Raw genomic sequence first — 43,078 nt, 5'->3', positions numbered from 1 at the left:
AGATGGCAAAAGAAATGAGACAGCTAAGTGGGAGGTCAACTGTCCCTAAAAGCCCGATTGGTTCAACTAATGATTGGGGGGGATGAAAGAAAACCCCCACCAATCAAAGTTTCACTTTATGTGAATGAAGGGAATTTGGGAAGGGCAATGTAAGGATAAGGGAGGAATAAGCTTGACGAAGATGAATCTAGGAATTATAACGGCATTTTCTGCAATTGGAATTGCACAAGGATTAAAAATTTTTACTTATAAGAAAAACACGGGAAAATGGGATTTCAAGCAAGCATTTACTACAGGTGGAATGCCAAGCTCCCATTCAGCCGGAGTTTCAGCATTAGCTTCCTATATCGCAGCCAATAAAGGAACAAGGCATACAGAAACAGCTATTGCGGTTATTTTTGGTATTATCGTCATGTATGATGCACAAGGAATCAGGAGGCACACTGGTGAGATTGCTCAACTGGTGAACGATTTAGAGGACCATGTTGCTGAGTTATCAGGAAATTTTCCGAGCTTTGAGTATGTAGAGGGAGAGGGCGAACTAAAGGAGCTTCTTGGACATCAACCGATTGAAGTGGCAGCTGGAGCTTTGTTAGGTGTAGCCTTAGGGGTTATCACAGCAAAATTAGAAGGATAAAATCTGGGTATGCAAATCTTTTTGGTACAAATAAAATTCCGGGGTATTGTAGTAAATAAAATACCGACTGCTATACTCCCGGAATGTATCCTTTTTATTCTTCATTTTGGCTATATGTTTTCGTTTCTCCCTCGTGAAACTGGACATCTAACTGGATAGTACGTTCTTTTTGGATATCAAATGATTCCTTCACCTTAGTTAATACCTCTTCCTCTTCCATGTCAGGAGTTAGATTTAGCTCATTGAATACTGGTGCGAGTAAATCTAAGGCTTCGTCACCCTCTGTGTTTACTCCCTCTTGCATATTTTTATAGACAACTAGGCTGGAGTCACCTTTATATTCAACTGTAATCGCTTTTTCATTTTCCTCTGTCGCAACGGTTAGATTAAACTCTTCAAATGTAAATTTATCTTCTTCAGCAGAATCAGCCGATTTTTGGTCCTGTGTGTTTGGCTTGATCACGTCGGTTTTTAATACGTTTTCTTCCGCTTCATTGTTATTATCATCATTATTACATGCACCTAATAACAAAATCCCAGAGAGGATTATACTTACTACCATCGTCTTATGAATATTTTTCATCCTATTTCTCCTTTCTATAAGTACTCACTCTTTTAATAACCAGTTCGCCCATGCTCTAAACAAATAATGAGCTTCTGCCCTTGTTTATGAAATTTGGGAAATAGGGTATAGATAAAGAAATACTTTACGAGAAAGGATGTATGCAGAATGCTTACGTATACCGAAATAACATCGATGGAGCAATGGAAGAAACTGATGCAAGAGTCTGAGGATAAAAAAATACTTATTTTTAAGCATAGTACGACTTGTCCAATTAGCGCTAATGCATATGGGGCATTTGCTTCTTATCAGTCACCAGTAGATAAATATTTAGTAAATGTTATACAAAGTCGGGAGGTATCTAATGCGGTAGCGAAGGATTTATCTATCCAGCACGAATCACCTCAAGCGATTGTAGTAGAGAATGGAAAGGGAATATGGAATGCCTCCCATTGGGATATAACAGGAGAGGCATTGGACGAAGCAATCAAACAATAGAGAAGACCTAAAAAAAGCGGATCAAAATAGCACTTGCGACTTTAGTGATAGTCGCAAGCGCTTTCTTCTTTTTGTGAACAGGCAATTAGGCAAAATAAGTTACCACTCGTAAAACGATAGTATATACATCTTTTTGTCCTCGTTTCCCCTGTAGACTCTACTTTCATTCATAATAGTCTTCCAGCCACAAAGACTCAAAACTATTCTCTTAGTTTAGATAGATACGGGCTAGGGTAACAGATGAATGGGAGAACATTCTTGATTGAAAAAGACCTTGTAGGGTCGAAATAAAAGGAGGATACGAAATGTTCGATGATTTTTATTGGAGAAGTACACTTTCCTTTTTACCAGAATTTATTTTAGCTTTAGTGGTTTTATTGATTGGTTTTGTTGTTGCAAAAGTGTTGGAAAATGCAACATATAAACTACTGAGAAAATACCGAGTGAACGAACGCCTCGGTAATACACGAGAAGGTTGGTCAGTAGAAAAGATTGTGAGCAAAGTAGTTTTTGCTATTGTTCTTTTATTTGCCTTTATTCTTTTCTTTAGTATTTTAAATATGAATACGATCGCTTCTCCTTTTATGAATATGTACACTGGCTTAACTGATGCGGTACTAAATATCTTAAAGGCGGGACTTATTCTATTGCTGGCATGGGTGTTAGCAACCGTAGTAAAAAAAGTTATTAAGATGGCAGGAAATAAATTAGATTTAAACAAATATGTACAAAAAGCTGGCACAGATGCTGGCAAAGTGGATCAAGCGAAATGGACTGATACGGCTGCTAATGTCGTATACTACCTTATTTTCCTGCTTTTCATTCCAGCAGTTCTGAGTGCATTAGGTATAGATGGTTTAAGTGGTCCGTTCGAAGGGATGGTTGCAAGCTTCATCACTTTCATCCCGAAGCTAGTTTCAGCAGCAATCGTCTTTGCTATTGGCTGGTTTGTTGCGAAGCTTGTAAGAAACTTAGTAGAGAAATTTCTTCAAGCTGCTGGTACGGATCGATTAGCTGACAAATTAAAGATTTCTAGCTTCCTAGAGGGTACAACTCTTTCGAAGGTAGCGGGTATCATTGTATTTGTCTTAATATTAATTCCTATTTCGATTACCTCATTAGAGATTTTAGATCTAGAGGGTATTTCAGCACCTGCAATTAATATGCTGAATCTCATACTTGCTATGCTACCTAAGATTTTTGTCGCAATTCTATTAATACTCATTGGACTTGTTGTGGCTAAGTGGATAAAAGATATGGTTGTCTCCTTGCTTGAAAAACTCGGAGTGAACTCTCTTTTCGGTAAGATGGGCTTCAAGGGAGTTGGAGGGAAATCACCTTCTTTTGCTGCTATTATTGGCACAATCGCTCAGGTAGTGGTGATTCTTTTATTTGTTGGAGAGGCACTACAGCTTTTAGAGCTAGACTTTATGGTGACATTGGTAGCTGCGATCTTTGCTTATTTACCTCATGTGCTTACGGCTGTCGTAATACTTGCAGTAGGATTCTGGTTAGCTAATTTAGTGGAAAGAATTGTTGGAAGCTTGATGACTCATGCTTCAGGCTCTCCTCACTTTTTACGCTATGTAGCTAAATATGCTATTTTAGCATTTGCCTTTTTTATGGCCTTAAGTCAATTAGGAATTGCAGCTTCTATTATTAACTCTGCATTTATCTTAATACTGGGTGGTCTGGCACTAGCATTCGGTCTGGCATTTGGCTTAGGAGGACGAGAGCATGCCGCTAGATACCTAACGAAGATGGAAAAAAGCATTCAAGATGCAGAGGTTTCCAAGGAAAGCATGATTCGAGAAAAAGAAGGAATGAAGGAATCCTTTAAGGAAAACTTTCAAAGCCCAGAAGAAAAAGAAAAAAGCTTAAGAGGTAATAATCCACATATAGATGAAATCAAGCCGGTGGGAGATTTTGATGCAACTGCTGCAAATGAACCACCAAATCCAATGGACGAGGCCTTTGAAGAGGACTCTCCTGATACTGGGTACAATCAGCGTTCAACCGATGATTTCCATCCATATGACGATTTACCACCGAACAATAAAGAATAACATTTTCGCTCCAGTCTATGAAGGCTGGAGTTTTTTAGAATAAATGATAATAGATTGCAGGGATGGTAAAATAGATAAAAATGGTATTGGGAGGCTGGGGAAATGATGGAGCAAGTGTTTATAGTAGATGGTGCAAGGACCGCTTTTACAAGCTTTGGTGGAGCCTTTGCACAAACAAAGGCAGATGAACTCGGAGCAGAGACAGCAAAAGAGGCGTTAAGGCGTTCTGGAATTAGTCCAGAAGAGGTAGACCATGTTCTATATGGGAACGTGATTCATTCGAGCACAAATGCTTCTTTTCTAGCAAGGCATATTGCACTAAAGGCAGGAATTCCAGTAACTGTACCTGCCATGAATCTGAATCGATTATGTGGATCTGGCTGTCAGTCCATTATTTCTGCCGCTCAGCTGATTAAGCTTGGGGAAGCTGGCATCGTGCTATGCGGTGGTGCTGAAAATATGTCCATGGCTCCGTATGCGAATTTTGATGCGAGGTTTGGAGCTGCAAAGATGGGGTCTATGACATTTGAAGACATGGTTCAGCGGACGTTAACGGATGAATATATCGGAAAAGGTATGGGAATGACAGCTGAAAAGCTAGCACAAGACTATGGAATTACGAGAGAAATGCAAGATGAATTTGCTCTGCTAAGCCAAACGCGTGCCACTAACGCACAGCAGGAGGGCAAATTTGAAGAGGAAATAGTAGGCGTAGAGGTGCGGAGTAAGAAGGGAGCAGTGTTGGTAGATAGGGATGAATACATTAAGCCACAGGTCACGATGGATAAGCTTCAAAAATTATCTCCCGCATTTTTAAAGGATGGTACCGTCACTCCAGGCAACGCAAGTGGTATTAATGATGGAGCAGCTTCTTTAGTAGTCGCAAGTGAAAAGAAAGTGAAAGAAATGGGCTTACATCCAATTGCTCGCATTGTATCCTGGGGAGTTGCCGGTGTTGATCCAAACGTGATGGGAATAGGGCCTGTACCAGCAATGGAAATGGCTTTGGAGAAGGCGGGGCTTTCACTCGAGGAAATAGATTTAATAGAAATCAATGAAGCATTTGCTGCTCAATATTTAGCGGTAGAAAAGGAGCTGGGCCTTGATCGGGAGAAAACGAATGTCAATGGCGGAGCAATCGCACTAGGTCATCCAGTTGGTGCGAGCGGTACGAGAATTGTTCTTTCGCTAGCTTATGAATTAAGAAGAAGAAATTTGACCTATGGAGCAGCCAGCCTTTGTATCGGTGGAGGGCAAGGGATCGCAATGATTATTGAGTGTGTGTAACCTATGGTAACTTTGAGGACTATTGAAAGAATGATAGTTAAGATGATCGTGGAGGGGGCTAAGAAATGAAAATTGGTGTTTTGGGTGCCGGGACAATGGGGAGCGGCATTGCGCAAATAATGGCAACAGCTGGATACGCAGTGACAATGTGTGATATTAACAATGAGAGCTTGGAAAGAGCGGCAAAAGTGATTGAAGAAAATGTTAAAAGGGTGAACAAAAAACAAGAAAGAAATCTGGAAGAAGCAAGTAAAGTCCAGGAGAGAATAAGGTTCACTTCTAACAAAAATGATCTTGCTGATATGGATATTATTATCGAAGCAATTATGGAAAATGTTGAAATCAAGAAACGGGTGTTTTCCGAGCTAGATGCCATTTGCGAGGGTAAAACTATCCTGGCATCTAACACATCGGGCTTTAGTATTACAGAACTGGGTGCGTCTACAAACAGACCAGAAAAGGTAATAGGGCTTCATTTCTTCAACCCTGTTCCTGTAATGAAGCTAGTAGAGGTCATTCGGGGTTCAGAGACGTCGGAAGAGACTTATCAGAAGTCATTAGAAGTAATAAAGAATACCGGAAAAGAGAGTATATCTATAATAGATTCCCCGCTTTTTGTGGTGAATCGAATTCTTGTACCAATGATCAATGAAGCAATATTTGTACTAGGTGAGGGTATTGCGACAGCTGAAGATATAGACAAAGGGATGGTGCTAGGGACAAATCAGCCAATCGGACCCTTAGCACTGGCTGATTTAATTGGCTTAGATACCTTGCTTTGTGTAATGGAAACGCTGTTGCAGGAAACAGGGGACTCCAAGTATCGAGTTGCTCCGCTGTTGAAAAAGTATGTGAGGTCTGGTCGTTTGGGACGTAAAACGGGCAGAGGCTTTTACGAGTACAATTGACTTATACGACTGTGAGAAGAAATGATAGCACTTATGACAACTAGTCATAGGTGCTTTTTTTATGCCAATCAAGTCCTGACGAGCGAAAGTTCAGTGGATGCCCGGTTACTCAGATCTTACCGAGTGAGAGTAAATTGCTTCTGAACGAGAGTAAAGTCCGGCTGAACGAGAGTATTCCCCTTAAATGAGAATAAATTGCTCCTATCCGAGAATAAATCTTGCCTATCCGAGAGTAAATATACCTTGAACGAGAATAAATCCCCTGTGAACGAGAGAAAGGAGTATTGCTCTTTTGTCCCTGCAACTTCCAGGTTAGTCGAATTTTGAGTAAATTGCTTCTGAACGAGAGTATAGTCTGACTGAATGAGAATATTCCCTTTTTCTCGGGCCAACTTAGGTTATTTGAGCGTCAATTTACGAGTGAAAGTAGCTTCCCCTCCTAATCCAGCGGATGCTCGGTTACTCAGACCTTACCGAGTGAGAGTAAATTGCTTCTGAACGAGAGTAAAGTCCGGCTGAACGAGAGTATTCCCCCTAAATGAGAATAAATTGCTCCTATCCGAGAATAAATCTTGCCTATCCGAGAGTAAATATACCTTGAACGAGAATAAATCCCCTGTGAACGAGAGAAAGAAGTATTCACCTTGTGACGATAGGATGAATCGGTTGAATAAAAATATATTGAAAAATTATGTATTCAAGTATCTTTGTACTGAGATATTAGTTTGAATTTTTAGAATAAAAATGAATCAAATTTATCAGTTTTAATTTATGATAATAAAATTTTGATATAAATAAAGTTAAATATATATTTATTAATAAAAATATGACTACCAATTTTAGAGAATGAAATTTCGTGACAAAAGTCTTTGTGTGGAAAGTTCTATTAAAAGTTAGACTATTCTGATGAAACTTTGACTAGAAAGAATTGGGATGTTATTTATTATATGAGTGATATAAATGGTTGTTCATGTAATAAATGGAATTTAGCTATTATTTGAACGTTGCTTTGAAGTAGAGGTTAATTCAAGGGGAAGTTGGCAATGCAAACATACAAGCACGTGGGGTATGTGTAATTTTGTTTTCTGAGGGAAGGCTCCAAGCCGAATAGTTATTACCCGTCTTACCTTCTGATAAACCTAACAAATTATACAAATTTGGGAAATTTCTATTTTCCTAGGTTTAAGAGGTTAGAATACGGGGGAATAGACTAATAGAATTGGATGTATTTAGTAAAAAAAGAAGAAGATAGACGCTCTTTGTCGCTGTCTTGTTTGAAAAAAGAAATGTTTGTTACTTATTTGTTAAATAGTCGATGGCGTGTTTAGGAGATTAGGTGGGGAAGTACCTGTCTAGGTTAACCTTACATAGTTAATCTTTACAGTTATTTTATAAATTTAAATTCAATGAAAAGGGAGATGTATGGAATGTCAGGAATTATTCGCGTAACACCAGCTGAGCTTGATGCAATGGCATCACGTTACAGCAACGAATCTAGCGAGGTAGCTTCACAGATTGGACGTCTTGATGGAATGATTTCAGAGCTTCAATCTATGTGGGAAGGGGCTTCTAGTGCAGCCTTCGCTGAACAATATGAAAGATTAAAACCTCATTTTAATGATATGCGAGAGCTTTTAAGTGAAATTAGTGTTCAATTAAGTCGTACTGGTCAAGCTCTTCAGGATGCGGATCAGCAAATTGCAAGCCAAATCAGAGGATAATCTGGCTATATGCAAAAATTGCAAAGCGTCATTCCATATTGGGAAGACGCTTTTTCCTTCATTTTCAGGCGTTACCTTTATCCTATTAGCTTTAGAGGTGAAAAAGATGTATATAGAAATAACGGTAGATCTTTCTAAATACAAGGAAGAAGTGTTGGATATTCGATTATCTAACTACTATACCTTGAAGAAAATGATAGATATTGCTTGGCAGGCAGCTACTATCAAAGACACACCAAGAGAGGGCTATTGGGTTCGTGTCGTGAATAAAGACAAATTATTCCCTGGATACCTTACTATATCGGAATGTGGCATTACTACTGGCGACCGGCTTGAAATTATTTAAAGGAGCTATGGACGATGGCTGTTAACTCTTATACATACTTAAAAAATAGAATTGGCGCTGAGATAACGGAAGAGCCAAAGAAGACCACATTTGTCTTTCAAAAAGAAAGAGTTGGGTTTAAGCGGACGGAGGAAGTCATTTTCCTTCAAGAGGTCAATCCCAAAATTCGCAAGGAAATTATTATTACGGAGAGTGAGTTGATACTGGAGGCAGAGATTCCAGAAGGGTATCAACGATTTTCGAATATACATCAAGAAGAGGTAAAAGCGCGCTGGATGTTTGGATACCAGTTGGTTGAAGCCGTCGAAGCACATTCATATCCTCGACTAAACCAAATTATAAGTCCTGAAAATATTATCTATAACAAAGGGATGGCACCTTCCTTTTTGTATTATGGGGTAAGCGGCAGCCTACCTCCATTCGAAGCAGATAAAGAAAGAGAATGGCTTGAAACCAAGGCGGTAGTGGCAGCAGCCATTGATAATTCCTTTACCTTTGATGATTATCTAAAATACTCTGAGATTTTAGAGTTGAAGGATACTGGGAAGACAATCATGTCCATGGAGGATAGTCAAGCTCTTCTAAATTACATAGCAGTTCAGATGGAGCAGTTAGAGGAAAAGGAAAAGAAAAATGTACAAATTCCTCAAAAAAAGTGGCGAATCACGAAGTATCTAGCCATTGCACTAAGTGTCTTAATGATCCCGGCAATTGTCTTTACTATTTTGTTTTTTGTCCATGAACGACCTAAAAATATCGCCTTTCATAACAGTCATTACTACTACTTAAATCAGAATTATAGCCAGGTAGTTAGTACACTTGGAAAGTATAGCGTGGATTCTATGCCATATGTCGTGCTTTATGAATATGCTTATTCATCTGTAACAAATGAGCGACTGGATGAGGAACAGAAAAAGAATGTTTTAGCGAATATCACCTTGCGTACAGAAGAATCTTATCTGAAATATTGGATTTATATAGGAAGAGGAGAAGCAGAGGAAGCGGTAGATATAGCGCGAGCGATGGAGGATGGGGAACTAATCACATATGGTCTGTTGAAACGTAGAGAAGAAATCAAAGCGGATGACAGTCTTTCTGGTGAAGAAATGCAAGAGCAAATCACGGAGATTGATCGAGAAGTAGAAGAATATGAAAAGCTAATGGAGCAAGAAGGAATGGAAGAGGAAGAATAGCTCCCCAACTAGGTATTGGAAAGAAGGTGTTTGCATTTGATGCATCTATGGGTTTTTTATGGAGACGTTTATCAGAGAGTCCCGCTAGAAGAGAAAGAGGGAGCTATTATTCGAATCGGTCCATCTATTGAAGATGATGTGACCGTACTATCTTATCCTTTTATTCACGGCTCTATTAAGCTGATAAAAAGTGGAGAAACTTTTGAAGTATATGATGGAGATAGACAAACAGGGGTGTTACACCTAGGGAAGGAACTGCAGGTAGAGCAGAAGGAAAAAATGATACGCTTATTTATTTCACGTAATCCCTTATCTGCTAAAACCTACTATATAGACTTTGAGAATGAAGTTACGTTTGGAGGTAATGCTTCAGACGCAACTTTTACATGGAAGGAATCTGTTTATCCCTATGCAGAAGGAGGTAATTTCTCTCTTAATAAAGTAGCAGGTGGTTGGATTATTAAAAGAGATATTAATTGTCCATTGTATCTCAATGGTTATAGATGTGAATCTAATCAGCTATTGAGTATAGGAGATGTTTTACAATGGTCCCTTATAGAATTCCGTTTGGTTGAACGAGACATGCTAGAGGTAGTTTCCGCTGTAGACTATGAAAGTGTATTACCCGAAATTGAAGTTCCGAAATCAGAGGTACTGCAAAAGTATCCAGATTACCGTAGAACACCTAGGATGATTTATGATTTGCCAGATGAGAAGGTATCCATTACCTTTCCTTCGCAGGAGTCCGAGGATTCTAATAGAGGGTTGCTAACAGCGATTGCAGCTCCTCTTGTCATGCTTATAGTCATGGGTACTATTTCCATCATTTGGCCAAGAGGAATTTTTATCATTATCTCTATTACGATGTTTATTGTCGTGATTATTAATACGACCGTTCAATATGTGAAAGACCGCAAAAGAAGAAAACAACGGGAAGAAAAGCGAGTGAGAGTTTATACGGCATATTTAGAAAACCTCCGTGAGGAAATTCATGAGCTATCAGAGAAGCAAAAGTACGTACTTGCTTATCATTATCCTCATTTTGAACAACTCAAGGCACTGACACAGAAGCTTTCTGGGCGAATTTGGGAAAGGACATTAGAAAGTCACGATTTTTTAGAATTTCGACTTGGAGCAGGGACAATCCCATCAAGCTTTGAGATTAAGCTATCGTCCAGTGATTTGGCTAATAGGGAAATAGATAATTTGCTTGAGCAAGCGCAACGAATTGAAAAGGTCTATAAAGAAGTGCCAAACGCACCAGTAACGACGAATCTCTCTGATGGTATTCTCGGATTAATAGGAAAAGAGACTATTATTAAGCGAGAAATTCAACAAATTATAGGACAGCTTGCCTTTGCGCATAGCTATCACGATGTCCGATTTATTTATATTTTTAAGCATGAAGAATACAAGGAATTTGAATGGATGAAATGGCTGCCTCATTTTATGATTCCCAATATGCATGCAAAGGGTTTTATTCATAACGAGGAAACAAGAGATCAATTATTGTCCTCTCTCTATGAAATGATACGGGAAAGAGACATTTCCGAGGATAAAGGAAAAGTTACTCATTCGCCACATTTAGTGTTCATCGTGTCTAATTATTCTTTAATTGCAGAGCATGTAATTTTGGAGTTTCTAGAGAGAAAGAATACGCAAGAGTTGGGTTTCTCTGTCATATTCACAGAGACTGCAAAGGAAAGAATTACGGAGAATGTCCACACGCTTGTACGCTATGTGAATGAACGAGAGGGAGATATTTTAATTGAAAAAGGAAAGGCAGTAAATAAATCCTTTCAGCTCGATTCCTATGAACCAACCACCAATGAAAGATTTGCTCGTATGTTGAAGACGTTGAATCACCAGGTAGGTATGACGAATTCTATCCCGAATTCTGTAGGATTTTTAGAAATGTTTGGTGTCAAAGATGTGGAAGAAGTACCAATTGATCGATTTTGGAGAACAAACGAGTCGGCAAAATCACTTGCAGTTCCAATTGGCTTGAAAGGAAAAGAAGAGCTAGTTCATCTGAATTTACATGAAAAGGCACACGGACCTCATGGTTTATTAGCAGGGACAACTGGGTCCGGTAAGAGTGAGTTTCTCCAAACGTATATTTTATCGCTTGCAGTCCACTTCCATCCTCATGAGGTGGGGTTCCTGTTAATTGATTATAAGGGTGGAGGAATGGCGCAACCATTCAAAGGGATTCCGCATTTACTTGGAACGATTACGAATATTGAAGGAAGTAAAAACTTTAGTATGAGGGCTTTAGCCTCTATTAATAGTGAGCTAAAGAGAAGGCAACGGTTATTTGATCAATATGGTGTTTCTCATATTAATGATTATACAAGGCAGTATAAGAGTGGAATTGCAATGGAGCCACTCCCACACTTATTCCTAATTTCTGATGAGTTTGCTGAACTAAAGAGTGAAGAGCCAGAATTTATTCGTGAGCTTGTGAGTACTGCGCGAATCGGACGAAGCCTTGGGGTACATCTAATCTTAGCGACTCAAAAGCCAGGCGGTATAATCGATGACCAAATCTGGAGTAACGCACGTTTCCGTGTTGCCCTGAAAGTTCAGGATGCAGCAGACAGTAAGGAAATCTTGAAAAATAGCGATGCTGCTTCTATCACGGTTACTGGTCGAGGCTACTTACAGGTTGGTAATAATGAGGTTTATGAATTATTCCAATCTGCGTGGAGTGGTGCACCTTATATGGAGGAAACGTTGGAGGGAGAGGATGACGTTTCCATTGTCACGGACCTAGGACTGCTTCGTTTATCCGGAATTGAAACGGTACAGAGTAAGAAGAAAAGCAATTTAACCGAAATCGAAGTGGTTACCTCTAAAATTGCAGAGTTGCAACAGAAGCTGGGAATCTCCAAGCTTCCGAGTCCTTGGCTGCCACCTTTAGAGATGCGCATCGAACCGCCAGTTGGCTGGGGTAATCAGGAGGAGGCATTCCCAATAGGTATGATCGATGAGCCGGAGAAACAGGCACAGCTATTATATAGCTATAGCTGGAAAAGAGATGGAAATGTAGGGGTTTTCGGTTCCTCGGGGTATGGAAAATCTTATACTCTTTTGTCTCTATTGCTCGGCCTTAGTCATCATCTATCTCCAACGGAAGCTCATTTCTACCTATTAGATTATGGCAATGGTTCATTACTGCCGTTGAAACAGCTTCCGCAAACGGCAGATTATCTAACGATAGATGAGGTGCTTAAGCGAGGGAAACTCGTGAAGCTAATAAAAGAAGAAATAGCGAAGAGAAAGGTTGCATTTCAGCAAGCAGAGGTAAGTAACATTCATATGTATAATGTCGTTTCTGAAGAAAAATTTCCTCTACTCTACTTGGTGGTCGATAACTTTGACATTGTACGAGAGGAAATGGAAGAGCTAGAGGCACAGCTCATTCAGTTCGGACGAGATGGACAGTCTTTAGGTATTCATTTATTCATTTCTGCAACAAGAGTTCAATCCGTTCGACAATCTCTCATGAACAATTTAAAAACGAAAATAGTTCACTATTTAATCGACAGCTCCGAGTCTTATAGCATTGTCGGAAGAGTACCGTTTGATTTAGAGCCTTTTGCTGGAAGAGCAATCGTAAAGAAAGAAGATGCAAAGTTTGCACAAATGTATCTACCAGCAAGTGGAGCAGACGACTTTGAAGTATTAGAGGCAGTGAAAGCGGTAGTTCAGCAGTTGAAAGAGCACTATAAAGAGGCTCCATCTCCAGCTCCTATACCGATGCTGCCATTAGAACTTCATTCCGATAATTTTATGGAATACTTGCCTGCTGAAGAGCTTCGAACAATCCCTGTAGGATTAGATGAGGAAACGGTGAAGCCTGTCTTTATTGACTTCCACCGCAATCATCATTGCCTGCTAATCGGTCAGGCGCAGCGTGGAAAGACGAATACCATCAAGTGGATGATTGAACAAATGAAGAAACAGAATTCAGGATTTATCGCTATTTTTGATTCCTTTGATAGGGGCTTGTCCATGTACGCCGGGGAAACAGGCATACGTTATTTAGATACAAAAGAAGGTTTGGCTGAGTGGATTTCAGAGGTTGAGTCGCACTACGCAGAAGTGGAGCAGGATTTTGTTCGCAATATTCAACAAGGAAGAAATATTGAACTGCCTCTTTCCTATTTCATTGTAGATGGATACACACGATTCTTACAGGTTGCAGATGCAAGTGTCCAAGATCGCTTGTCCAAGCTAATGAAAAAGTATGCACACTTAGGATTTAATGTGATTGTTTCCGGAAACAATTCCGAGCTTACGAAGGGCTTCGATCCATTTACCAATGAACTCAAGCTTGTTCGTCAAGGTATGCTCTTTATGAAAAAATCAGAACAGACAATATTCGCTGTTTCTTATGAGCGAAAGGAAACAGAATTGCCTATAGGATATGCCCACTTTGTATTAAACGGAAATACCACAAAAATACTAACGCCGTTATGCAGAATTGAGAGGAAGATCATGCAATGAAAAAGACAAAAAATGTAGGGCTTTGGAAAATTGTTGCTGGTATTGTATTTATCATCGCAACGCCTATCTTATTTTTTCTGCTAATGGGTGTAAGTCCCTTAGATTTAGAAAAAGAAAATAAGAGAGTAATTGCCATTGTCAACGAAGATCAGGGACTTTTAAAGGATGAGGAGTCAGTAGAGATGGGAAAAGAGGTAGTCACTCTTTTAGGGCAGGACTCCTCATATGAATGGTCGGTTGTAGGGCGTGGAACTGCAGAAAGTGGATTAAAGTCTAACCAATACGAAGCGATTGTATATATTCCTTCAAATTTCTCAGCAAGTGTCATGTCGTATGATGAAAGCAATCCACAGAAAGCAGAGTTTACCTTTAAGCTGGATAATCAGAAAGCCGGCATCCAAAAGGAGAAGGTACTTCAGGAAATTAATGGTGCTACGAATAGGGTGAATGAAAAGATTTCTACCCTTTACTGGTCTTATATTGCACAGGAAATGGATCATATTAAAAAGGAATTTTCCAATATTCTTAAGACGGAATCAGAATTCTTAACAGCAATGGCTGGTTATTATAAGCCTGAATCGGAAGCATTAGCAGAGGAAATGACTAGACAGAAGGAGCAAATGGAGGGAATTCTCTCTACCTTAAACTCTACCAATAAATCATCTAAGCAACGGGTTGAGAACGCAGAAGTATTTGAACAGCAGATGAAAGGGTTTATTGATTACCTCCAACAGTATCGTACTTTTCAAGAAAAGCAAAAAGAGATACTGCAACAGGTACAAGATAGCAGCTTGGCCCAAATCCAGGCAGCAGCCGTTAAGCAGAATGAACAATTTGGTGAATCTATAAAGCAATTAGAGGACAATAACGAGAAATTAAATCAGGAAATTAAAAAAGTAAACGATATGGTTGCAGCGAATCAAGAAAAGTTTAACCAGCTATCTACTACCCGTAAACAGGTAGTAGATAGCCAGCTTTCAGAACTGCTAAGCGTACAAAAGAAAGCGATCGACCGTTATAACTTTGCCTTACTTCGAAGCCTGGAGAGAGATATCACCAATCAAAAGGATTCTGGGGTAAGTGGTATAGGAACGGTCGGATTGAACCCTGATGCGTTGGCCGACATAAAGGACGGTATGCTCGTTAAAATTGATGAAAAACGGACTAACGCACCACCACAGCTACACGAGGAAATTGAGAAGATAAGTGGGCTAGTAGCTGTTCTAGATTCCTTAAAGGAGAGCTTACAGGCTACAGAATCTGATTCGAGTTTGGTTTCGGAGCTTGAAAAAGTTCAAACTGAATTATCTACTCTCCATTCTGCAATAAGAGAAAAAGAAGATAATTTGTTCAGTTCTAGACAAGAGGAAATGGAGGATTATGTAACTGCAACAAACAATTATACTGAGCTATTAGAAAACTATCGCTCGATTTTTGAGGAAAACACTTCCATCCGTGACGTTTTGAATAATTATCCTGCTGACTTAACTAGAATTGGCGCTGAAATCAAACAGAAGGAACAAAAATTACTTGCCCATAAAAATATGAGTGGATCTCAAAAGGAAAGGTTACAGGAGCTATTCGATAAAGGTTATTCCACAATGAATCTTAGCTCAATGCTATCTTACTACGCTACGTTGCAGCAGTTTGAATATACCTTGAATGATGACATTCAAAATCAGATAAAGGATGGCATGCTAGAGGATGAAATTTTGACCGCATTGCTAAGGGATGTGGTAACTGTGCAAGAGGATGAACTTGAAGACTGGATGCAATTAGAAGAGAGCATACCTCAAACTCAACTAAGTGTAAATGAAATGGACACCACCTTTGCTGCGATTATGTCAGGATATGAGAAGAACATAGAACAACAGCATGTTGCATTGGTAAGCGAGTTAAATTCCATTAATCAGCAGGCGAATTTACTGCTTCAACAGCTTCAAAATCCTGCAACACTAGGGAATCCAGAGCCAGCACAAGGTATAACTGAAGGAGAGGTTGCCTCGAGCGGACAAAATATTAGCAGTCAGCTTTTAACGCTTAATCAAATGATGGTTTCTCTTTCTGATAGACAAAATAGTTTAGTAGGCTATGCAAATGATTTGCATGTGAAGGCAGGAGAATTAAAGGAAACATCAGTAGACTTTACTTCCAAATGGGAAACAAATGCGACTGCAATGAATGAATTTGAAGGAGATATTCAAGAATTCCTAGGGAATACGTATGTAGATGGACAGGAAAATGGCTATGTATTTGAGCATTATGTCAATCCCCTAGCGGTAAAAGGGGAGGCTGTACTTTCTGAGTCTGCTAGCAGAGTACCACCAGTTATTCTATTTTTAGTACTTCTATTGAGCAGTCTGTTTATTGGATATTTTACGTATCAGTTAAAGGCTGGTTCTGAGGGGATGAAGCTTGCTATGGCTGGAATATTATCGCTTATAGTAGGAGCAATCATCAGCCTATACAGTATTAATATGTATGTGTTAAATGATTCTCGAGCTTTAGAATGGTCTATCTTTACTGTCCTATTACTATTAGCAGGTGCTTCTCTTATCAAAGCTGCCCTAGAATTTGGTCAAGCAGCAGGGTGGATTGCTGGAATTGCATTAATGGCTGTTTATATTATTCCTTTATTAATATTGGCAGTACCAACAATTGATGTGCCAGATGTATTATCTACCGTCTATATGTCTATCAAGTACGAGCCAGAAACAAGCTTTATTTTAGGGGCAGTAGTGACGGCAATCATCGCTAGTATTATGCTGACAGTCTCCTATTTTATGGGGAGAAAAAACAATGCTACGAGGGTAGATGAGGTTCATGAAGCTTAAGCGGAATTGGTTACTGATATGGATGATTTCCTTTTTGGGAGCTTTTTCAGTAGAGGTACATGCAGAGGAGGATAATCCCTCCTCTGATTTAAATCCTTTGCAATATGAAAGCTTAAAGTTTAAAAAGAATACAGATTATCTACATGATGAAAAAAAAATAGAACTTAAGAACACATTGCCCAAAAAACAGTTTGATATTTTCTTTGATGGCAGGCAGCAGCTTCCTGAACGAGGGGATACCTCTTACTTGTTTCAAACAAGTAAGCGTGGCGAGATAAGTACGGTTTCTGCCAGATCACAGGAGCTTCAGTTATTCTCCGAAGAAGCATCTTCTTCTGTTATACAAGCATCTGACAAGATAGAGGAAGGAAGCGCCAGTAAGCTCCCTATGATCATTATCATTACTTTATTAATTTTATCAATTGGTTCCCTATTTCTATTTATTGTACCAAAGCTGTTAAAAAACGTAGATTCACCTAGAAGTGTTCAAACAAAATCATAGGAGTGGATGGTTAGCATGCTAAGTTATTATCTCGCTCTTCTAGCTAAAAAGCAGGAAGAGGTAAGACGCTTAAATACTTGTAAGTCTTCCCTATCGGGGAAGAGAGCGGATTTTCAATCTAATCAACATAAATGTCTAGAGCCACACTTGACGACAACCACCTGGCATGGCACTTTAGCGGATAGCTTTGATCATATCCGGGAGGGTGGAATTGAAGCATCGTACTTAGAAATTATGGGAAGTCAGTTCGATGCAGCTTTCACGGCAATTGATAACAAGATTGCCTCCTTAGAGGCAGAAATAGAACAAATTAAACGGATTATCGAAGAGATTCGTGCACGAGAAGCAGCGGAGGCAGCTGCAAGAGCAAAAGCTGCCAAATAAGGTGAAGGGGTGACTGTTGATGGCAGAAATTAAAATGAAATATGCAGATGTAGAGGCTCAGATTGATCAGATGAATAATGCTGGGAGCTCCTTAGACCCTTCCAAGCCAGAGCCTATTTCTGGTAACACCTTAAACGTAGTAGATAAATTAAGTAATCTATCTGATGAACTAGAAGGGGTATTGCTCCACTACCAAGAAATTTTAGCATCGAATAACCAAACTTCTACAGCGTCGGTTCAATCCATGAAAGAGACGGATGAAATGATTTCAACTGGTATTAACTCTTCAATGAATGGACCGAGACTGATGGCACATTAACAGCTGCAATGACAAATTAAAACTAGGGGATTAAAACCTGTTTTCCCGGAGGTGCTCATGTGAAAGTATTGCAAGTAAGTTCTTTTAATGCTGGGCTGCAAAGAGAAAAGGAATGGCTAACAAAGCTTGAGGGAGAAATGAAGGCTATTCAACAAGCAATTGATGGATTTGTAGCTCTGGAGGATTCGCTAAAAGGGCAAGGAGGAAATGCTCTAAGGGCATTTTATAATGATTGTCACTTGCCCTTTGTCCTATTTTTTCAAGGATTTCAATCTGCTTTCCAAGACGTATTAAGCAATATGAAGGCTTCTCTTCAACAGCTGGAGCCAAGCGATGCTGGGTATATACAGCAAAGCTTTCTTGAAGGGGAAGTTGAAAATGGTTTAACGGAGATTTCTACGATAACTGGGAATCTTACAGACGAGGCAAATAGTATCATGGATACGGTAGCAGACATCGTAGGCCTGCCACATCTGAATGATAGCGATGTGCAAAGTGAAATTAAGAATGCCAAGAAAAAGAGAGATACAACAATCACTGACTTGGAGGCTTTTGATGCCAATCAAACTGCTGCACTAGAAGTAGCGGCAGTTGGAATCAATAGCTTAAAATCGTGGCTGAACGATATTGAATTTTTAATGGCAGAGGGGTTAGCAGGTGTTGATTTCCCCCAAGACGAGTGGAATCAAGCGCAAAGTGGTACGTTAATTGGAAAATTCTACAAAAACTATCAAGCGGATTTATTAGCTAATAACCCACGTGTTACCGGGAATGATGTGGATGTATGTACACCTAACAATGCGGAAGCCTCTGGAGGTGGAGGCTTAGAAGGCATGGCTTCATCTTTTTTATCAGCTATAGGTCTGGATGCATCAGATTGGAAGGATGAGCCTATTGTTGCAGCAGCTACGTTAGCGACCTTTAGTGATTCTGGATATGCCGCTCTTAAAGAAATGATGCTAGCTAAACAAGGGTTTGGAATAAGACGTGAAACAAAAGTGACCGCTCAAGGAAAGACGAGAGTTGTCATCAAGCTAGATAGACCTGAGCTTATAGGTGTGAAAAAGAAAACTTATACAGGCGCTAATGCAACAAACTATACAAAAATCTTTAAGCGTGTAGATGCAGCAACGAGAGTGAAGGAGACATTTAAATACGCTGGCAATAAAATAGGTTTTATTGGAGCTGGAGCTACTCTTGTAGGTAATATATTCCATGGTAGTAGAAGAGGAGACACAGTTGGAGAAATTGCAGGTGAAGCTGTTAGTGATCTTGCTGTAGCAACTGCATCTTGGACCGCTAGTGCAGCAGCTGGTGCAAAAATTGGAGCCATGGCTGGAACATTTGGTGGACCTGTGGGAGTAGTGGCAGGTGCAGCGGCGGGCTTTGCAATCGGTATAATAACTACTGCTATGCTAAGTGACTACAAAATTTTTGACGCAGATGGGGATGGGAAAAAAGATTCTGTCGGAGGAATGATAAAAAGTGGCGTATCTAAGTTAGTCGGATTATTTGGATGATAGGAGAGAATGAAGATTAGTAAACACATAGACGAAATTACAAAATCCTACTTACGGTTTCAAACACCGGAAGAAAATAGATCAAACATCATTACATTTTTTTTAATCTTTTTATATTTTATTGGTCTCTTTCCCCTGATAGGGGATCCAGTTTCTATGAGTTATATTTGGTGGACTATAATTCCCGTAATTCTCATAACTATATGGGGATTACTCTACATAATAAACCCCTATAAATATGAGAAATCTTATTATCTCTTTTTTGGGGTGTATGGAATAGTTAATACATTTGTATTCTTCTTATCTATACAGAAAATGCTTTATGTAAATATGAATGCCACTGGTAGCTATGTATGGATAAGTGGGGTTATTTTATTCCTAGCTTTAATTATTGGGATAAACATATTAAATGTGAAAGCTATTTATAGTGGTACGTATCATAAGCTCCAGCAGAAGAAAGGAATATCTGTCAGTTGGATGGCAATTGGGGGAATCGGCTACGCGCTTGGGCAACTAGTTTTGTCCTTTGCTAATTCTGACTTCGCTATAGAAATGATCATCATCGTATGTATTTCTTTTCTAAGTGTATTTACTGCCTTTTTTTCTGTTCATATTCACAAGTACTTTTACATAAGGAAGCATCTAGAGGAAGTTAAGCAGCTATATCCTCAGTTTGGTTTACCGAAGGAGGAAAGATATACAAAGAAAAAGCGAAAGAAGGGGAAAAAATGATACCCAGTTTTTCACACAAGGATCTCTACTTTTTAATGCAGATAATGGATATAGATATTCTCATTGGGTTCTCCAATCCCTTTGAGGGAAAGGCTCATCACGAAATATCTCCAGAATGGAAGAAGACACGGGAAAAGCTAGAGCAGCTTCAGCTCTTAAAAATCACGGATAACGATGTACAGATGGAGGAGCAGTTCCAACGTGCATTGTGGATTATGTCACGGACAAATCTAGTAGTAGAAATCTTAAAGGATGGAAATCAAAAGAGTTATTTTTACTTTAGCAGACAAAATGTGGTGGAGTGTACGCAAGTGGAGAACGGGGAATTCACCCTTTATATGCACGGAGCCTCAGAGGATACATGGAATAATGTCATCTATCCTAGAATGCTTACTGGTGTCGAAGAGAGAAAAATACTCACGAATGAAAAGGTTTATGTGTCTCCAAGGGAGTATAATAAATGGGTAAAGGATAATAACATGCAGGCGGCAAGCGATGCAAATCCAGCCTTGAAGCAAGCATTTCAACAGCGAACACACAATCATCGGATGATGCTATTTTATAAGGGTGAAACAGATTGGATGGTGGAGGGCCTCCATATATTGACATCTCCGGCTGGAAACTGGGTATTGAAGATGATGAACAAGGATGGCGTGGAACTATTAGAGGGCAATCAATCTACGAATATGGGAATTGTTTCAGCTATATTATCCTTGCTCCAAATAGTTATGGAAAAACAACAAGCGATTGTAAAATAATAAAAACGCATGTCATCTTTTATCGGATGATATGCGTTTTTATAATGGGATTTGACATTTCATAGTTGTGTTCTCACCTGAATTCTTTCAATTTGTGCTAGATTAATCGTATAGTTATTCTCTGTAATAATAAATTCTCCTCCATTGGCGTATTCCCTTTTTGCCTTTCGGATATCCGTGTCCGTCTCCAAAACTAAGCTATGTCCACCTTTAAAGGATAAAAAGAATTTATATTTTTTTGTCTCCAAATGGTCACCTCCTTTCAAAAATTGTACCATATGGTTTTATTTTTGGAAATATATTCATAAAAAGTAATTCGATTTATTTATGCTTAACTTCTAGACAGTTCATTATATATTATAAATACTAATATTCTAATTAAATTGACTTCTTTATTAGGAACACTTATATTTTAGATAATGAAATGGAGAGTGGGGAAATCACATGCTGTGGGATACATCAGAAAAGCTGAGAAAACTTTTATGTGAGCTAGTAAGCTGGAAAAGTATAACGCTAACAGAAGGGGAGAGACTGTTTGCGCCAAAGCTCATAGATAAAATGAGAGAGTTAGAATATTTTCAAAAACATCCGAGTCGATTGCAAATGCATGATGCTGGTCTAGGAAGATCGGTAGTGACTGGACTATATAAGCATTCATCTGCTGTAGATACAATCGTTATGATTAGCCATTTTGACACAGTACAAACAGAAGAGTATGGAGAGCTAGAGCCACTAGCATATTTCCCAGAGGAGCTAACAAACTATTGGATGGAGCATCCTCAAGAATTACCGGAGAGTGCCAGAGCCGATTTGAATACAGGTAAGTATTTGTTTGGACGAGGCACAATGGATATGAAAATGGGACTTGCCCTTCATATGCAGCTAATAGAAAAGGCAAGTATGGAGAAATGGCCAATCAACCTGTTACTTGTAGCTGTCCCAGATGAAGAGGTAAATTCAGCTGGAATGCGTGCTGCTGTGCCACATTTAGTAAATATTCGTGAAGAATATGGCTTACATTATAAGCTTTTCTTAAATAGCGAGCCGTCCTTTGCACAAAATCCAACGGATATAGACGAGTATATCTACTCTGGAACTATCGGCAAAATTATGCCTGCTGCTTTATTTTATGGAAAAGAAACACATGTCGGAGAGCCTATGAAAGGAATCACTGCCAATTACATTGCTTCTTATCTAACACAGCGCATGGAATTTAACCCGATTTTCAGCGAAACTGATTTAGGAGAAAGTACACCCGTTCCAGTATCTCTGCAACAAAAGGACTTAAAAATGTCTTATTCTACACAAACTCCTTACCGAGCAGTAGCCTTATATAATGTGTTTTTATTCAAACGATCAGCATTTGAAATCATGGAGCTGTTCGAGCGAGTGGCTAACGAAGCAATGAGTGCTTTAAATGAAAGCTATAAGGTAATCTGTGATAGAGAAAAGGTTTTGGGAGTAGGACCAGTAAAGGTTTTACGCTATGAGCAGCTACTAGAATATGCTAGTAACAAGCTTGGAGCAGAGAAAGTAGAGGCATTAAAGAAAGAGGTGCTATCTCAGGAAGAGTGGGATGACCGTGAAAAGTCTCTACGAATCGTGGACAATCTGATGATTGCCTGCCAAGAGTTAGCGCCAGCTACCGTTCTATTGTTCGCTCCACCTTATTACCCGGCTGTAAATACTTCCAACGACCTGCTGATAGTGGAAGCGATGGAAACATTGAAAAAGTCAGCGGAGTCCTTTAACAATACAGTTAAGCAGGTTCACTATTTTAACGGTATTTGCGATTTTAGCTACGTCAATTACCAGGATGAAGGAAACGGTTGGACAGCCTTCGAAAGCAACACGCCTGTATGGGGCGAAACGTACAGCATTCCATTCAAAGAAATGGCTCAGCTGAAGGGACCTGTTTTAAACGTAGGTCCTTTTGGTAAAGACCCGCATCAAAAAACGGAGCGCTTACATGTAGACAGTGCATTCGTTGAAATGCCAGTGATGCTGGAAACTTTAATAAAGAGCTTTTTCGAGACAAAATAATTAGGAAGACATCCCATATACAGTGTGGGATGTCTTTTTTTGATCGACTGACGTATAACTAGTTATTTAGAGTTAGAGAGTTCTCATTTTGTTGTGGTTATTTGGAAATGAAAAGGAAATACTTGCGGAAGGCAGCCGGTTACTTGCGCTTGGGTGTAGAATACTTGCGCTGGCTGGGATTTTACTTGCACAATTGGCTTTCTTACTTGCGAAACCGACTGATTTACTTGCAATATGGTCACCGAAATGGTGAATCCACTCTTAGCCCATAAGAAAAGATCATGGAAGCTCCATGATCTTTATTCGATATTAGCTGATAGATAGGTTAATTCTTTCAAAGATTCTTCATTTATGTCGAGCCCAAGCCCTGGCTTGTCAGTCAAATGGACGAAGGGAACGTTATAATTTAAGTTAGCGATATCCTTGCTAAACATCAAGGGGCCAACTAGCTCGTTGCTCAGAATATTTTTCTTGGCAAGCGCTAGGTGAAGACCAGCTGCAGATGCAACTGCTGACTCGACCATGGAGCCTATTTGACATTCGATTCCACTAGTCTCTGCTTGATGAACCATCTGAGCAGCTGGATAGAGCCCGCCACATTTCATGAGCTTGATATTAATCTTGTCGGCAGCCCTTTTTTCGATTACTTCTTTCAACTCTTTATTACCATGGAGCCCTTCGTCGATCATTACCGGGATAGTGGTTTTTTGTTTAATTTCCCAAAGACCCGCTATATCGTCCGCTATTACTGGCTGTTCAATCCAGTCAATCTCTGCATCGAGTATCCTCTCTAGAACGTAAAGGGAGCGGCTGCTGTTTTTCCAGCCTTGGTTTGCGTCTACCTTTAAAGGAATGCTTGGCCCAACGGCTTCACGTACTGCCTTGATTCGCTCGACGTCCAGCTTGTGGTCTGTTCCAACCTTCAGCTTAAGTGTTTGATAGCCTTCGCGGACAGCTTCTTTGGCTTGAGTAGCCATCTTCTCGGGCGAAAGGATACTGATCACCTTTGGAATCTCTAAAGCATCATGGTATTGTCCACCCAAAAGGTTGTAGACAGGCTGACCTGTTGCTTTTCCCATTACGTCATAGCAAGCAATGTCGATTGCGGCTTTTGCAGAAGGGACGCCTAATACGAGCTTGTTCATCAGGTCATGGATTTTTTCTATTTGAAAAGGATTGCAGCCGATTAGAGCTGGTGCAATTGTTTTCGTAAGCACGGCATAGGTGCTTTCCCATGTTTCACCGGTAACGTGTTCATCGGGAGTGGCTTCCCCGTATCCGATAACCCCGCATTCGGTCTCCATACGAACGATAATGGAAGGCATGTCGTCATAGGTATGATAGCTTACGATAAACGGTGTTATTAAGGGCAATCTGATAGCGAACACTTCCAATGATTTAATTTTCATTGGAAGCAGCCTCTTTCAAATAGTCCATCACGCCATTTGTAAATAATTCAACGCCCACTGGGAGCATTTCTTCGTCTATATCAAACTTCGGATGATGGTGTCCATAAGGAGCTTCTGGTTTTCCTACACCGATAAACGTAAAGCTTGCTGGAATCTCATGTGAATAGTAGGAGAAATCCTCGCTTCCTAAAATCGGATCTATTTCTACCACCTTATCCTCACCGAAAAGATTGATTGCCGTCTTTTGAATAAAAGAAGTCAATTCTCTATTATTTAAAACTGGTGGATCGCCGTGTATATATTTAAAATCGTAGGTTGCGCCAAAGGACTTGCATACCCCGTCGATGATTTCTTCCATTCGTTTCTCAATCAGGTAGGAGGTTTCTTTATTGAAATAACGAACAGAGCCAGAAGCATACGCGGTATCGGGAATCACGTTATAGTTAGTGCCTGCTCTCAGCTCTCCTACGCTTAGTACGGCATTGTCGATTGCTGAAATGCTTCGACTAATAATCGTATGGAGCTGTGTAATGATATGGGAGATAACGAGCGTTGGATCGACTGTTTGCTCTGGCATCGATCCATGTCCACCCTTCCCATAAATCTTTATTTCAAACCGATTGATTCCTGCCATTGCTGGGCCACTGCGTACACCGATAAGTCCGCTTGGCAAAGGCTGCCACAAATGATAGCCAAATATTGCTTCGATATCCTTTAATCCATTGGCCGTAACGATTTCTACTGCGCCACCCGGCACTTCTTCCTCTGCATGTTGAAATAAAAGATGAATGGTCCCGTGAATAGAAGACTTATTATCTACTAGTATTTTCGCAACTCCTAGAAGAATAGACATATGCCCATCGTGCCCACACGCATGCATAACACCTGGGCTTTGAGAAGCAAAAGGTAAGCTGGTTTCCTCTAGAATCGGAAGGGCATCCATGTCTGATCTAATAGCTACCGTTTTACCAGGATGATCACCTTTAATAATGCCTATCACATCTTTGCCAGTCACTGTATACGTTTCAATACCTAGTTCATGCAATTTTGCGGTAATATAAGCTTTTGTTTCCGTTTCATGATGAGAAAGCTCTGGATGCTGATGTAAGTATCGACGCTGTTCGATAACCCACTGATTCAACTCGTCTCCTAATTTCATGTTGCTTCATATCCTTTCTTAAGAAAAACCAATGTAATGAGCAATTGTCACAAAAATAGCTCCTAATGTGTATTGAATAATGATTAATGGGAAAATCCATTTCACCCATTTCACCCATGAAATTTTTGCTAAAGCCAATCCAGCCATAAAGTAGCCAGACGTTGGTGTGAAAATATTGGAAATACCATCTCCGAATTGGAATGCAAGGACTGCTGTCTGACGAGTAACGCCAACTAAATCCGCTAATGGAGCCATGATTGGCATGGTTAGAGCTGCCTGGCCACTTCCAGAAGGGATAATGAAGTTTAATAGACACTGAACAATATACATACCGAAAGCCGCTAACACAGCAGGCATTTCACCGATTGTAGAGGAAAAGGCATGTAAGATCGTATCCATAATCTTACCGTCTTGCAAAACAACGAGTATACCATTTGCAACACCGACTACAAGTGCTCCCATCACCAGTACACTACAGCCTTTAATGAAGGACTCGGAAATCTGACTGAAGTTCATCTTTCCGACTAACCCTATTAAAATCCCCATAAGTAAGAAGAGACCTGCAATTTCTGATAGATACCAGCCGAATTTGATTACTCCAAAGGCTAACGTTACTAGTGTTCCTAGGAGGATAGCGAAGATAATCTTATGGCGTCCAGTAAGTGTTGCGATTTTATTAGGAATAATAAAATCATCTTCTTGTTTTTCACCATACATAATACTTTTCTTAGGATCTTTCTTTATTTTATTCGCATATCTCATCACATACCAAATGCTGACGATGAGAAAAATAACAAAGAAAATAATACGTAGATACATACCTGAGAATATAGGAATCTCGGCAATACCTTGTGCTACACCCACTGTAAAGGGGTTTAAAAACGCTGCTGTAAATCCTGCAGAAGTACCTACCAATACGACGGCCGCACCAACCATGGAATCATAACCAATAAGCAACATCAATGGAACTAAAATAGTTATGTAAGGAATAGTTTCTTCCGCTAGACCAAGCATTGCTCCAGATAAAGCGAAAAATGTCATTAAGATGGGGATGAGCAGTATTTCTCTTCCTTTTAGTTTTTGTGAAATAGATCCTACTGCTGCTTCAATTGCTCCTGTAGTTTGAAGGACTCCAAAGGATCCACCTACAATGAAAATATAAAAGATAATACCAGCAGAATTTACCATTCCTTTATGAACGGCTTGGAAGATAGACCAGAATCCAGCGGGTGTCGACTCGGTTTCTGCATATGTATCCGCAACGACTACCGTCCTGCCTGCATCGTCTACAATTCTCTCATACTCCCCTGCAGGTAATATGTATGTAGCTATAGCTGCAAGGATGATTAAGGAAAATAAAATTACATACACATGAGGGATTTTAAACTTTTTTTCATCATGCTTTTCCGTTGAATTACCCATTAATATTCTCCTTTTCTTTACAATTATTTCTTAATTAATTTATTATACTGAGAAAGGAATAAATATTCAATTAGTTGTAAGAATATTTTAAAATGACGTGATAATCTCTTCTATTTCCTGCAAGAAAGGAAATAGATTCATAATAGGAGGTAGTAGTTTATACTACAAGATGAGCTGTAAAATTCCTTTGTAACCTTTTTGTTACACAAATGTAAACTCACTTACGTTTATATCGTGTTAGGATGGGTATAGAGAAATTTTGGTAATTTTTCAATACGCATCTATGGGGGAACTTACGGTTTGACTTCTTTGTTTAAAAAAATCATCACTATTTTTAGTTTGTCATTAGTTTTAGCCGCGGGAACATTTGGAGGAAATACAGCAGAAGCATCATCTGTATCATCAACAGAAATAGTATCGAGTGCGAAAAATTTAGTTGGAATTAAATATCGTTTTGGTGGAACAACGAAGGCAGGCTTTGATTGCTCAGGATATATTGGCTACGTTTACAAACAAAATGGAATTAAGCTTCCGAGAACTGCAGCAGGTATGTACAGCACAGGAAAAAGTGTGAAAAAAGCTAATTTACAAACTGGCGACTTAGTATTTTTCAATACATCCGGAAAAGGTGTTTCCCACGTTGGCATGTACATAGGTAATGGAAAGTTCATCCATGCATCTACATCCAAAGGTGTTCGTGTTGATAAATTAAACGACCCATACTATTGGGGCAAAAAGTATGTAGGTGCTAAAAGAGTAGCTACAGTTGCAGTAGCAAAAAAATAAAATGACTGTTCAAACCGTTTCGGCTATGTTGCTGAAACGGTTTTTTAATACTTGAGGAGCCTGGCGACCTGGGTGAGCAGTTTACTCTCGGATAGAGTAGATTTACTCTCGGTTGGCTGGTCAATACTCTCGATTAAGGCTGCTTTACTCTCGGATAGCGCCGATTTATTCTCGTTCAGCCGGTTTACTCTCGCTCGAGGAGGATTTACTCTCGTTCAGCGGTGATTTACTCTCAATTAGGAGATTCATATTCTTGTATAGAGGAGCCAGGCCAACCGGTTAGTAGCTTACTCTCAGATAGCTGGCTAATACTCTCGATTGGCCGATCAATACTCTCGATTAAGGCTGCTTTACTCTCAGATAGAGCCGATTTATTCTCGTTCAGCCGGTTTACTCTCGCTCGAGGAGGATTTACTCTCGTTCAACGGTAATTTATTCTCGGATAATCGAGTCATACTCTCATATGACCCAGCCCCCCTGGTCAGTTGTTTAGTCTCGAATAATCTAAATTTCTTCAGGAGTTACTTATATAGCCAAAGCGCGATTTGCAGTAGGAGTGCATCATGAAAGATGGTTGGGTCATAGCCAGTTATCTCCTTGATTTTCTGTAAGCGATAGGAAAGAGTGTGCCGGTGAATGTTTAATTCATCAGCGGTAGCTTGTAGCTGTTGATTTGTATTAAAGTATGATTGCAGGGTATGTAAGAGCTTTTTATCGAGAGAGCCAACTAGTCGGTTTGTGAAATGAGCTACCTCTGTTGTTTCTCGACTTTTTAATAAGGAAAAAAGCTCAGCCTCTTCAAAATATCGGATGTGATTTTTTTCATTTCCGTATACAAAAGCCACCTTGGCGGTCTTATATGCATATAGTACTTGTTCTAAGGTGTTTACCTCTTGGCCAATCCCAATCGGCAAAACGTGATACTTTCTCATATAGGATATAAAGTTATTTACTATATGAGTAAACGCTTGTTTTGATAAGCCGGAGACTAGGATGAAATGCTCCTTATCTTGGTAGTGTCCCACTAGCACAGAGCCTTTGGGAAACAACAGATCAATTTCTTGAAGGATGCTTTGGTAGGAGCTTGATTCTGGATTTATTTCTAGCATAATAGCATGATAGGGTGGGATATTTTTATACCCTAGCTTCTTTAAGCGTTCCACGAGCAGTTTCTTTGGTGGCTGTCCACTCATTAATTCCTCGAAAATCATTTCTTGCAGTTTTCTTTTCCACTCTCTCTCGGAGACTATTAATGCTTGGTGAACCATCATTTCGGTTGTCAGCTGTACAAGGTTCGCAAACTCCTCGAGCTCCTCAGGATTTCCGGTTATGCCAATTACGCCTACCAACTCCTTTTGAAAGAAAATAGGCATGTTGATGCCAGGCTTTGAATGTGGAAATAGATGATTATTTTCTATATTTATTCGTAAAGGGAGCCGCGTATGAGCCACCTCAATTGCTCCTTCATGAATGCTGTTAATACGTAGCTGATCTCCAGATGCAAGAATTACTCCATTTGTTTGCATGACATTTATATTTCGATGAAGCCGCAGCATTGTCTGTTCTACAATCTGTTGGGCTAATTGTTTTGTAAGCATATTTCCACCTCTATGTATAAAAACTAAGCTGTTATAATACAGAAATTTTATACTAAAAGTATAATGTAATTTCATGCAATTAGCACTATAATTTTTGAAAGCGCTTTAATAGATTGGAGGAAAGCCTGTGAGAATCGTTATTAGTCCGGACTCTTTTAAGGGATCCTTGACCGCAATAGAGGTAGGAGTACAAATGACTGAGGCAATAAAGGAAGTAAACGCTGAAATAGAAACTGTACTATTACCTGTAGCAGATGGAGGAGAAGGAACATTAGAGCCTCTCATAGAAGCGACAGAAGGAAAGCTGATAAATGTCCAGGTACATAATCCTTTAGGGAAAATGATAGAGGCTTCTTATGGGGTTCTTGGTGACGGCAAGACATGTGTGATTGAGATGGCAAAAGCATCTGGCTTGCCATTGATAAAAGAAGATGAGAGAGATCCTTATAAGGCTTCTAGCTTCGGGACTGGAGAGTTAATTCTACATGCATTAGACCAAGGCTACCGAGAATTTATTATTGGAATTGGAGGCAGTGCCACGAACGATGGGGGCACAGGAATGCTTCAAGCTCTTGGTGTTACGTTTTCTAATACCATAGGAGAGGTTATCCAGCCTGGAGAATTTTTACTGGAGGAGTTGGGAGAGATTGATCTAGCTTCCTTTGATTCTAGAATTATAGAATCAAAGTTTACAGTAGCTTGCGATGTAGATAATCCATTTGTAGGACCCCATGGAGCTACGGCTGTGTTTGGTCCACAAAAAGGAGTAATTGCAAAGGATGTACCGTTGTTGGACCAGAAGCTGGTAGCGCTTGGCGATAAAATAGAAGAAAAGACTGGAATACGTATTCATGAAAGTCCTGGGGCAGGAGCGGCAGGGGGTCTTGGCGGAGCATTACTAGCTTTTTTCCCTGTCGAATTAAAACCAGGAATAGATGTAGTCATGGAAGCAATACATTTTAAAGAGAAGCTAAAAAATGCTGATTTGGTCATAACGGGCGAAGGAAAAAGTGATCGTCAGACACTGGCTGGGAAAGCGCCACTCGGAGTCACCAAATTGGCAAAAGAATTTGGAATCCCTACTATATGTATCTCGGGGATGGTCGAGGATAAAGAGCTGCTCTCTTCTCATTTTTGGAAGATTGCCAGTGTGGTAGATGGATTTGTTTCAAAAGAAGATTCTATGAACAACCCAGGCTATTATGTAAGACTACGCACGAAAGAAGTATTGCAAACCATTCTAGAGGAAAAGAGGTAGAAACATGTTATTTTTGATTATTCTAATCGGCGTCTTGTTTGTCGTGTTAGCGACTGCAGTATTTAAAGTGCATCCATTTTTATCATTACTAATCAGTGCTTTTTTTGTAGGGATCGCTTCTGGTATGCCGTTATTAACAGTAGTGTCTACGATCAATACGGGTTTTGGCAGCTTGATGACAAGCATTGGTATCGTTATCGTGGCTGGAACGATTATTGGAGTTATTTTAGAAAAATCTGGTGCGGCTTACCGTATGGCAGAAGTAATATTACGATTTCTTGGGGAGAAGCGCCCGCAGCTTGCAATGTCAATGATTGGGTATATTGTGTCCATCCCAGTGTTTTGCGACTCAGGATTTGTTATTTTATCTAGCTTGAAAAAATCGCTGGCAAAGCGTGCAAAAGTAAAGGTAGCTTCTATGGCGGTTGCGCTTTCCACTGGACTATATGCAACTCATACATTAGTGCCACCGACTCCGGGTCCAATTGCAGCGGCAGGAAACATTAATGCGACGGATTACTTGGGAACAATTATTTTAGTTGGCTTACTGGTTGCTATTCCCGCAGTGCTTGTGGGATACATTTGGGCAGTAAAGGTAGGAACGAAAATCGATGTTCCTGCAGACCATGAGGAGGCTTTGGATTACGAGGAGGTAATAAAATCCTTTGGAAAAATGCCTTCTACATTTAAAGCATTCTTACCGATTGTGTTACCGATTTTATTGATAGGTATCGGATCAATTGCCAAACTGACGCTTGATGAGTCAGGGCTATCAAACTTTCTACAATTTTTAGGTTCACCAACAGTTGCATTACTCTTTGGTGTGCTGGCGGCATTCCTGCTTCTTCCTGAAATCAGTGAGACGACATTGACAGGCTGGATAGGCGAGAGCTTGAAAGAAGCTGCACCAATTTTACTAATCACTGGTGCTGGTGGAGCGTTTGGAACAATTATAAAAGAATCTGGAGTTCAAGCTATATTAGAAGAAATGGACCTAAGTGCTTTTGGAAGTGGCGCCTTATTCTTGCTAGTGCCATTCCTAATAGCAGCAGCGCTTAAGACGGCTCAAGGTTCTTCCACGACTGCATTAGTCGTAACCTCTACTTTGGTTGCACCAATGCTTGTAACATTAGATATAAGTGGAGCACTTCCATTAGCACTTGTGGTTATGGCAATCGGTGCTGGTGCAATGACAGTGAGTCATGTAAACGATAGCTATTTCTGGGTCGTAACGCAATTCAGTGGAATGAAGGTAACAGATGCTTACAAAGCACAGACGATGGCTACTTTGTTACAGGGTGTAACCACTATTATTGTAACTATGCTTTTATGGCTAATATTCGTATAAAGCTTTGAAAAGAGATGAAGCAGAGTTAGATATTAATAGCTATCCTTCGTATAAAATATTTTTCAAATTAAGCAGTTAGCATTAATGGTTTAAGGGTAGCCAGTAACCTAAGCTGAAAGTAAGAAAGGACTTACGATTTTAGAGAAAATCGTAAGTCCTTTTATTTTATTTGTTCAGGCTTTCCTCTTTTTAATTGGTGATTGTTACAATTTTCTCTCCAATGACATTGCCGTATTCATCGAAGGCGATGAATTTTGCTTCGGAGAATAAGGAAAGGTTAGCGATTTCATAGCTTGCTTTTTCAATTGCAAAGTAGTTTTGTCCTCTGTCAATTAGCTCGTAATCAATATTTCCTTCTAAAGAAGAGAAGCGAACAATGACTCTTGCTGTCGTTCCACAATTATTATCCATAAAGGTATTCAGGTATAGACTATTGCTTGTCAGCCTAATGGTAGGCGAGATAAAGCCTTGGTTGAAATACGAGCAGCTTGGAGGTGGAGTTACACATGTTATTTCATTGATGATTGTTTGGTAAGCAGTAGTTATGTTCCTGCTATCTTTCACATGGAAATAGCTTCCTCCAGTAGTAGCTGCCACTTGCTCTAAAAATTCCTCATTTAGCTGGTTCTTGTCGCCTAAGCCTATTGTATAAATCGTCACATTAAGATCCCTAGCCTTTTGTAAAAGAGTTAATAATCTGTTTGTGTTTGATTTTCCATCAGACAACAGAATGGCTACCTTGGGTGTCTGGTTATTAGAGAACCTATCAAGCGCTATATCTAAGCCAGCCACAATGTTGGTTCCGCCAGATTGCGTGACATTATAGAAGGAAGAGCTTACAGTATACTGATTTCCTGTTGCAAGCAAATAGCCGCTCGAGTTGAAGTGTGATCCAACGTTATAGGCTGTACCGAGCTTGGAAATCATCTCTTGTGATTTAGACACCCTTAGTCGATCAGGATCATTACGCTTCATACTCCCAGAGGAATCGATAATAAAACCTATTTCATAATCTCTCGGACAGCTGTAATCAATGGTTAATGGGTGACTAAGATCTACTTCCTGCGTTTGTGGTCTATTTACCACTGATCCGACGATGGAGCTATATCTAGGATCTGCCTGTGTAACAGTTGCAGTAAATTGACCGAAGCCCCTGTTACGATTGTTTTGAACAGTAGTGCTGGCGACCCCGTTAATAAATTGTACTTCATTGCTAATGAAGTTAAACTGTGAGGACGTAAACCTTACTTTTCCATTGTAATCGGTAATGACATCTCCACCTGGGCGAACGATTGTAGCTTTTACTTGAATGGTTTGGTCACTATAGCTATCGAAGCCCCAGCTATAAACTTCATGTTCAATACGAAGCTCTGCTTTTGGTTCATATGTAACTTTTACATTAACAGGGGTCTTATAGCAGGACATGTTGACACCAGAATAATTGCCTTCAGTGATTGTGAAGGAGATTGTATCCGTTACGTTTTTGTTTGATTTGATTGCTGTGATGTTCGCTGTAATATCTGGACCATCCGAATAAAGTGTAGTAGCAGAATTGACCTTGCTGCCATTCTCTGTCGTGATGGATGCTCCTAGTGCAGAACGGACAACTAGTGGAATTGATTGGTCAAATGAAATTGGGTTGCCGTAACAATCCTTCAGGGAAATGGTGATGAAACTGGAATCCACACCATTAGCTAGTAAAATTGGCTTTTCTATATCAACTCCTGCTACGCGGGAATCGGTGCCAGTAGCAGGGGGAGTGTTTGTGCCCGGCTTCGTTGGGCTAGGAAATACGATTGTTCCATTATCGGGGAAATCCGCTGGCACATCAGCGACATTTCCATTTTTTACTCCTACAATTTTATAGACTCCTCTGTTTTCAAGTCGCTGAAGCAATACGATTGCATCGGCTCTTGTCAGTGTTCTCTTGGGCTGAAAGTCTTCATATGTTTTCTTTCCGCTAGTTCCATTTGAAAGTCCTTGGCTATATAAGTATTCCACGGCATATCTCTCGGTAAGCTTATAGCCATCTGCTGCTGCAATAATTTTTGCAAACTGCCCACGAGTAATTGGTTTATTTCTTTGCTTCGAATCAGAGAGGCCTGCTAAAGGGATTTGTTTGCTCTTGAAATAACGATAATATCCTGCAGAGCTTGCTTCCCCTTCCTTTGCAACATAGGGAGAAACCCGTTTATAGGAACTATCCTGCTTTGTTAAAACTGAAATTAGCTGAGATTCTGTTATAGCTTTGGTTGGCTTGAAGGTCCCATCCGGGAATCCTGCCGTTATTCCTTTTTTAGTCGCCCACTCGATGGAGCTGTATGCCCAATAGCTCTTATTGATGTCTTTATAAAGATTCGCAGCGCTTACTGAGAGAGAGCTTGTTAGGAAAAGAAAAAATATGGATAGAAGTAGACCACGTCTCAAAGTAGCTTTCATTAGTATTTCCTCCCCTTAGTCAAAAAAGAGCATGTCGTCACGGTAATTTTGTTTTAAATCTGCTTCTAGGAAGTTCAAGAAGCGTGAAATAATGGCAGAAGCCTGTGCTCTCGTAAGAGGCTGATTTGGATTAAAGCGGTTTTTTTCATCTCCACTTATTAGTCCGAGCTCAGTGGCTACATAGACACTATCCTTCGCATATGCAGGGATTTTTTTATCATCCGCATAGCTTGTTTTAAAGCCAGGGCTTGGTGCTCTTCCTTCTAAGCCGAGTGCGCGTACTAGTATTGCTACGGCCTGTGCACGCTTGATTGGTTGGTTTGGAGCAAAGGTAGTAGGGTTAACTCCTGAAATGATTCCTTTTTCTACTGCACTTTCAATGTAAGGATAATCTGGATCTTTCGGATTCAAATCAGCAAAAATTGCCTTTGCAGGAGCTCTTTTTGTTTTTGGTTGCTCTAATACTCGAAGGTCAACAGCCTTCAATACTCCTACCGTAAATTGATATCTTTGCATCGGTGTGTTAGGAGAGAAGAATTGACTTGATTCGTCTAAAATGCCTAAGGAATATAGCTTTTCAATGTCGTCCTTTGCCCAATGGTTAGAAAGGTCGCGAAGCTTGGGAACAATTAACCGTTCTACAGTAGGCAGGTTTTCTTGTGCAAGATTCATTTTTCCTTTTGAAGACGTATATCTTGAATAGGGAATATCATACGTATATTCTGCAATCATATTGCTAGAGTTGATGACAGAATGCCCTCCTACAAAGCTTGAAAGAGAAGGAGGATTTGGCTCATATTGCAACGTTTTTGACTTGCTGTCAGAGACCTTGCTAGTAATATAAGCAGTTCCTTGCGGAGTGATGATTTCGTAATCCATTAGCTGAGTTTCGGTAGCACCCCAGAAGTTTTTATAACCCATGTCTCTTCCACTCATAAACATGGTGATAGTTTCTTTAGTAGAGTTGGAACCAGTGCCTTTTGTTGTCTTAATAAATGTTTTTCTACCTGAAATATTGCCAGAGTAGTAATCAGACGCTGGTCTGTTGTCAATGATTGAAGCCTTAGAAAATTGATAGTCATCTAAAGTATAGGTTTCACTTCCTACCGTGATTTTTTCAGTAAAACTTTTAACTATCGTATTGGAGGTTGTTTGTCCTTTATCTGCATGTGCTTCTAGACTAGAAACATAAACTACGTTTCTAGTTAGTTTATCTCCATCGGCTGAACTAAGATTGAACTTATAGGTTGTTGTAATCTGATTCTTCGCTTCTCTTTCTGTAACTATAGGTTTTCCAGAAAATCTAATAGGGTAACCTGCAAGGAAGAATACTTCTTCATATGTATATTCGTTTTGAACTCCTCCTTGGAATTCTGGAGCCTTTGCAAAGGCTTTTTCTGTGTCTAGCGCAAGGAACAATAGACTTACACAAAGTGCAAAAGATAAATAGAATTGTAATTTTCTCATGTTGTTTACTCTTACCTCGTTTCATCGATTTGAGGATGGAATTGGCATGTAAAGTAGTGCTTACATGCCAAATTTTCATCTCTTCATTCATTCTTCCGTTAGAAATTTTTATCCAAAGGCTATGAGTCTGGTTTTCGTTAGATCGACAGAGTGAATTTTTTCACCATGGTATTTTTCATCTTCTTCATACTGATAAATAGAAACAGTAGTTAGATTTTCTTTGTCGTGCATGTGTTTTCCAATTAGCTAAACTCCCTTTACAAAACACTATGGAATTTCAGGTTACGAGCCGAGTAGTTAGTCAACTAATATAAATCTGCCTTTTACAAAAGATTCGTGGATGATAAATAGACGGTCGTTTGGCTCAAGGTCGCTAATGGAAATCACTTTGCCTTCCTTAATAAATGTTGCCTGTTCAACATTCATATTGTATATTTTTCCTGCTTCCTTCCAAGTGCCTGACTGCCAATTGCTTACGTTTTGTACCCTTATCGTTGAACCGTAGGAAGTCTCTAATCGACCAATTGATATTAGATTTGCAGGCTTTGTTATTGTGCCAACAAGGTGCATTGCAGTTATGTCATTGTCTTTCACATAGAAATATGCGAACTGACCGATTCTGTCATCCAGTTCATTTTTAGGCAGAACAGTTAGGGTTCCTCTTCTAAAATCTTCTACCGCTGTTGTCTCATTATGGAATGTAAGCTTAGTGCTAGGGGTACTCGCCCAGTAGTTGCCAGACAGCTTACTAGCATTATTAACCGTTATCTCATAGTTATTTGTGGAGCTTATTCTACCGTAATATAATGTATAATCAGCTAGGTTTGGACTTTGAAAACCATCATTTGTAATTTGAATAATATTCGCAAATTGATTTTTAGCCGTGCCATCTGTTAAAACAAAAGCTGTACCACTGGCCTGTAAACTGTTTGAATCTACTAATCGTCCATTTCTAATTAAAATGGAACCACTGTGGTAAGGAAATATGCCTGTGTTTCTAAGACCAATCTTTTTAGTAGACGTGTTAATAGAGGACATAGGCTGGTAATAGCTTCGTTCACTAGATTTTTGGATAATTATCTTTTGGATGACTTCCTTGCCAAATTGGCTCACTGTGACATAGTAAACCTCGTCATTCACATATGAACGGAGCTGGCTTTGCTTTATCTGTTTATTCCCTACGTAAATAGATGTATTAGAGCCAAATACTCGTGATGTATTATTAGAAGCCCTTAGTTGCCATTTCCAATCCTTAAATATTTCCTCGTTTTTTACTACTAGTTTACTTTGTATGGGATCTATTTTTTGGATAGTTCCTTTATATATATTCTCGATGATGGAGCCCTGGGTATTTACTTCGATGGAGGAAATGATGTTTGAGTCGTGCTCCACTAACATTCCTTTTACTTTATCGCCCTCAAAAAATGCACTTAAATCAACTTGACTCTGATCTTTAAATAATTCTGTCTCGTTATTCATATAATAAGTTTTTGTTTTCCCCGACGTCAGCTTAATTGAAAGGTATGTACCCTTCTTATCTATCCGACTGATGCTGCCAGAGAAGCTTTTTCCAATTGCATCTGTATCACTGTTTGCAATATTTACGTTGCCTCTTAATTCTTTCACCTTTCGAAGGTTAACTTCTGCTTCTATTTTCATGCCTAGTTTGAAAGCTGTAATAGTAGTAGGTATTGAATTAATGGAAAGTTTGGAGGAGCTATCCATATGAAAGGTTACCTCTCGACCGTTGCTGCTTTTAATGGTTACCTTCACTGGTTTTGTGCCTATGGAACCATCGTTTTTTTCAAAATCGGTGTAAGTAGCTTCGACAAAAGTTCCCTTGTAAAGTGTGGATGCAGTAGCTTCAGATGATAAAAATAGGCTACTAATGAAAAGCGATAGTACTATACAATAGAGGAAAATCTTCTTAGACAAATTATTGCCCCCTTTATTTGTGACTATATGTATAGTTATTTTATCGGCCAATATTCCAATAATGTTATGAAATTATTGATATTTCTATCTTTTCCATAGAATTCCGAAAGTGGGTTCTTGTTAATAAAATATTTTGAATATTTTATAAAAGGGTATTTACGAATTTAGTAAAAGGAGTATAATTGCATATAATATATTGCACATTTCTATAGTGTAATTTAATAATCTAATAGCTAAATGGGGTAATGATATGTCTAATAGTCTAAAAATTCTTTTGAACGAAAGTGATATTAAAAGTGACAAGATTCCTGCAAGTGAATTGGTTTTTGGACGGAAATTCACGGACCATATGTTTATAGCGGACTATACTGCCGGAGTAGGTTGGCATGATTATCGAATTGTTCCATATCAGCCTATTATGTTAGATCCCTCCGCTACAGTTCTGCATTACGGACAAACTGTGTTTGAAGGAATGAAGGCATACCTTTCTGAAAAAGGGAAGATTCGCTTATTCCGTCCGGAACAGAACTTGAAACGGATGAATATATCCTGCGACCGTTTAAGCATGCCGCCAATAAATGAAGAAATGGCACTAGAGGCATTAAAGCAATTATTAGAGGTAGACAGAGAATGGATACCAAATGAGCCAGGGACTGCTCTCTATATCCGACCTTTCATGATAGCTACAGAACCACATCTAGGGGTTTCGCCGTCAAAAACTTATCGCTTTATGATTATCATGTCGCCAGTTGGTTCTTATTATAAAGAAGGAATTCACCCTGTGAAGATTCTCGTAGAAAGTGAATATGTACGGGCCGTGGCAGGGGGGACTGGTGCTGCTAAAACAGCTGGTAACTATGCAGCTGGTTTAAAGGCACAAGAGGTTGCTGACCGAGAAGGGTACTCACAGGTGCTATGGCTAGATGGAGTAGAAAGAAAATATATAGAAGAAGTCGGTAGCATGAATGTCTTCTTTAAAATAGACGGAGAGGTTGTCACACCAGCGCTAAATGGCAGTATTTTGGATGGGATTACTAGAAAATCGATTATCCAGCTTCTAAAATACTGGGGTGTTCCAGTATCTGAAAGAAAGGTTTCGATGGAGGACATCCGGAATGCATATGTTAATGGGAAGCTTGAAGAGGCTTTTGGTACCGGAACAGCAGCGGTTATTTCCCCTATAGGAGAGCTTTGCTGGAAAAATGAATTGTTTTATATTAACAACGGCGAGGCTGGCGAGCTGTCTACAAAATTGTATGATACGTTAGTTGGTATCCAAAGAGGAAAACAAGAAGACCCATTTGGTTGGGTATTAGAGTTATAGAATCTTGAAGAATAGTGGGTTAGAACAAATCCAAAAACAGTACTTATGATTCTTTCATAAGTGCTGTTTTATATTGGAGACTCAGGTTTTTCAGTTGTTGCGCCGGAGGCCAACAGGATGTTGGTCAGGAAAACGTTGTCACACGACGTGACGTTCTTAGTTTTCCCTCCACGTGGCAAGCCAGCACCCAATAGTTAGAGGTTGTACAATTTTGCCTATCACTCTGCTTAGCCCCGCTAAAATATCACAAAACTTCGTTACAATGGAGATGTCTTAATATGTCTTCGAGATTTCCCAACTTCTACACTGCTTACTTTGGACTTAGGACGAAGTATAAAGGACAATTCCGGAAGAGACTGTTCTTTGGAGGTCTGCAATGAACAGGAACTATATGGATAAGCATCTGTCTTTGTCATAATGCCTGCTAACAGTGGCTGCTCGTATATAAAATTTACTATTTTTAATAGCTCATTTTCTGTTTGAATAATGCTAGTGAAGAAATTTGATTCATATAGCTGCCCTGTCCATTTATATTTTTGTTTATAGTAACGTGAATAGGTTTTATTGATATATAGCATAATCTCAGGGAGAGGTTCTTGGGAGGAGCGGATTAGTATATGATACTGGTTATCTAGTAGACAGTAAGCGAGTAAGTGGAAAGAAGACTCCTTGCTAGCTCTTCTCAAGATACGAATGAATTCTTTATAATCATCGGAACAGCGGAATATTTGTTGTCTATTATTACCTCTCATCGTTACATAATAGCAAGTGTATGGCAGCCAAAATTTTCTCGTGCTTTGCATTCCTTTCAATCCTCCCCTAAACTATTTTTTTAAAGATACAGTAATTTACATAAGATGACAAATCACTTAATTAAATGTTTTATGAAACTATTCCATTTTATTAAGAAAAAATGAATGAAAATGGTTTTTCCGTATGCAAATGAGGATAAAAATAATTTATAGATATACAAAGTTTAAGACAGATTTAGCTCAGAGGATGAAAATATTTCCTTGGAGCGAGATAGTTTGTAGATTAAAAATGAAAGTTTGTCACCTTTGACACTAAAAGACAACCGCTTCTCTTATACGTTAAAATATGGTATTGACTATTAGGAGATAAGACAATGTCTCAAGGAAAAATTTTAAAATAGTATGATAGAATAAGAGCAAAAGGAGGATTCTAATGAAGGAACAAGTGCTAATCATAGAAGACGAAGAGAATATTGCACGTGTTCTTCAATTGGAATTGCAGTTTGAAGGATACGAGGTTGAAGTTGCCCATACCGGGCCGGATGGATTAATTAAATATAGAGAAAATAGCTGGAATCTCGTGTTGTTAGACTTAATGTTACCTGGACTCCATGGCTTGGATGTATTAAGAAGAATTAGGGCAACAGAAATGAGTACTCCGGTCATCTTATTGACAGCAAAGGGAGAGGTAGAAGATAAGGTGGCAGGCTTGGATTTGGGGGCAAACGATTATATAACAAAACCGTTTGAGATTGAAGAGCTAATGGCTAGAGTGCGATCTGCCATCCGCTTTGCTAAAAAAGTGGATGCCCCTCAAGTGAAGGACGAGAAGATCCATGTGTTCCACACCCTTGTGTTAAATGAACATACCCGAGAAATTACAAATAACGGAAGGATGATAAATTTAACCCCAAGGGAATACGACCTTTTACTTTTTCTAATGAGGCATCCCAACCAAGTATTATCTAGAGAGCAACTACTGGATGCAGTGTGGGGATATGATTATTATGGAGATACAAATGTGGTAGACGTTTACATAAGGTATGTACGAAAAAAACTGGAAGTAACGGGGAAAGCATCTTTTATCCAAACTATCCGTGGGGTTGGTTATGTGTTGAAGGAGCAATCTAATGAAGCTTAAAACGAAGATTCATCTGTTCTCGACTTTTTTAACGCTTGTTATATTGGGAATAATGAATGTTGGCGTTTATTTCATCTATGAGCGCTTGGCTTACGATACGGAGTATAAGCAATTAAATGAGGAGATAGATGAGCTGATTACTGCCATTAGTAAGTTAGAGGAAAAAGATGATGCAGCTACTTTGCTTAGAGCCTATCTTCCTCCGAATGGCGGTATCCGGGTCGTTCAATCAAATGTAACTAAAATGTTTGTTCAATCTATTGAGGGGCTTAATAATTATTATCCCGAATACCAGTCTGAAGAAAGATATTCGATTGATAATTTTGAAGGGCCCCCCGTGATGGCAATCTCTAAGCCTGTTATTTGGGCGGATGGGGAAGTGCTGGAAATCCAAGTGATGAAGGTTTTATTAGAAGTAGAGAAAAACTTAACCTACTTGCGCTTTACTCTAATAGGGGTTACGTTGATTGGTCTGTTTCTTATGACCATCTCTAGCTTTATACTCGGAAATATTATTACGAGCCCTATTAATCGCCTGATTAATACGATGGCTAAGAGTAGAATTTCAGGGAACTATGAAAAATACAAGCTAAGCCCTAATAGAAAAGATGAAATTGCACAGATGGGGATTGCTTTTAACGAAATGATGGAGCAGCTTGAGGAAAATTATAAGAAACAGGAGCAGTTCGTATCAGATGCTTCTCATGAATTAAAGACGCCTATTACGGTTATTGAGAGCTATGCTCGATTGTTAGCTAGGCATGGTTTGAAAAACGAAGAAGTAGCGACGGAATCCATCCAAACTATCTTAAAGGAAACAGATCGCATGAAGGAGATGGTTTCACAAATGCTCCTGTTGGCTAAAGGGAATAGCCAAGCCACTCCTCACATAGAAACAGTTAATATAGAAGAACTTGTGTCCTCTACTCTTCAATCGCTACGTACTGCGTATGGAAGACAATTTATTCTTGAGTCGGAAGCTAATCTTTTTGTGGATACGGACAAGCAGAAGCTAAAACAGTTGCTGTTCATTATCTTAGACAATGCGAGGAAGTACAGCGATAAAGAAATTTATACTATTGTCCAAAAGAAAGAGAAGGGTGTATTAATCAGTGTCCAAGATTATGGGAATGGTATACCAGAGGAAGCATTAGATCATATTTTTGATCGTTTTTATAGAGTCGATCAGGATCGAAACAGAAAGACTGGCGGAACAGGTTTGGGCCTGGCTATTGCAAAAGAGATTTCGAAAACACTCTTCATTGATTTAACAATTTCTAGCAAGATTGGGGAAGGAAGCACTGTATATATTTTTATTCCAAATTAACCATTTCTCATCAATTTTTAATGTTTCTTTATTATGATGGTAGGGTGGAGGGGTGAATGGAATGAAAATGAAGCAGAGAAAAAAGTGGCTCACCTTCATTTCTATAGTAATAGTAATCGGAATAGGTGTCGCTTATGCATTCATGACTTCGAAAAGCCAGGTCATCACCGAAACCGATGTGAGAAATCAGCTTTCTTCCCTGTATGACGCGGAAGTAGCGGATGTTCAAAAAACGAAGGATGTTTATACAGCAGTCATTACAAAGAGTGGGTCTGCATACTTGGTTGAAATGAATCCAAAAAATGGTGAAATTTTTTCATTACAGCCTACAGAGGAGCAACCAGTTTCGAAGCAAGTACATTCAACAAGTTCCAATATTTCCGACAAGGAGAAGGAGCTTCCGTCTAGTACTAAGCCAAAGTCACAGCCGGATTCAACTAACAAGCAACGTACCAGTACAAACCTTTCAAAACCAGGAACGGCAAAAGAGGACAAATCTGTTTCACAGGATGAGAACGGAAGTAAAAATAATGCTGGTAGGCAAAAGCAAGAGACAGGTACTGTGAAAGAGCAGGTTTCTAGCGAAGGACTTCCAATAGATGAAACTCAGCCTGCTACACCTTCTGGAGAAACTGTATCTCAGCCTACTAATACCGAGGCTGTCGCACCTAACGATACAAAGCAACCCTCTTCAGAAGAAAAAAAGGATGAGCAGACAAGTGCTGAATCAACGAAAGAAACAGTGAATGATAGCAAGGGGGCACCTGCACTCACAGGGGAAAAAGCTATCACCATAGCAACAGTGGATGAGTCAAAAACCGACGTATCAGCTAAGGAAACTCAGCCGTCTACCATGTATATTTCAAAGAAAGAAGCGATTCGGATTGCGCT

35 protein-coding genes (1 of these 35 running past the window's edge) are annotated in these 43,078 nt (G+C 39.5%); 25 read left to right on the top strand and 10 right to left on the bottom strand.

The annotated features are described in order from the left end of the window. The first annotated feature begins 172 nt into the window (after positions 1-172). Positions 173-637: a divergent PAP2 family protein gene (locus tag AC1VU3_RS13050; protein WP_480390158.1), complete on the top strand. Its 465-nt coding sequence runs from the start codon at positions 173-175 to the stop codon at positions 635-637. Positions 638-731: 94 nt separating this feature from the next. Here the strand turns inward: AC1VU3_RS13050 and AC1VU3_RS13045 are convergent, their stop codons facing one another. Further along, positions 732-1,220 (bottom strand): YusW family protein, encoded by a 489-nt coding sequence (locus AC1VU3_RS13045; RefSeq protein ID WP_480390159.1) that lies wholly within the window; start codon positions 1,218-1,220, stop codon positions 732-734. Positions 1,221-1,367: 147 nt separating this feature from the next. Here AC1VU3_RS13045 and ytxJ point away from each other — a divergent pair, with 147 nt between their 5' ends. From ytxJ to AC1VU3_RS12970, 15 genes are all read left to right on the top strand, one after another. After that, on the top strand, positions 1,368-1,697 hold the full coding sequence (gene ytxJ, locus AC1VU3_RS13040) for a bacillithiol system redox-active protein YtxJ (protein WP_480390160.1): 330 nt from the start codon (positions 1,368-1,370) through the stop codon (positions 1,695-1,697). Positions 1,698-2,002: 305 nt separating this feature from the next. Next, positions 2,003-3,763, top strand: coding sequence for a mechanosensitive ion channel (locus tag AC1VU3_RS13035; protein WP_480390161.1), 1,761 nt, complete (start codon positions 2,003-2,005; stop codon positions 3,761-3,763). 105 nt (positions 3,764-3,868) lie between these two features. Next, entirely contained in the window at positions 3,869-5,050 is a 1,182-nt protein-coding gene (locus AC1VU3_RS13030; protein ID WP_482983715.1) for an acetyl-CoA C-acetyltransferase, read from the top strand. Positions 5,051-5,115: 65 nt separating this feature from the next. After that, positions 5,116-5,958 carry a 3-hydroxyacyl-CoA dehydrogenase NAD-binding domain-containing protein gene (locus AC1VU3_RS13025; protein ID WP_482983713.1) on the top strand — a complete coding sequence of 281 codons (843 nt, stop codon included), beginning with the start codon at positions 5,116-5,118 and terminating at the stop codon, positions 5,956-5,958. A gap of 1,427 nt (positions 5,959-7,385) precedes the next feature. Further along, positions 7,386-7,679, top strand: coding sequence for a WXG100 family type VII secretion target (locus AC1VU3_RS13020; RefSeq protein WP_480390163.1), 294 nt, complete (start codon positions 7,386-7,388; stop codon positions 7,677-7,679). A gap of 106 nt (positions 7,680-7,785) precedes the next feature. Then, complete coding sequence (yukD, locus tag AC1VU3_RS13015) at positions 7,786-8,025, top strand: ESX secretion system protein YukD (protein ID WP_480390164.1); 240 nt, start codon at positions 7,786-7,788, stop codon at positions 8,023-8,025. A gap of 14 nt (positions 8,026-8,039) precedes the next feature. Further along, a complete protein-coding gene (gene essB, locus AC1VU3_RS13010) occupies positions 8,040-9,218 on the top strand; it encodes a type VII secretion protein EssB (RefSeq protein ID WP_482983712.1) in 1,179 nt (392 codons plus the stop codon). Between the two features lie 36 nt (positions 9,219-9,254). Further along, the gene (gene essC, locus AC1VU3_RS13005) at positions 9,255-13,730 is read left to right on the top strand and encodes a type VII secretion protein EssC (RefSeq protein WP_482983711.1); all 4,476 of its coding nucleotides are present in this window, start codon (positions 9,255-9,257) and stop codon (positions 13,728-13,730) included. After that, positions 13,727-16,564, top strand: coding sequence for a type VII secretion protein EsaA (gene esaA, locus AC1VU3_RS13000; protein ID WP_482983710.1), 2,838 nt, complete (start codon positions 13,727-13,729; stop codon positions 16,562-16,564). The genes essC and esaA overlap by 4 nt, the downstream gene beginning before the upstream one ends. Next, positions 16,554-17,066: a type VII secretion protein EssA gene (essA, locus tag AC1VU3_RS12995; RefSeq protein WP_480390168.1), complete on the top strand. Its 513-nt coding sequence runs from the start codon at positions 16,554-16,556 to the stop codon at positions 17,064-17,066. Before esaA ends, essA begins: the two co-directional genes overlap by 11 nt. A gap of 15 nt (positions 17,067-17,081) precedes the next feature. Continuing rightward, on the top strand, positions 17,082-17,450 hold the full coding sequence (locus AC1VU3_RS12990; protein WP_480390169.1) for a YwqH-like family protein: 369 nt from the start codon (positions 17,082-17,084) through the stop codon (positions 17,448-17,450). A gap of 19 nt (positions 17,451-17,469) precedes the next feature. Continuing rightward, positions 17,470-17,769, top strand: coding sequence for a YwqI/YxiC family protein (locus AC1VU3_RS12985; protein WP_482983709.1), 300 nt, complete (start codon positions 17,470-17,472; stop codon positions 17,767-17,769). Between the two features lie 59 nt (positions 17,770-17,828). Further along, complete coding sequence (locus tag AC1VU3_RS12980) at positions 17,829-19,289, top strand: ribonuclease YeeF family protein (protein ID WP_482983708.1); 1,461 nt, start codon at positions 17,829-17,831, stop codon at positions 19,287-19,289. 156 nt (positions 19,290-19,445) lie between these two features. Continuing rightward, positions 19,446-20,021 (top strand): hypothetical protein, encoded by a 576-nt coding sequence (locus tag AC1VU3_RS12975; protein ID WP_482983707.1) that lies wholly within the window; start codon positions 19,446-19,448, stop codon positions 20,019-20,021. Next, positions 20,018-20,779 carry a hypothetical protein gene (locus tag AC1VU3_RS12970; RefSeq protein WP_482983706.1) on the top strand — a complete coding sequence of 254 codons (762 nt, stop codon included), beginning with the start codon at positions 20,018-20,020 and terminating at the stop codon, positions 20,777-20,779. Before AC1VU3_RS12975 ends, AC1VU3_RS12970 begins: the two co-directional genes overlap by 4 nt. A 59-nt stretch (positions 20,780-20,838) precedes the next feature. On the opposite strand, the gene AC1VU3_RS12965 is transcribed toward AC1VU3_RS12970, so the two are convergent. Then, positions 20,839-21,027: a hypothetical protein gene (locus AC1VU3_RS12965; RefSeq protein ID WP_480390174.1), complete on the bottom strand. Its 189-nt coding sequence runs from the start codon at positions 21,025-21,027 to the stop codon at positions 20,839-20,841. 196 nt (positions 21,028-21,223) lie between these two features. On the opposite strand from AC1VU3_RS12965, the gene AC1VU3_RS12960 reads away from it, so the two are divergent. Together AC1VU3_RS12960 and AC1VU3_RS12955 are read left to right on the top strand one after the other, a co-directional pair. After that, positions 21,224-22,822, top strand: a complete 1,599-nt coding sequence (locus AC1VU3_RS12960) for a M20/M25/M40 family metallo-hydrolase (protein WP_482983705.1) — start codon at positions 21,224-21,226, stop codon at positions 22,820-22,822. Between the two features lie 88 nt (positions 22,823-22,910). Further along, positions 22,911-23,075, top strand: coding sequence for a hypothetical protein (locus tag AC1VU3_RS12955; protein ID WP_482983704.1), 165 nt, complete (start codon positions 22,911-22,913; stop codon positions 23,073-23,075). Positions 23,076-23,121: 46 nt separating this feature from the next. Here the strand turns inward: AC1VU3_RS12955 and AC1VU3_RS12950 are convergent, their stop codons facing one another. From AC1VU3_RS12950 to AC1VU3_RS12940, 3 genes are read right to left on the bottom strand one after another with little or no spacing between them, the layout of a single operon-like run. Next, positions 23,122-24,231 carry a mandelate racemase/muconate lactonizing enzyme family protein gene (locus AC1VU3_RS12950; RefSeq protein ID WP_482983703.1) on the bottom strand — a complete coding sequence of 370 codons (1,110 nt, stop codon included), beginning with the start codon at positions 24,229-24,231 and terminating at the stop codon, positions 23,122-23,124. Next, positions 24,221-25,390, bottom strand: coding sequence for a M20 metallopeptidase family protein (locus AC1VU3_RS12945; RefSeq protein WP_482983702.1), 1,170 nt, complete (start codon positions 25,388-25,390; stop codon positions 24,221-24,223). Before AC1VU3_RS12945 ends, AC1VU3_RS12950 begins: the two co-directional genes overlap by 11 nt. An 18-nt stretch (positions 25,391-25,408) precedes the next feature. After that, on the bottom strand, positions 25,409-26,812 hold the full coding sequence (locus AC1VU3_RS12940; protein WP_482983701.1) for a YfcC family protein: 1,404 nt from the start codon (positions 26,810-26,812) through the stop codon (positions 25,409-25,411). 300 nt (positions 26,813-27,112) lie between these two features. Between AC1VU3_RS12940 and AC1VU3_RS12935 the strand changes: the two genes are divergently transcribed. Continuing rightward, positions 27,113-27,598 carry a C40 family peptidase gene (locus AC1VU3_RS12935; protein ID WP_480390180.1) on the top strand — a complete coding sequence of 162 codons (486 nt, stop codon included), beginning with the start codon at positions 27,113-27,115 and terminating at the stop codon, positions 27,596-27,598. A gap of 521 nt (positions 27,599-28,119) precedes the next feature. Here the strand turns inward: AC1VU3_RS12935 and AC1VU3_RS12930 are convergent. Then, a complete protein-coding gene (locus AC1VU3_RS12930) occupies positions 28,120-29,196 on the bottom strand; it encodes a CdaR family transcriptional regulator (RefSeq protein WP_482983700.1) in 1,077 nt (358 codons plus the stop codon). A gap of 127 nt (positions 29,197-29,323) precedes the next feature. Between AC1VU3_RS12930 and AC1VU3_RS12925 the strand changes: the two genes are divergently transcribed. Together AC1VU3_RS12925 and AC1VU3_RS12920 are read left to right on the top strand one after the other, a co-directional pair. Further along, positions 29,324-30,454 (top strand): glycerate kinase, encoded by a 1,131-nt coding sequence (locus AC1VU3_RS12925; protein WP_482983699.1) that lies wholly within the window; start codon positions 29,324-29,326, stop codon positions 30,452-30,454. A 4-nt stretch (positions 30,455-30,458) separates the two neighbouring features. Further along, positions 30,459-31,802: a GntP family permease gene (locus AC1VU3_RS12920; RefSeq protein WP_482983698.1), complete on the top strand. Its 1,344-nt coding sequence runs from the start codon at positions 30,459-30,461 to the stop codon at positions 31,800-31,802. A 189-nt stretch (positions 31,803-31,991) separates the two neighbouring features. Here the strand turns inward: AC1VU3_RS12920 and AC1VU3_RS12915 are convergent, their stop codons facing one another. The 3 genes from AC1VU3_RS12915 to AC1VU3_RS12905 form a co-directional block, all read right to left on the bottom strand. Further along, on the bottom strand, positions 31,992-34,241 hold the full coding sequence (locus AC1VU3_RS12915) for an S-layer homology domain-containing protein (RefSeq protein ID WP_482983697.1): 2,250 nt from the start codon (positions 34,239-34,241) through the stop codon (positions 31,992-31,994). A gap of 15 nt (positions 34,242-34,256) precedes the next feature. Continuing rightward, positions 34,257-35,708, bottom strand: a complete 1,452-nt coding sequence (locus AC1VU3_RS12910) for an S-layer homology domain-containing protein (RefSeq protein WP_480390185.1) — start codon at positions 35,706-35,708, stop codon at positions 34,257-34,259. A gap of 297 nt (positions 35,709-36,005) precedes the next feature. Then, the gene (locus AC1VU3_RS12905) at positions 36,006-37,643 is read right to left on the bottom strand and encodes a hypothetical protein (protein ID WP_482983696.1); all 1,638 of its coding nucleotides are present in this window, start codon (positions 37,641-37,643) and stop codon (positions 36,006-36,008) included. Between the two features lie 250 nt (positions 37,644-37,893). On the opposite strand from AC1VU3_RS12905, the gene AC1VU3_RS12900 reads away from it, so the two are divergent. Next, positions 37,894-38,967, top strand: coding sequence for a branched-chain amino acid aminotransferase (locus AC1VU3_RS12900; protein WP_480390187.1), 1,074 nt, complete (start codon positions 37,894-37,896; stop codon positions 38,965-38,967). 257 nt (positions 38,968-39,224) lie between these two features. Here AC1VU3_RS12900 and AC1VU3_RS12895 read toward each other — a convergent pair whose 3' ends face one another. Further along, positions 39,225-39,770 carry a transposase gene (locus AC1VU3_RS12895; RefSeq protein ID WP_480390188.1) on the bottom strand — a complete coding sequence of 182 codons (546 nt, stop codon included), beginning with the start codon at positions 39,768-39,770 and terminating at the stop codon, positions 39,225-39,227. Between the two features lie 382 nt (positions 39,771-40,152). On the opposite strand from AC1VU3_RS12895, the gene AC1VU3_RS12890 reads away from it, so the two are divergent. The 3 genes from AC1VU3_RS12890 to AC1VU3_RS12880 all read left to right on the top strand — a co-directional run. After that, positions 40,153-40,860 carry a response regulator transcription factor gene (locus AC1VU3_RS12890; protein WP_480390189.1) on the top strand — a complete coding sequence of 236 codons (708 nt, stop codon included), beginning with the start codon at positions 40,153-40,155 and terminating at the stop codon, positions 40,858-40,860. After that, entirely contained in the window at positions 40,850-42,187 is a 1,338-nt protein-coding gene (locus AC1VU3_RS12885) for a sensor histidine kinase (RefSeq protein WP_482983695.1), read from the top strand. Before AC1VU3_RS12890 ends, AC1VU3_RS12885 begins: the two co-directional genes overlap by 11 nt. Before the next feature lie 61 nt (positions 42,188-42,248). Further along, a protein-coding gene (locus tag AC1VU3_RS12880) for a PepSY domain-containing protein (protein WP_482983694.1) crosses the window boundary here: on the top strand, positions 42,249-43,078 show its 5' portion. 175 nt of this gene lie beyond the right edge of the window; the window shows 830 of its 1,005 coding nt (coding positions 1-830); its start codon is at positions 42,249-42,251; its stop codon lies off the right edge, out of view.

The sequence above is a fragment of the Psychrobacillus sp. Z16_25 genome, assembly GCF_056856695.1.
Note: the sequence above shows the minus strand (reverse complement) of the source record. Positions and strands in the feature narration are given on the sequence as shown.

What these genes read in the sequence shown, in the direction of transcription:
- AC1VU3_RS12885 (WP_482983695.1), top strand. Translation starts at nt 40,850, where the DNA reads ATGAAGCTTAAAACGAAGATTCATCTGTTCTCGACTTTTTTAACGCTT.
- essB (WP_482983712.1), top strand. Translation starts at nt 8,040, where the DNA reads ATGGCTGTTAACTCTTATACATACTTAAAAAATAGAATTGGCGCTGAG.
- AC1VU3_RS13035 (WP_480390161.1), top strand. Translation starts at nt 2,003, where the DNA reads ATGTTCGATGATTTTTATTGGAGAAGTACACTTTCCTTTTTACCAGAA.
- yukD (WP_480390164.1), top strand. Translation starts at nt 7,786, where the DNA reads ATGTATATAGAAATAACGGTAGATCTTTCTAAATACAAGGAAGAAGTG.
- AC1VU3_RS12950 (WP_482983703.1), bottom strand. Translation starts at nt 24,231, where the DNA reads ATGAAAATTAAATCATTGGAAGTGTTCGCTATCAGATTGCCCTTAATA.
- AC1VU3_RS12985 (WP_482983709.1), top strand. Translation starts at nt 17,470, where the DNA reads ATGGCAGAAATTAAAATGAAATATGCAGATGTAGAGGCTCAGATTGAT.
- AC1VU3_RS12890 (WP_480390189.1), top strand. Translation starts at nt 40,153, where the DNA reads ATGAAGGAACAAGTGCTAATCATAGAAGACGAAGAGAATATTGCACGT.
- AC1VU3_RS13020 (WP_480390163.1), top strand. Translation starts at nt 7,386, where the DNA reads ATGTCAGGAATTATTCGCGTAACACCAGCTGAGCTTGATGCAATGGCA.
- AC1VU3_RS12945 (WP_482983702.1), bottom strand. Translation starts at nt 25,390, where the DNA reads ATGAAATTAGGAGACGAGTTGAATCAGTGGGTTATCGAACAGCGTCGA.
- ytxJ (WP_480390160.1), top strand. Translation starts at nt 1,368, where the DNA reads ATGCTTACGTATACCGAAATAACATCGATGGAGCAATGGAAGAAACTG.
- AC1VU3_RS12960 (WP_482983705.1), top strand. Translation starts at nt 21,224, where the DNA reads ATGCTGTGGGATACATCAGAAAAGCTGAGAAAACTTTTATGTGAGCTA.
- AC1VU3_RS12990 (WP_480390169.1), top strand. Translation starts at nt 17,082, where the DNA reads ATGCTAAGTTATTATCTCGCTCTTCTAGCTAAAAAGCAGGAAGAGGTA.
- AC1VU3_RS12930 (WP_482983700.1), bottom strand. Translation starts at nt 29,196, where the DNA reads ATGCTTACAAAACAATTAGCCCAACAGATTGTAGAACAGACAATGCTG.
- AC1VU3_RS12940 (WP_482983701.1), bottom strand. Translation starts at nt 26,812, where the DNA reads ATGGGTAATTCAACGGAAAAGCATGATGAAAAAAAGTTTAAAATCCCT.
- AC1VU3_RS12910 (WP_480390185.1), bottom strand. Translation starts at nt 35,708, where the DNA reads ATGAGAAAATTACAATTCTATTTATCTTTTGCACTTTGTGTAAGTCTA.
- AC1VU3_RS13030 (WP_482983715.1), top strand. Translation starts at nt 3,869, where the DNA reads ATGGAGCAAGTGTTTATAGTAGATGGTGCAAGGACCGCTTTTACAAGC.
- essA (WP_480390168.1), top strand. Translation starts at nt 16,554, where the DNA reads ATGAAGCTTAAGCGGAATTGGTTACTGATATGGATGATTTCCTTTTTG.
- AC1VU3_RS12915 (WP_482983697.1), bottom strand. Translation starts at nt 34,241, where the DNA reads ATGAAAGCTACTTTGAGACGTGGTCTACTTCTATCCATATTTTTTCTT.
- AC1VU3_RS12900 (WP_480390187.1), top strand. Translation starts at nt 37,894, where the DNA reads ATGTCTAATAGTCTAAAAATTCTTTTGAACGAAAGTGATATTAAAAGT.
- AC1VU3_RS13025 (WP_482983713.1), top strand. Translation starts at nt 5,116, where the DNA reads ATGAAAATTGGTGTTTTGGGTGCCGGGACAATGGGGAGCGGCATTGCG.
- AC1VU3_RS12970 (WP_482983706.1), top strand. Translation starts at nt 20,018, where the DNA reads ATGATACCCAGTTTTTCACACAAGGATCTCTACTTTTTAATGCAGATA.
- AC1VU3_RS12920 (WP_482983698.1), top strand. Translation starts at nt 30,459, where the DNA reads ATGTTATTTTTGATTATTCTAATCGGCGTCTTGTTTGTCGTGTTAGCG.
- esaA (WP_482983710.1), top strand. Translation starts at nt 13,727, where the DNA reads ATGAAAAAGACAAAAAATGTAGGGCTTTGGAAAATTGTTGCTGGTATT.
- AC1VU3_RS13045 (WP_480390159.1), bottom strand. Translation starts at nt 1,220, where the DNA reads ATGAAAAATATTCATAAGACGATGGTAGTAAGTATAATCCTCTCTGGG.
- AC1VU3_RS12895 (WP_480390188.1), bottom strand. Translation starts at nt 39,770, where the DNA reads ATGCAAAGCACGAGAAAATTTTGGCTGCCATACACTTGCTATTATGTA.
- AC1VU3_RS12975 (WP_482983707.1), top strand. Translation starts at nt 19,446, where the DNA reads ATGAGTTATATTTGGTGGACTATAATTCCCGTAATTCTCATAACTATA.